Below are 56,343 nucleotides of genomic sequence, written 5' to 3' on the forward strand. Positions count from 1 at the left end.
GGATGATGGTTTTTGGTTTTTTTCCTTTGATATACTTTTCGAATGGCATGGCAATGGGCATGACAAACCAGGGTTTTCCCTCTTTTTTCTCGGGAAGATGCTTGTCGATCAGCGGTACGATTCCTGGTGTGCTCCCGAGCTTTTCGAGTGCATCAATTTCTATCTTGAATCTTTCATAGGACTCCGGTGTGACAGACTTGAGTAGCTTCAATGCATGAGATTTATCATTCGTTTTACTGACAAGCCAAACCTCACCGTTGCCTCCTTCGCCAATAGCTTCTTCAAGTGTCCACTTACCAAATTTCTGGCCTTTTTTGATGGTGCTTGGGTTGCCTTTACTGCTCATGTCTCGTCCTTGTTCACTTTAATAAGTCGCTGCGTCAGCCTCAGACCTCCTTGGCATTGGAGCGATCATATTCGACACCGGACGATCAGTTAAGTGGCTTTTTGATATCTCCATTCGAAAGTATGGCCTCAACGCGGGTGACACCTCTGGCTGCAGCGCTATCCGGCAAACGAGCAGTGCGCTTGATCAACCTCGCTTCACCTGCCGCTTGCTGGCCGCGAAATTGGCCAACACATCCAACCCCGTACAAAACACGAAGTATACCAACGCCACAAACAGAAAAATCTCCGTGGGATGGACCATCACCCGGTTGCTCACCTGGGTCGCCACAAAGGACAGTTCCCCCACGCCAATGACATACGCCAGCGACGTGTCCTTGATCAGCGAGATCCACTGATTGAGAAACGACGGCAGCATGATCGGCAACGCCTGCGGCAGGATGATCAGCCGCATGACCTGGGCCGGTTGCATCCCCAGCGCCCGCGCCGCTGCCCACTGGCCGGCCGGCAGGCTCTGGATTCCGGCATACACCGAGTACGCCAGGTAAGCGCCGCCGATCAGCGACAGTGCGCAGACCACGGTAAACAGCGCCGGTATGTCAACGTGGAAGACGATCGGCAGCAGGAAGTAGCTCCAGAAGATCAACATCAGTACGGGGATCGCCCGCAGGAAGCCCAGCACGGCGATCAATATCCCCCGTGGCCAGCCCTTGAGACTGCTCAGGGCAATGCCCAGCACCAGGCCGAGAACGGCGGCGCTGACGCCGGACAGCACGCTCAGCACCAGGGTCAATGCCGCGCCGCCCAGCGGGCCGTTGGGGTAGGCGCCGATCAGGAAGTACTCGAGGTTGTCGCTGATAACGGAAAAGTCCATAGCTTACGCAGCTCCCTGGCGATAACGCTTGGTCTGCCGGATCCACTGTCCGGCCGCTTCGATCAAGGCAATGCTGAAGATGTACAGCAAAGTAGCGAAGCCAAAGGCCTGGAAGGTCTTGAAGGTTTCGGTCTCGACCTGGCGCGAGGCGTAGGACAGTTCGGCGAGACCGATGGCCATGGTCAGCGAGGAGTTTTTCAGCGCGTTCATGTATTGCCCCAGCAATGGACCGAGAGCAGTGCGCAAGGCTTGAGGCAGCACCACGTAACGCCAGACCTGTGCCGGCTGCAACCCCAGCGCAACCCCAGCCTCGCGTTGTTGCGGACGCACCGAGGCGACGCCTGCGCGAAATTCTTCGGCGATAAAAGCCGAGGTGTAGAGCGTCAGTCCCCAGAAGCCGGCGATGAATTCAAACGACGGCCAGCTGATTTCCACGCCGGCCACGCTCACTTCATGGGGCATGTTCAGCCAGCTAACCAGGCCCTCGGGCAGCAGGGCGGTGACGCCGAAATACCAGAAGAACAGCTGCACCAACAGCGGTGTATTGCGAAACAAGGCGAGGTAAGCCCGTGCCGGCCAGGCCACCAGGCGTGATGCGTGGAGGCGCGCCAGGCACACCAGGAAACCGAGCGCGGTGGCCACCAGGCAGACCACGGCGGACAAACCCAGGGTCAGGAGAAATCCATCGAACAACCATTTCAGGTACTGCGGGCCGAGCAATTCACCAAACATCTAGGGCGGTGTCCATCCAGAATGGAAAACGCCCGCGCGGAAAACCGCGCGGGCTGTTGTTGTACGCAAGAGGAGAGGGCGATCAGCTCTTGTCGCCGATCTTGTACAGGCGGGCCAGCGGTGTCTTGGTGTCCGGGCCGAACCAGGCGTCGTAGATCTTCTGCGCCTGGCCTTTGCTTTCCAGTTCCACAAGGGTTTCGTTGACCACGTTGGTCAGCGCGGTCTCGCCCTTGGGCACGCCGACGCCAATCAGGTCGTTGGAAATGGTGAAGGGCGGTACTTCGTACTTGTCCTTGTCCGGCACGTTGGCCAGCAGGCCGATCAACTTCGGACCGTCCTGGGTAATGGCCTGCACGTTACCGTTGCGCAAGGCGGTGAAGGCGAACGGGGTGTCGTCATAGGCCACGACCTTGGCACCGGGGAATTTCTCGCGCAGCACGGCTTCGTTGACGGTGCCCTTGTCCACGCCGACACGCCATTTGTTCAGGTCATCCTGGGACTTGAGGGTGCCTTTCTTGACGATGAACTGCTGGCCGGAACTGAAGTAGGGAATGCTGAAGTTGACCTGTTCGGCGCGCTCCGGGGTGATGGTGAAGTTGGCCAGGACCAGGTCGACCTTGTTGGCGACCAGCAACGGTACACGGTTGGCCGGGTTGGTCGGTTGCAGTTGCAGCTTGACCCCGAGCTTGTCGGCGATGGCCTTGGCGTAGTCCACGTCCAGGCCTTCTATCTGTTTGCTCTTGGCGTCGATAAAGCCGAACGGCGGGTTACTGTCGAACGAGGCGACGCGCAGTACGCCGGATTTCTTGATGTCTTCCAGGCGGTCGGCATGGGCCAATCCCGAGAGGACGGCGAGGGTGAGGGCAGTGAGGGCAGTTAATTTCTTCATGGTGATCTCAACACTTGGTGGATGATTCTGGTGCCGAGTCTTGCAGTCCATGAATAAACAATAAAAGAATATAAAAGAATTTGTTGATGTCTTTATGGAATAAGTAGGTTTTCTGGGGGATTCGCTGTGACCCGCATGCTAGAGCGTCGCCGGCCTGTCGTACGTTCCGGTTAGCTGACTGGGCAAGAGACGACCCGTCGATCCGCCATCGACGAATGTTTATGCATTCTGATTGCCCGAGCGGGTAAACGAATAACGATCGATATCCTGCCTGAGCTGCCAGTCCTGGTTCTGCCAATAGTGGGCAGCCGCCTCATTGGTCTTGAGTACGTCGACATGGCACTTGAGGATGCCATGACGCTCAAGTATCGACAGGCAGCGCTCGACCAGCGCATTGGCGATGCCCTGGCGCCGATATTCGGGCAGGACGATCAGGTGCTGCAGGTAACCCCGGCGCCCGTCGTGCCCGGACATGATGCAGCCCACAAGATGCTCGCCGACTTGCGCGATGAAGCTCATCCCCGGATTGCGCTCCAGATAGCGGGCGGTGGCCTCGCGGGAGTCAGCATCGCGCACGACGATGCCGGGGGTATTGCGCATGAGGCCGATGACCGCCTCATAGTCGTCCAGCGTCATGGCGCGGATCTGGATCATGGCAACGGACCTGGTGGCTTGAGTGTCTGGCTTGGCAGCCTACCAGAAGCCATTCGCTCCTTGTCACGTCGATCACGCCAGGCGCCTTGCTGGCGGCTGCCCGTTCTGTTTGTATGACGAGGCTGGTCGCGTGCAAGCAGATGTCGCGACCCCGTTCTGGAGAACTCTTGATGCTCTTGTTTTTTGCCCTGATCGCCATCGCCGTTGTGTGGGGATGGTGGACTTATCCCCGTGTGGGTGGGCTGTTGTCTGATGTGATTACACGACTGGAGGCGCGGCTCTCGCGCTTGAAGGAAGTCCCGGTGACGATTGAGCGCATGACCCTGGCGACGTTGCAGGGTGGGGTCGCCGGCAAGACCGCGCCGTTGCTGCTGATCCACGGTTTCAGTGCCGACAAGAATCTCTGGGCCCGCTTTGCACGGCATTTTGTCGGCGACCATCGGGTGATCATTCCCGACCTGGCCGGGCACGGCAAAAGTGGCTTTGAGCGGGGCGCAGACTACAGCATCGAAGCCCAGGCGCAACGGATGATCGAGCTGCTGGACGCCAGCGGGATCGACAAGGTGCATGCGGTCGGCAGTTCCATGGGGGCCTACGTCGCCACTTGGCTGGCGGCACATCACCCGGAGCGGGTGCTGTCCCTGGCGCTGATGGGCCCGGTGGGGGTCAATCTGCCGCAGCCCAATGAAGTGGAAGAGTTGGTCAAACAGGGCCGTAATCCTTTCCTGATTCACTCGCGAGCGGAGTTCGACCGGTTCTTTTCCATGACCATGGCCTCGCCCCCCTGGATTCCAGGTGTGCTGTTGGCGGCAGAAGCGCAGGCTTATATCGAGCGACGCGATGAGCTGGCGGAGATCTTTGATGCTTTCCACGACAGTCCGAGAATGGAGCCCTGGCTGAGCAATATTAGTATTCCGACCCTGCTGTTGTGGGGCCGTGAAGACCGCATGGTACCCCTGGCCAGCGCGCAAACCTGGATCGCGGGCATTCCCCACGCGCGCCTGGAATGCTGGGACGGGGTCGGGCATCTGCCGATGATCGAGCGGCCGGAGCAGACGGCCGCACAATATCGTGAGTTCCTGGCGGCCTTCTGAGGACGCGTCTTGATCACGCCCTCGGTGGCTGTTTCACCGGGGGCGTGCAGATGCAGCTCGTCCGATCCGATTATTTTTCCGGCGTGATGAATAAAACCCTCTGTGATGTGTTTGCCCTGATGTGGCACCTGCTTGCGCCGCATTTCCCTGGTCCGACTTATTCCTCAAACAGAGAACACTCCATGCTGAAGAAAATCACCCTCGTCGCTGCCGTTGCCATGACCGCCTTCTGCGGCGTGGCCTTTGCCGATGCGCCAGCCAAAGTCGCTGACACCGCCGGCGGCAAGGTTCTGGTCGATGCCAAGGGCATGACCCTGTACACCTTCACCAAGGACACCGCCGGCTCGGGCAAATCCGTGTGCAACGGGCCCTGCGCCAACAACTGGCCGCCGCTGCCCGTTGCCGCCGGTGCCAAGGCCGCCGATGGCTACACCATTGTCACCCGTGATGACGGTAGCAAGCAGTGGGCCTACAAGGACTTGCCGCTCTACGGCTGGGTCAAGGACAGCAAGCCGGGCGACACCACTGGCGAAGGTGTGAATTCGGTCTGGCACGTCGCCAAGCCTTGATCGGTAGCGCTGCGTAGCGGTCCTTGTCCGGCCGCCGATTGGCGCTCAGCCGCTCCTTTTCGCGAAGGCGCGGCGCGCTGGATCAGGCCCGGGAGGACGCTGCGCGCACCTTGCCGAAGTGCACGCAAAGGTAAGTCCCTATCGCCAGTGCACCGAGCACCAGCAGGATAAACGTCGAATTGAAACCGACAGTCACAGGCTGTCGCGACAGCAGAACCATCCCCACCAGCAGATTGAAGACACCCCAGAGAAAATTCACCAGCGGTGATGACGGGCCTTTGCCACGCGGTTTCGCAAAGGGCGTGGGAAAAACTTCGCCGCGCAGCCCGCTGCACAGATGCGGGAAAGCATTGCAGAGAAAAACACCGGCAAAAAAGGCTGTGATGGACATGGATCACCTATAGGCAAGGAGGCATGGATAAAGGCTGCAGGCTCACGTTTCAGTGGCACGGCCCGTTGGGGCGATGCGACGGGAGATGAAGGCCGCGATCGTCGGCCCGACCAGCAGTACGACGCCGAAGCGGGCCATCTGCATGGTCATGACAAAGGGCACGTCGACGTGGCTGGAGGCGGCGATGATCGCGACGGAATCCGCACCGCCCGGGCTGGTCGCCAGGTAAGCGGTGAGCGGATCGATGCCGGCGGCAAAGACGAACACCGCAGCGAGGCAACCACAGATCATGATCAACACCAGGGTACTGGCGAGGATCGCCGGAAAGGCTTTCAGGGCGTATTTCACCAGCGGTCGGGTGAAGGGCAGGCCGATCCGCCAGCCGATAGCCGCATAACCGAGTGCCAGCAACCAATGCGGCATCTCGATGCTGATCAAGCCCTGACGAGCGAGGAAGATACCGCCGAACATAGGCACCAGCAGGGCGGCGACCGGTATTTTTGCCAGGCGCGCCACCAGCGGGCCGGCGGCCACGAGGGGCAGGGTCTGGGCCAGCGGTAGCCAGTCAATACTTGGGAACCAGACCACCGAATGCACCTCATGTACCACGCCGGCACCGGTGAAGTGGGTAATCAGCGTGGCGATCACCGCCACCAGGATCACGCGGGTGTACTGCATGCAGGCGACCAGCTGCGCGTCGGCCCCGGCATTCTCGGCCATGAGGATCATCACGGTGGCCGCACCGGGGCTCAGTCCCCAGATGGCGGTGGTCCCCGGTAGCACGCGCAGGCGCGTCAGACCCCATCCGAGCAAACCGCCGGCGACGATCACACCGACCACCCCGAGGACAAACAGCGGCCAATTGCCGACCGATGCACCGGCGAACGATTGCACCAGGGTTTTGGCAATCATGCAGCCCAGCAGGCCCTGAGCGAAGGCGGACGCCGAGCGCGGGACCTGTACTCGGGTGTCGATGAAGGTAATGGCGACGATAACGGCGCCCAACATCGGGCCGAGCAGCAAGGCTGCCGGAATCCCGACCCAGGTCAGGGCCACGGCAAAGAGTGTCGACAGTCCCAGGAGCACGATCCACTGCCATGCCGAGGCGAGCTTGCCGGTGCTGGTAGTGGTGATATGAGTATCTGCGTTGGACATGCAAACCCCTGGATGGAGCCGGACGGGTGGCCGGGCGTTGCTTCGGGTCGGTGTGATGCTAGAATGAGAGGATATCCTCTAGTAAAAATAGTGAAGGACATCCTCTCATATGTCAACAAAGCCAATCGCCAAAGGTCAGGAGCCCAAGCGAGCCAAGGGGCACATTCGTGTGGCGGCCATTCTGGAGGCGGGAGTCGAGTTATTTTCGGAAAAGGGTTTTGACGCAACGACGATGACGGAGATCGCCGCGCGTTCCGGGACGGCGATTGCCTCGCTGTATCGGTTCTTCCCGACCAAGGAGTCCGTGGCTGAGGCGCTGCTGATGAATTACGTCGAGCACGCCCTGCAATCCCTCGCTGAGCTGGCCTCGCAAGCCCACGGCATGACAGCGTCGGAACTGGCGTCGGCGTTTGTCGATTTCAGTCTCGCGCTGCAGTCCCGGCGTCAGTTCGCTATCAATCTGGTGGATGTCGCGGGGGCCAGCGAAAGCCGCAGGCAGCAGTTTCGCAAGGCCATGGTGGACGGCATCGAGGCGGCACTGCGCGAGGTGATTCCGGCCCTGTCCGCGGCCAAGTCCAAGGCTGTGGCCGTGACGCTGTTGAACGTGTTCAAGGGCCTCGGGCGGATCAGCGAGGAGACGCCGGCCACACAACGGGTGCTGGTGGCCGAGACCAAGGACATGGTTCGGCTTTATCTGGCGGCGCTGGAAGCCTAGGTCTATAGCACGGCGCCGTTCAGCGCCTTGACCGGCAAGGAAAAAAGCACAGTACTCAGGCTTGTTTGTCCCGCACCTCGAACACCTCTTTCAGCACGGGTATCGCCGACATCGCTTTTGGCCAGCCCACATAAAACGCCAGATGGGTCACCACCTCCGCGGCCTGCGCTCGGGTCAAGCCATTGTCCATCGCCCGGTTCAAGTGGAAGGGCAGTTGAGCGGCCTGCCCTTGGGTGATCAATGTGGCCACGGTGATCAGGCTGCGATCACGTGGCGTCAGGTCGGTCTGGCGCCATAGATCGGCGAACAGGACGTCATTGGTGTAGTGCGAAAGCCCGGGCGCAACGACACCGACATTCGCCTCGACGAGGGCTCGGCGCTTGGCCTCGGCCACGGGTTCGAGCGTCAGCAGCTCTTTGGCTGGTGGGGCAATCTGGTCAGCGGGAATCTGCCGTTCAGTGAACACCTGCCGGGCCACACCGGCCGCCGACATCGTATTCGGCCAACCGCAGTAGAACGCCAGATGAGTGATCAGCGCGCTGATTTCACTTGGCTTCACGCCGTTGTCGAGGCCCAGCTCGATGTGTCCGCTGAGCTGTGCGCTCTGTCCGCTGGACACCAGCGCGGCAAGGGTGATCAGGCTGCGGTCGCGGGGCTCCAGTTCCTCGCGCTTCCAGACTTCGCCGAAGAGTAGCTCGGTGGTGTAGTTGTACAACTGGGGTGTGGCTTCCAGTACATCCGGCGAGGGTTTTGGGTCAGGTCGTGGCCGGCCTTGGTCGGCGTCGACCATGGCCGAGAAACACAGTGTGGCGAAGGTGCTGGCTAACAGTTTCATCGAGTCGACTCCTGAGATGAGTGGTCATCAAGGGTGATACCGCAGGGGCAAGACGGCGTTGCGTAACAAGAGTTTAAGAAAACTGGATAGATTCATTAAGTTCATTAACCCGCATGCAGTCATAAACAGGGCTCATGAATGATCCGAGGGTTATGGCGCTATAATTCCGGAAATTCATGGCAGGCATTCATCAATGGCCCGGGAAAGTTACAACGATCTGCTGGCGTTTCTGGCCGTTACCCGCGAGCGCAGTTTCACCCGTGCCGCCGCCCAGCTCGGCGTCTCGCAATCCGCTCTTAGCCACACCATCCGCGCCCTGGAGACACGCCTCGGCGTTCGCTTGCTGACCCGCACCACCCGTAGTGTGGCGCCGACCGAGGCGGGCGAGCAGTTGTACAACAACCTGGCGCCGCGCTTTGAAGAGATCGACGCGGGCCTGGCCGAGGTCATCGAACTGCGCGACAGCCCACGGGGCACCATCCGCATCACCGCCACCGATTACGCGGCCAACAGCGTGTTATGGCCGAGGTTGGCGCCGTTCATGTCGCAGTACCCCGATATCAAGGTCGAAATCATGACCGACTATGGGCTGACCGATATCGTTGCCGAGCGCTACGACATCGGTGTACGCCTGGGGGATCAGGTGGCCCAGGACATGATTGCGGTACGCGTCGCTCCAGACCTGCGAATGGTCATCGTCGCCGCGCCGTCCTACCTGCAGGCCCATCCGGCACCACGCAAGCCTGACGATCTGGCCCAGCACAACTGCATCAACTTGCGCTTGCCCACCCACGGCGGTTGTTATCCCTGGGAGCTGAAAAAGGGCAAGACCGAACGGCAGGTTCGCGTAGAGGGGCAACTGACCTTCAACAGCTCCTATCAGATGCTCGAAGCAGCGCTCAGCGGTTGCGGGTTGGCGTTCATTCCGCAAGAGCTCGCCGCCGCCCATGTTGCTGCCGGACGCCTGCAATGGGTGCTCGAAGATTGGTTTCCGACCTTTCCCGGATTGCACATCTACTACCCCAGCCGGCGGCAGTCGTCTCGTGCGCTGGCCCTGGTGATCGCGGCCCTGCGCTATTCCGAGGATTCATGAGGCTTGCTCATGACCGAATCCGCCTTTTCGGTCTTAATCATCAATTGGCTTGTGACTAGGATGGCTGCACGGCTTTGAGCTCTGGCTCGGCCATCCTGTTTCAACGTTGATATGAAGGTGACCGATGAACTACCGCTATCTGGGCCGTAGTGCCTTGAAAGTTTCTCCCCTGTGCCTGGGTGCCATGATGTTTGGTGGCGAGACCGACGAGGCCACCTCCCGGCGCATCATCGACAAGGCTGGCGCCAGCGGCATCAACTTTATCGACACCGCTGATGCCTATCACGCCGGGCGTTCCGAAGCCGTGGTGGGGCGTGCGATTGCCGAGCAGCGGGATCGTTGGGTGCTGGCCACCAAGTTTGGCTATCCGTCGTCCGCGAGCGCCGGCCCGAACGAGCAGGGCCAGTCGCGTAAATGGATCATGCAAAGCGTCGAGGCCAGTCTCAAGCGTCTGGGCACGGACTACATCGATGTCCTGTATTTCCATCGGGCCCTGACGGATGCACCGATGGAGGAGGGGATTCGTGCCGTGGGTGACCTGATTCGCCAAGGCAAGATCCGCTACTACGGTGTGTCCAATTTCCACGGTTGGCGCATTGCGGAAATGGTCCGCATCGCCGACCAGTTGGGCATCGAACGGCCGGTGGTCAGCCAGCCGCTGTACAACCTCGTCAACCGCACGGCGGAAGTCGAGCAACTGCCGGTGGCGGGCAATTATGGGTTGGGTGTCGTGCCTTACAGTCCCTTGGCGCGTGGCGTGTTGAGCGGCAAATATGCGCTGGATGCACCGCCACCCGCGGACACCCGCGCAGGGCGTGGCGACAAGCGTATCCAGCAGACCGAATGGCGCCCGGAGTCATTGGAAATTGCCCAGACCATTGCCCGTCATGCGGCTGAGCGCGGCACCACTTCAGTTGCTTTTGCCATTGCCTGGGTGTTGAAAAACTCGTTGATCAGTTCGGCCATCGCCGGTCCGCGTACCGAGGCGCATTGGGACAGTTATATGGACTCACTCGAGTTGGAGCTAGGGCCAGACGACGAGAAACTGGTCGACGGCCTGGTTGTGCCTGGGCATGCGTCGACCCATGGTTTTACGGATCCGGGGTATCCGGTAGAGGGTCGCAGGGTACTTTGAACGGCTGGCCATTTGCATTCAGCTCCCGTCTTCAGGATAGGCTTCCTGGCATACCGAAATGATGCAATTCCGCAGGCTGCGATGTAGCGGATCAGCGTCCATACGGGGATGCCACATCGCCGATATCTGGAAGCGAGGGAGGCGCGCGGGGAGGTCAAAGTTGATCAGCTCCAAAGAGGAACCCTCCCAACGAGCACTCCCCAGGCTGGAGCGTGGCACGACAGCGACAAGCTCTGATCGGCGGGCGATCCGCATTGCATCGGTGTAGCCCGGCACCACCACGGTGATCCTGCGCTTGAGTCCACTGGACTCAAGCGCATGGGTGAGCGGTTCGATTGCATTCCCCTCTTGCAGCGCCACAACATGATTGAAGGCGGCAAAACTCTGCGCTGTCACCTGTTTGCTTGCCAGGATCGGATGTCCGACGCGAACGGCCCCGACATACGCATCATGAAAAAGGAACCGGGTACGAATCTCCGGTGCAGAGGTTCCAAGCAAGCCGATATCCAGGTCTATCGTTCCCTCACGAAGCGGTTGCGCATCTTTGTCGGGGCGAGCTTCGAACCGCAGACAGATGCGTGGTGCCAGGTGGGTGACCGCCGTTACCAGCGGGCCGGACAGACACGCCATGAATGATTGGCTGGCACGGACGGTGAAGGTACCTTCGACCGATGCCATATCAACGGCACTGACCTGCGGTCGCAGCATGGCCCGAGCATTACGGGTCAACTCGTGAACCTGATCACGCAGTTCCAAAGCACGAGGCGTAGGCACGAGTCCACGTCCGGCGCGCACGAGCAGGGGATCTCCAGTGGCGGCGCGCAAGCGCGTCAGCGTGCGACTCATGGCCGAAGTGCTGAGACTCAAGCGTTGAGCAGCACCGGTTACGCTGCATTCGGCAAGCAACATATCAAGGGCCAGGAGAAGATTCAGATCAATGTCGCTCATAGAAGTCCCGCTGAGAGAGGTCTGCCGGATGAGGCGTCTAATGCAACTATATTGTGATTTCCTTGCGTCTACCGCTTTTTGTCTCTCCCTCCTATAGTCAAGGCGATCGCAACGAATAAGGAAACATGAATCATGTCCAGCAATGAATCCACCACCCCGCCTCGGACACTTCTTATCATCGGTGCCTCACGGGGTATCGGCCATGCAATGGCGGCGGAGTTCCTGGAGAGGGGGTGGAACGTCGTGGGTACGGTCCGAGGCACTGCCAAAACGCAACTGCATGGCTTGGCCGCCGAACACAAAGGCCGTGTCGAGATCGAGTCTCTCGACATCACCCAACCCGACGAAATCGAAGCCTTGCGAGGACGCCTTGCCGGCAGAAGCTTCGATATGCTTTTCGTCAATGCGGGTACTGCCAATCAGAATCAGGACGAAACCATTGCAGAAGTGGCAACGGACGATTTTGTTCGAGTCATGATCACCAATGCGCTTAGCCCAATGCGGGTGATTGAAGGCCTGCAATCCCTTGTGCCTGCTAGCGGGCTGATCGGCATCATGTCGTCGGGACAAGGTAGCGTGAGTAATAACGAGAAAGGCGGCCACGAGGTTTATCGCGGGAGCAAGGCAGCACTGAACATGTATATGCGTAGTTATGCGGCACGGAACGCCGAAGATCCTCGTGCCTTGGTGCTCATGGCGCCAGGCTGGATCCGTACAGACCTCGGAGGTTCAACCGCCCCATTCAGTCTGGAGGAAACCGTCCCGAAAATCGTCAGTACCTTGCTCGCGCAGCAAGGCGAGCCAGGCCTGCGATATGTCGACCGAGAAGGTAAAACCGTCCCGTGGTGATGACTCAACGGTGGGCCCTGCACTCCAGCATTGTCAGTTGGACAGCCCACGCGGATGACTTGGCCGGACGGATACCGATATTCTGTCGGGCTTAACTTTCCAACGCAGATCGTGCTATGTCCAGGCTGTCCTTTGCCATTCGCCTGTTGTTCGCCTGTTGCCTGTTGGTGGCCACCGCCAACCATATGCGAGCAGATTTACAGCATGGGTTGCTCTGGGACTATGGCTACGGCGAGAGCGCCCATTGGGCCAGTCGTGTGTTCTGGGGCGCGCTGACATTCCTTGATCCGTTGGCTGCGCTGCTGCTGTTTATTAAGCCTCGAACGGGCATTGTCCTGACCGCTGCGATTATCGTGGCGGACGTTGCTCACAACACCTACTACGTCGCGCTGAATCAGCAGTGGCTGGCGTCTTTCTACCTGTCTCAGGTGGCCTTTCTTATTGCGGTGGCCCTGCTTTCACCCATGGTCTGGCAGGGCACTCCAAGTCGTCTGCACCCCGATTCTTAGGCCTTATCAAGCTGAACGGCTGCTGAACGACCTTCGGGTAGAGGCGAATCAGGAGGGATGCCACCCGGTAAACCATGCCGTCTCTGATATCGTCTGGCCATTATTTATGTTCAGGCGTTGGGCCAAATAAATTTAGCAAGGGATAATGCGATTTGATCAGGTACAGTTCGTTAAATGGAGCAGGGCGTTACGCTGCGTTCTGCATGGTTCTGTTCTTGTTCAGTCTGCCTTTTCAGTTTTTCCCCTCTCATTCGGATTTTGGCCTTCAAGGCAAAAGCGTTGAATCGTTCACAGGGACGTTCATTCACGTATTACGTAGCAAGGGCGCGGGCGTTGAACTCATGACGCAGAGCGTGGAAGCTGGGCGCTACCAGAAATTTTCAGTCGGGCCCCTGAGTATTTTTCGCGATAGCATCAGTCACCGCAGAGGGCAGCCGATTGAGCTGAGCCATCTTGCAGGTCAAGTGTTGACGTGCCGCATCAACGGTGTTGAGTTCTGTAGGGCGCGTTGCTGGGATGCAGAGAGCTGCATCGCACTGGAGCGTTCGGACAGTGACAAATTCAGCAAAGCCGCCCCGTGGATTATGTTGGTTTTCATGGCGTTCTTTGTCGTGCTGTCCTTCATACAACATCTGCGCCGTAAGCGTTTGGGTCGAGTACGAGCGTGATTAAAGGCTGAGAAGGGTTACCCGGAATTGCCAGCCTACACACATTTTCATCTGGTGCCGCTCTATCAATTCCCGTCAATCAAATGCTCGGCCAGATCAGGACTGAACGTCCCGGCCGTTGGACCTCCATGGCAGTTTCGTGTCGCTGAGGACGAGCCGTCCGAGTTGCCGGGGATCTTGATCCAGGCCGCCAGCACCGTTTCTGTGATTGCTTGAGGTTGAAGGCCGATCTTGCGCCCTGAAGGATTGCACCAGTCACCGGGAATGGCGCCGTTTCCGTTACGGCTGGTATCGATCACCATGGATTTTGCATAGCCGTAATCAGCGGACAACCTGGCATTGATCGCGTCGCCGTAGGTACGGGATTGATCGAGGGTGTAGAAGTTGGAGACATTCAACGCAAAGCCCCGTGCGTCCTTCATACCTGCCGCATTCAGGTAGCCCGCCATGGTGCCCGAAGGCTTCCAGCCCGCATTACCTGCGTCCAGATAAACAGCGGCAGAGGGCGCCCGCTGCTTGAACCCGGAGACCGCGTAGTTGAACAACGCCAGGCGTTCATCACGCTTTGGCTGGGTCAGGCATTCGCTGTCTGCCAGTGCATCCGGTTCCAGGATGATGACCGCGGGCTTGTCGCCAATGCCGTTGATAAAGCGGTCTATCCAGTCCCGGTATTCCACGGCATTTGCCGCACCCCCCGCCGACGCACCGCCGCTACAGTCGCGCCCCGGCAAGTTGTACGCCACCAGGATAGGGGTTTTATCGGCTTTGTTTGCCGCTTCAACGTACTGGCTGACGGCGTTGGTGAGCTTGTCGGTGGTCTGGCTGGTGCCGGTCAGCCAGTGGGCGCTGGGCACACTGGCAATCGCGGCCTGGATTTTTGCGCTGCGCGGGGTGTCGGGATTTGCCTTCACCCATTGGGCGACAGATGATCCGGGATTGACGTAAAAGCTGTCATTGGCATAGGCCGCCAGCGGTAGGGCAAGGGAAATGAAGCAGGCGGTAAGAAGGACGGCCTTGGGCATTGACTGCTTTCTCTTCAACACGGGATGACGGTAGGGGGCGAGCCTAACATCTCCAGCATCTGGTTACCGATCACAGCTGATGGAGGGCCGCCCAGGCCACCCTCCGGTTCGACATTACTTGTAACGCTGCTCAAACATCGCCACCTGTTCCGGCTTGATCAGCTGGAAGGGCACCCACACATCCGGCTCCACCGCTTCGCCCTTGATCATCTTGATCGCCGACTGTACCGCCACGCTCGCCTGGGCCTTGGGGTCCTGGAAGACCGAGGCCAACAGCATCCCGCGCTTGATGGCCGCGAGGCCGTCGGGCAGGCCGTCGATGCCGACAATCGCAATTTCACCCTTGGCTTTGCCGGCTTGCTGCAAGGCCATGGCGGCGCCGATGGCCATCTCGTCGTTGTTGGCCACGATGGCATCGAATTGGGTGCCCGCCAGCAACCAGTTGCTGGTCAGGTCCATCCCCTTGTTGCGCTGCCATTCGGCACTTTGCTGCTCGACGATCTTGATCCCGGGATAGTCCTTGAGCACCTGTTTGACGCCTTCGGTTCGGTCATGGGTGGCGTTTTGCGCAAGGTCGCCCATGATGATCGCCAGGCTGCCTTTGCCCCCCAGCTTCTCGGCCAGATAACGCATTTGCAGTTGCCCGGCCTCGATGTCATTCGAGGCTACAGTGACGACACCCTTGGGCAGGACGCGCTCGTCCGGGTGGCGGTTGACGTAGACCAGCGGCGTCTTCGCTTCGACGGCGGCGCGGGTCATGCTGGCGGTGGCTGCGGTGTCCACTGGTAGGACGATCACCGCATCAACTTTCTGGCTGAGAAAACCCTCGACCTGATTGAGCTGGCGCACCACATCGCCCTGGGCATCCTCGAACTGGATCTGCACGTTCTCCTGTTTGGCGGCGGCTTCTAGGCCGTTGCGCACATAGGTCATGAAGTTGTCGTCGACCCGGGCGATGCTGACGCCGATGCGATAACCGGCGCTGGCCCATTGGCTGAAGAGCAGTAACAGCGTGGCAAAAAGCAGTGTGTAGCAACGCATGATGGTTTTCCTTTTGTTGTTATGGGTTGAAATTCATCAAGATCAAACCTGCGGGCTGCAGGCCCTTGGCGGATCAACTCCGCCAGGAGTGCCGCCTCCCTCAGTCCAGCGTGAACGCCTGCCGAAAGCGTTCCAGTGCCGTTTCGCTGTCGCCGCTGGCCCAACCCTCGAACCCGACCACGCCGGTGTATCCCATGCCGAACAAGGCCCTGGCAATGGCCGGATAGTGAATCTCGCCGGTGCCGGGCTCCTTGCGACCGGGAACGTCGGCGACCTGGATTTCGCCGATGGCGGAGCCGGCACGCTGGATCAGCTCGATCAGATTTCCTTCACCGATCTGCGCGTGGTAAAGGTCCAGGTTCATCTTCAGATGCGGGCTGCCCACGGCCTCGATCAGCGCCAGGGTATCGTCGGCACGGGCGAACGGGGTGCCGGGGTGGTCGACCTCGGTGTTGAGGTTTTCCAGCAGGAACACCCGGCCGGCGTCTTCACCCAGGCGGGCGATTTTTTCCAGGGTCTTGCAGGCGCTCAACCACATGCGTCCGCTGGTGTGGGCCACGGGTTTGACCGGCAGGCCCTGGTCGCCCAGGCCCGTGCCATGCAGGTTGAGGCTCGGGCAGTTCAGTTGCTCCGCCACGGCCAGGGATTCCCGGGCGCTGTCGAGCAACTGGCGAATGTCCTCGGGGTCGGTCAGGTTGCCCGAAATGTAGCCGGTCATGGAGGTGAAGTCGGCGCCGGTGGCGACCAGGGCGGCAATGTCCTTCTTCGTCCAGTCCCAGATTTCCGCGCTGAAGCCCAGCCCATGAATGCGTTTGACGCGCTCGGTGAAGGGTAGGTCGAGGAAGACCATCTCGGCACTGATCGCCAGTTTGAACGGTGAGAAACTCATCAATGGGCTCCTTGCACGCGCACGGTTTTGCCCTGCTGGTACGACTCGATACAGGCGCGGGCAATGGCCAGAGCCGCCCGGGCATCTTCGCCGCTGGCCAGGGGTTTTTCGCCGGAGCGCACGCAGCCGACAAAGTGATTGAGCTCGGCAATGTAGGCATCGCGCAGCAGGTCGGTGTCCAGGCGCAGGGTGTCGGCCTGGATACCGCTGGCCAGGTAGCGCACCAGGTCCGAGTCGTTGACGTTGCCCATGGTCAGCATGCCCGCGCTGCCGAAGACTTCCCCGCGCACGTCGTAGCCATACACCGCCTGGAAGTTGGCCTCGGCCGTGGCGATGGCGCCGTTGTCGAATCGGATGGTTACCACGGCGGTATCCAGCAGGCCCTTGTCCTTGTACTCGGGGGCGATCAGGGCGTCGGCCATGACATGGACCTCGACCGCTTCGGCGCCTGGGTTGAGGTAGCGCAAGGTGTCGAAGTCATGGATCAGGGTTTCGAGAAAGATCACCCATTGCGGTGAGGCGGCCGGGTTGTTCAGGGCCGGGTCGCGGGTCAGCGAACGCAGCAGTTGCGGTGTGCCGATACGACCGGCGACCACATCCAGGTGGGCGGCGCGAAAGCTCCTGGCAAAGCGGCGGTTGAAACCGACCTGCAAGGTGACACGGGCATCGGCGGCTGCGGCGATGGCACGGTCGGCTTCGTCCAGGGTGATGGCCATGGGTTTTTCGCAGAACACACCTTTGCCGGCGCGGGCGGCGCTGATTACCAGTTCAGCATGGCTGCGGGCCGGGGCGGCAATCAGGACGGCGTCGATCTCCGGGTCATCGAGCAGTTGCTGTGGATCGGTATAGACCCGCGCCACTCCCAATTCCGCCGCCAAGCGGGCGGCTTGACCGGGCACCGGGTCGGCGATGGCAGCGAGGCAGGCACCGGGAATGTGCCGGGCGGCGGTCTGGGCGTGAAAGCTGCCCATGCGTCCCGCACCGATAAGCCCCAGGCGGATGATCTTGGATGTGCTCATGAAAATGACTCCGTCTTATTGTTGTTCATATGACTTGGCAGCAGGCGATGCCGTTGCTGGTACAAGGCAAGGGAGCAAAGGTTGTGCCAATATTTAACTTGTTGATAATTAACGAATTTATATAGATTGCTTTGAGGTGATTGTTCATTTTGATGACATGTCTATACTGACATGTCAAAAATATGAACATTGAGCAGATGACGATGACGGTGAACCCACAGCTGATGGTCTTCAGTGAACAGGACCTCGACTATCTGACCGCCCTGGGGCCGGCCTCCTTGAGTGAAGGGCCTATTACCGCCCTGGAACAGGCATGGCTGGTGTGCCGGCAGGGGCATCAGGAGCGACCGGCAGGGGTCAGGCAGGTGATCTGGGATTCCTGGCAGCGCAGCTTCAGCGCCGGCCTCGATCCCGAGGATGGCGAGTATCGCCTGGTAACCCCTGAAGCCCTGACCGCGACGCTGGCGGCCAACCGGGCGCTGATCACCGCGGCGGCTGAAGTCATGCGCGGGTTGCTGGCCTATAACCCCAGGGGCCATATCAACCTGACGGACGCCGAAGGCACGACCCTGTATTTCTGCGGCCTGGACCTCACGCCGGTGGGGAGCCGGCTGCTGGAGTCGATACAAGGCACCAATTGCACCGGTCTCGCACTGGCGGAAGACCGCCTGGTGTATGTGCTGGCCGAGGAGAATTTCGGTACTGGCCTGCGTCGACGGCGCATGCACTGTGCCGCCGCGCCGATTCGCGATGCCCAGGGCCGGACACTGGCCATGCTGACCCTGACGGCCGAGCCGGGCTGGTTCCATTTCCATACCTTGGGCACCGTGCAGGCGGCGGCCGAAGCGGTGTCGCGGCAGATGGCCTTGCAGACCCTACTGGACGAACAACAAGCGGTCCTCGAAGTGCTCAACGAAGGACTGGTGGTGCTCGATGAGCGCGGCTGCATCAAGGCACTCAACCGTTATGCCCGGCAACTCTTCCGCGTCGGTCGGGACCTGCTGGGCAGTCCGTTCCAGCGCCTGGGCCAGAGTGAACTGACCGCCGAGATGTTGTTGCGCAGCGGTGAAGGGCTGCGGGACCTGGATTGCACCTTCGAGCTGCCTGATCGCAGCCACTTGGCTTGCCTGGTTTCGGTGTGCTCACTGGAGCAGGGCGGGCGGATTGTTTCGCTGCGGGAGAATCGACGCATCCGCGAAATTACCCGGCGCCTCATCGGCACCCAGGCCAGCTACACCTTCGAGACCATCCAGGGCAGTTCGCGAGCGATTCAGGACGCCTTGCACCTGGGCCGGATTGCCAGTCGCAGCGATTCCACCACCTTGATCCTGGGGGAGAGCGGCACCGGCAAGGAACTGTTCGCCCAGGCGATCCATAACGCCAGCGCGCGTTGCGGCGGTCCGTTCGTGGCGGTCAATTGCGGCGCCATCCCGCGTGACCTGGTGCAGAGCGAACTCTTCGGTCATGTCGAAGGCGCCTTCACCGGTTCGGCCCGTGGCGGCTCCGCGGGGAAGTTCGAATTGGCCGATGGCGGCACCATCTTCCTCGACGAAATCGGCGACATGTCTTTTGATGCCCAGGTCAGCCTGTTACGCGTTCTGCAGGAGGGCGAGGTGACGCGAGTGGGGGCGAAAAAATCCCAGCGGGTCGATGTGCGCATCATCGCCGCCACCCACCGCAATCTGAGCCAGGCGGTGGCCGATGGGGCCTTTCGCGAAGACCTTTACTACCGGCTCAATGTCCTCAACCTGACAGTACCGCCCTTGCGGATGCGTCGCGAGGATATTGCGTTGCTGGCGCGGTATTTTCTCGGTCGTTGCGCCCAGTCGTTGCGCAAGTCGGTGTCGGGGCTTTCGCCTGAGGCCTTGGAGATGTTGGCGGCCTACCACTGGCCGGGAAATGTCCGTGAGCTGGAAAACACCATTGAACGCGCCACCAACCTGGCGATGAGCGAACTGATCCAGCCGGGGGACCTGCCGCTTGAAATCAAGCAGCGGCTCCATCAGCCAGTGCCGGGCCGACTGCCGGAACCACGGGCGGCGCTGGACCTGGGCACCCATGAAATGAATGCGATCATCGCCGCCCTCAAGGACACCCGTGGTAACGTCCGCCTGGCTGCAAAGCAGCTGAACGTCTCCCGTGGCGGGCTGTACAACAAGATGCAGCGCTTCGGATTGAGCGTCGACGCTTTCCGATCCGCCAGCTACCCCTGACTCGGGCTTGATCAGGCGTCACCCCGTGGATGGCGCTGCAAGCCCGGGTCAATCGGACGCCTGTCCTCGGAGTTTGCTCTTACCCCAGATCAACCCAACCATTGCCGCCAAGCACGACGCGACCAGCACACTCAGCTTGGCCGCCGAGAGTAGCGTCGGATCGGCAAACGCCAACGACGAAATGAAAATGGACATGGTAAAACCGATGCCCGCCAGCAGCCCGACCAGTCCGACGCCGGACCATGTCACGCCTTCCGGCAGCTTGCAGATATTCAGTTTGACCAGGGCGACGCTGGCGAGCATCACGCCGAGGGGCTTGCCCAGTACCAGCGCCAGAATCACCCCCATGAACACACCGTGGGCCACCGGATCTTCGAGGTTGACGCCTTGCAGACTCACCCCCGCGTTAGCCAGTGCGAAGAGCGGCATGACACCGAAGGCCACCCATGGATGCAAGCCTGCCTGAACCCGCTGCACCGGCGGCAACATTTCCCGCTGGGCCTGCCGAAGTTGCTTCAGGGGTTTGGCCACGGCCTGTGGACTCTCACCGGAAGAGGACAGTCGATCCATCAGTTCCTGGAACGTGCGCCCGATGGTGTCCAGCGGACGTTCCCGGGTAGGCCTGGAGGTGACGGGCGTCATCAGGCCGAGCACGACCCCGGCGAGGGTCGGATGAACACCGGTTTTCAGTAATCCAAACCAGACAATGGCCCCGGGCAGAAGGTACGCATAGGCCTTGCCAATGCCCATTCGCTGAAAGACCAGCACCAGCAGCAACCCGCTTGCGGCGATCACCAGCCCCAGGTAATCCAGGCTGGCGGTATAGAAAACGGCAATGATCAGAATGGCGACGATGTCATCGATGATTGCCAGGGCCAGCAGCAGGATGCGCACGCCGCCTGGAATCGACTTGCCCAACAGCGCGAGGACCCCCACGGCAAAGGCAATGTCAGTGGCGGTAGGCACGGCCCAGCCATTGGCGGCCGGGGTGCCGTGGTTGAGCAAGGTGTAGAGGATCGCCGGCATCAGCACCCCCCCTAGCGCCGCGCCGAGCGGGAGCGTTGCCAGTTTCAGGTTGGCCAGTGCCCCGTCCTTGATCTCCTGGCGGATTTCGGCCCCGACCACCAGGAAGAAGATTGTCATCAGGCCATCATTGACCAGGAAGTGCAGCGAGCGCGACACCGTGAAGTCGCCGAGGCCCAGCGTGAGAGGGGTGTTCCAGAAGTGTTCGTAGGAATCGGCCACGGGGCTGTTGGCCCAGATCAGGGCCGCCACGGCGGCCAGCAGGAGCACGATGCCGCTGACCGCTTCGATGTGCGAGAAGCGCTCCAGGGCGGACAATGCGCGTTCGGTCAAAACCTGCGGGCGAGGAATGGAAGGTGACGCCGGGTTTCTATCAGGCACAGCCAATCTCCATTGGCGGCCCGACCAACGCTTATGTTTTAACCTGCCCTGTGCCGTATGCAGCAGCGCACCCAGGGCGATGATAAGAAGCTGGCAGGCGAGATGCAAATCCCTGAGGCACGCCGCCTACGGATTATCTTTTTTTGGCGGGGGGCCATCGTTCGAGTGGTGGATAAAAGCGCGAGCCATCTGCTGATACAACTCGGGACTCATTCGTGAACTGACCGCTTTGGCAATCAACGCAACGGCCATGAGGCTGATCACCATTCCATGACTGTCGATCATCTCCATCACAATGATGGCCGATGTGATGGGCGACTGGGTGACCGCGGCCAGAAAGCCGACCATGCACAGGGCAATCATCGGTTGCGCGGCCAGGCCGAAAAAGTCGGCGGCGTTGGCTCCCACCGCGGCACCGACGGCCAGGGAGGGGGCAAAAATCCCCCCGGGAATGCCGGAGAAATAAGTCACGACCGTGGCGAGAAAACGCGTGACCGGCGCGTGCCAAGGCAGGCCGGTGTCGGAGGCAATGATCTGTGTGGTGATGCCATAACCGCTGCCAAACGACATCCCTCCACTGAGCCAGCCCAGGATGGCCACCAGCAGTCCACAAACACCGGCGAACCAGACAGGGTGCGTGCGGCGCCATTCCCAGAGAAAGAAATGACGATGGCGCTGGGGCCACAGCAGCATGCGGCTGAACAAGCCCCCCATGAGCCCGCAGCCGATACCGGTTGCCAGCGCCGGAACGATGATATCGAGTTTGATCTCTTCAACGTCCAGGTGGCCGAAATAGTAATAGTTGCCCTGCAAGGCAATCGCGACCATCCCCGACAGAATGATGGTACTGAGCAGGACGCCGCTGGTTCGGGTTTCCAGTTTGCGTCCCAGTTCCTCAACGGCAAACGCGATACCGGCAAGGGGGGTATTGAACGCGGCGGCGATGCCCGCCGCGCCGCCGGCCAGGATCAGGTCTTCGCTACGGATGATCCGTGCATTGGGCAGGTAACGATGAAAGAAATGCATGATCGAGGCGGCAACCTGCACTGAGGGTCCTTCGCGGCCCGCGGAAAAACCGCCCGTCAGTGCCAGTGTGCCGAGGCCTATCTTGGCGAAGGCGATACGCAGTGACACCAGCCTGTTGACCGGCGCGCCCTTGCGGGCCAGGCGGGTGGCGGCGATCACCTGGGGAATGCCGCTGCCCTGGGCGCCGGCAAAAAAACGTGTGGTCAGCCACACCACCAGCATGCCCACCAGCGGCGTGTAGATAAACGGCAGCCAGGGGCGTTCGGCGGTGTGCTGGGCAAATTGTGTCAGCGCAAGGTCGGCCAGCCGGGCGAACAGGACCACCAGCAGCCCCGCGAGGGTCGCGGCAACCCAGAGGGTCACGCGGGTGCGCCAGCGCAGTGAGGTGAAACGACGGCGTATCAGCGGTAGCGGCTTGATCACCCGAAAGGATTCCAGTTGAAGTTCAATACAGTACAAGGCGCAAGATTAGCCGGATAAGTGATCATCTCCAACTGCTTCCCGCTGTATCGAACCGCTCTTGCCGCTGGGGCAGGCGAAATCCAGGGGCCTGCCCGACGACTTGCCGCTATTACTGTCTTCCTCGCAGGTGATGAAACCCGCTCATCCCTTACAGCGAAAAGCGCGCCAGCATCCCGTCCAACTCTACCGCCAGGCGTCCCAGTTCCTGGCTGGCGGTGCTGGTCTGCGCGGCGCCGCTGGCGGTCTGCATGGACAGGTCGCGGATGCGCACCAGGTTGTGGTCCACTTCACGAGCCACCTGGGCTTGCTGCTCGGCGGCGGTGGCGATCACCAGGTTGCGTTCGTCAATGCCGGCCACCGACCGGGAAATGCTCCCCAGCACGTCCTTCGCCACCTGTGCCCGCTGGCGTGTACGGCCGGCCTGGGCGGCGCTTTCGGCCAGGGCCAGGACCGTGTCGCCGGTGCCCTGATGAATACCGTCCATCATCTTTTCGATTTCCCGCGTGGAAGCATCGGTGCGCTGCGCCAGGCCGCGTACTTCATCGGCGACCACGGCAAAGCCGCGCCCCGCATCACCGGCCCGTGCCGCCTCGATGGCGGCATTCAGCGCCAGCAGGTTGGTCTGGGCGGCGACGCTGCGGATCACCTCCAGCACCTTGCTGATGCCCTGGGTCTCGATCGCCAGGGCCTGGGCGCGAAGGCTGGCCTGTTCGACCTGATCGGCCAGGGTGCCGATATCGGCCATGGTCTCGTCCAGTTGCTGCTGACCTTCGCGCACCGCCGTGCTGGAGTTGCGCGACTCGCTGGACGTCTCCACTGCGTTGCGGGCGACTTCCTCGACCACCTGGCTCATCTGCGTCACGGCCGTGGCGGCGTGTTCGATCTCGCCGTATTGCTGATGCAGGTCCTGGGCGCTGTCGTGCATGATCGCGCCCATCTCCTGGGTGGCGGCGTTCAGGCGGCCGACGGCGCCACCGATCTGATGGATCACCGCGTGCAGCTGATCGCGCATATGCCCGAGCATTTGCAGCAGTTGCGCCACTTCATCCTGCCCGTGGGCGACCACCAGTTGACTGAGGTCGCCGGCGGCCACCGTCTTGGCCACCTGCAAGGCCTGGCGCAACGGCCGGGTAATGCTCACGCTCAGCCGCCAGGCCTGCACCAGCATCAGGACCAGCGCCACGCCGATGACAATCGGCAGCAGCAGTTGGACTTTCTTGTAGGTGCCGGCGGTGTTTTCCAGGGCTTGCGCGGTGGTCTGCTTGTTTAGTTCACGGAGCAATTGCACCTGCATGTCCATCATCGAACCCTGGTTGGCCAGATCGTTGTTGGACAGGTTGGTGGCCTCGCTCATTTTCTTCTGCTCGACCAGATCGATGGCCTGCTTGAACAGGGTGACAAACTGCTGCGACGCGTCCTGCAGCAACTTGATCGAGTCCCGCTCCGTCCCTTCCGGGACCTTGGCCAGGTACTCGGTAAACCCCTGGTTTACCTCGCTGCTGAGTTGTTGCAGGTTGATCTTGCGGTTGACCAGTTCGGCCGGGTCGTTGGCAAACACCAGCAACAGCGCGGCCTCGGTGCGCATCTTGGCCAGGTCGATGGCGATGGCGTCGGCCTGGGCGATACTCGACAGCGGTCCTTGCTCGATCAACTCGCCATCATGGCGAATGTGCTGCATGGCAGCCAGGCACAGCCCACCGAGGGCGACCAGCAACAGCGCACACAGACCAAAACTGGCGAGCAGGCGCTTGCCGATACTGAGTCGGCGGAGCAGGGCGGGGCGGTGGGAAGGCTTACGGAGAAAGGCAAAACGAAGGTTCACAGGGGCGGGCTCTTAGTGAGAACTACGCCAGCGGTTGTAACAATATTGCATGATGGCTTTATGTCACTTTTGTTGATGACATAAATTTAATGTTCGAAGCTGGGTCGCGGTGCGCCGGGCTGCGAGGCGACGGCACGAACGTCGAGGACGTGCGTGCCGTATCGGCTGTCATGAAGTTCAGCGTTGTATGGGGGCTAGCCTCAATGCCAGTCAGTCAAGGGCGTTTGAGGCCGAGCGCGCTCCTGTGGCGAGCGGGCTTGCCCGCGTTGGGCTGCGAAGCGGCCCTAAAACCGCTGATTGCGGTGTATCAGGCAGACCGCAATCACAGGGTTTACGACTGCTTCGCAGCCGAGCGCGGGCAAGCCCGCTCGCCACAAGAGCCGGCTCGACCTCAAGCCGCCTTAACTGACTGGCACTGGGGCTAGCCTAGGCCTTTTGGCCAGACAACATCCTCTGATTCAGATCGTCGACCACCGCCTTACCCATTTCGCAAAGATAGTGGGACGCCCACGCATAACGTTCCCCATCTTTTTCCATGGCCGCATCCAAGGCCAAGTGCTTGGCGCAATAAAACAGGTTGGAGGCGTGCTCCATGGCGTCCTTGATCGGGATATCGGGATTGACTCGGAACAACTCCTGATCACCCGCGCCGCAGGAGGCAAAGGTAATGACGCCGAGGGTTTTGATGGGAGGATGGTCGCTCATTGGACACCTCCAGCAAATTCGCAGGTGTCCGAGGTATGAAGGTCGAGCGAAGCGAGTACGTTCATGTGCAAAGCTCCTACGTCTAAGTGAGAGCCGCCACGTTCGTTCCAAGCGAGGGGGTGGCAGCTGTACGCAGGTTGGAAACCGGGGACATAGGACCCGGCAGGACTGAAGTCCTCCCGCGCACAGCCGCCATTGAAAAAATGCGGGCAAGAAAACGCCCGCAATTGTAACCGATGGGCGCCTGTGCGCTATGTCTTCGGGTTTCCAAGCCCGGTCGCCGAAAATAGCGGCGACCACCGGAGATTAGTGCTCAGCCTCTATAGCGACAAGGTAAGGATTATTACCGATTGTGGCGAGGAAGCATTTTGAAAGGCGGCGACCTCGGCAGGGTCGTTGCCGGTCGGATTGCTGCCCTATCCCTAGGCCTTTTGGTCAGACAACATCCTCCGGTTCAGATCATCGAACACTGCCTTACCTATCAGATTGACGTTAAGTTTTTTATATTTTTCCTAGGCGTGTCGCCAAATAATTTCTTGTATTCTCGACTGAATTGATTCGAGCTTTCATAACCCACGGCAAACGCTGCGCGAGTCGCACTGTATTTATCGATCAGCATCAGCTTGTGTGCTTCAGTCAGTTGCAGGCTCTTCTGGTATTGCAGAGGGCTGAGGGTGGTAATGGCTTTGAAGTTTTTGTGGAAAGTCGACGGTGCCATGTTGGCGCGTGCGGCCAGCATTTCCACGGAGGCAGGTTTTTTGTAGTTTTCCTGAAGCCAGACGATGACCTTGTGGATATGGTTATTCTTTGATCCTGGCGTGTTCAACTGACGTAGTTGATTGCCGAAAGGTGTTGCCAGAAGCCTGAAATGTATCTCCTGATAAATGAGGCTTCCAATGGTTTTTGCCTCTTGCGGTTTGTCGATGAGTTCTATTATGCGCAAGCACGCATCAAGCAAGTCAGGATCTAGAGGTTGCACGGCTGCTCCTACTTCGGCAGGCGTGTGTTCTTCTATTGGCGCAACGACTTTTCCAGCGAAGCCGGCGATCAAGGCGTTGTCCAGTTTCAACGACACAGAAAGGTACGGCGTATTTTCTTCGGCTTCGAGAAGGCAGCTAGACACAGGCATGTTGACGCCAGCGATAAAGCAATTGTGCTCGCCAAATGAGTAGTCTTTCAGGCCTATGCGGACCCATTTTTTACCTTGCACGGCAATGATGAGGCACGGGTTATAGAAGTGCGGGCCTGGCACATCGGTATTGTTGTAGCGGTGAAGAGAAAAGCCATCAATAGGCGTCGCAAAACTTCCGGCGTTGGGTAATAGAGCCAGTAGTTTTTCCCGTAAAAGGTTTAAATTTTCAGCAAAATTGAAACGACTACTTTCCATTACTTCTGGCCTCGGCAGGGCGACTCTTCAGCGTATGATCTATTACGTTGCATGGAGACACAATAGCAAGCTTGACCCCGCCCCGGAAGCTTGGAAGTCATCCATGCACGGGTTGCTGCTGGGGACGAGAGCTAAAAGCCCACTGAGATCAACATAGAGGATCAGGCACAAAATGTAGAGGATTCAAGTTTTTTGAGTGTGACGGTGTTCGTTATCATTGCCGTGCATTCCCGATGAATGGGCAATGCTTAACTCATGATAAGGAAACGCGTAATGGTTCATGCCAATTTGGAACGAAAAAACTACGATGCTCTTCCCGCTGCGGTCGGTCCTTACTCTCATGCCGTGAAGAGTGGGAATATGCTGTACCTGTCTGGCTTTACTGCGTTTGGTACTGCGGCTCAGGGAAAAAGCATGGCGGAGCAGGCAGAGGCTATTTTTACACAGATAAAAGCGGTCGCTGAGGCAGAAGGTATTGGCATGCGCTCACTTGTAAAGGTGACGACCTTTGTCACCGATTTCAGCGAAATAAAAGAACTCAGGCCGGTATTGCTGCGCAACTATGATGGCTTGCCGGCGAGTAGCCTCGTTGAAGTTTCAAAGCTGTTCTCGCCTGAACTCAATATCGAAATAGAAGCTATTTTTGCCCTGTGAGCCTTGAGCAATGCTTGGGATGAACGACGCTTGATGCTGGTGGGACAATTTCGCAGCCGGCGGCGCCGACACCCACTAACCCGCGAACAACGCGCGCCTGTCGCGTAAGCGGTTGTGGCAAGAGGATTTCATTGACGCAGAGCAGCCAACCCCTGCAAACCCGCAGGGTAGGGCGCCCAAGCGCTTGCAGAGCGGAGGGTCGGGTAGTACCGTGGCGATCGCAGATCGAAATGCAAATCCTTCTTACTCATGGGCGCCGCACGATTTTATGATCCACCCCGTCTTGCATTCACCTCCCAAGCCCTACACGACCACCCGTATCTACCTGCATTGGATCTCCGCACTGGTGATCCTCTGGGCGACGTTCAGCGGTTTTGGTGTGATCCTGCTTCCTGTCCATCATCCCGTTCGCCAGTGGGTGGAGAGCTTCAATCCGCAAATAACGTCCCTGTTTATCCCGCTGTTCGCCTGGCGCCTGTGGTTGTACTTGAGCGCCTCGTCCGAACCGTCGGCGAGCGCCAGGGATCTGCAGAAAACCATCGCCAAGCTGACCCATACCCTGATCTATCTCTGCGTGACGGGGGTGTTGCTGACCGGCGTGGTGATGATGAACCATCCCGTGCTGTTGCTTGGGATCATGCCGTTGCCGCAGTTGCTCCACTCCGTGCCCGCGCTAGCCGATGTTCAACAACTGCACCACCTGCTCTGCGCGATGCTGGCCGCGCTGGTGGGGTTGCATCTGGCGGCGGTGGTACGACACCAGCTTCGAGGGCGTTCGGTGCTGCATCGGATGTTGTGACGTTCAGCCGCTGTGTTGCAGCGCAGCGGCTGAACGCACGAAGAAGCGCCCCACACCTCAGATTTCGAAAGTCAGCGGGTAAGGCATCTTGTCACCGAACGCTCGGCCTCAAGCCTTGTGGGCTAACCCTTCAGCGCCGCTTCAATCGCCGCGATGTCGATCTTTCTCATGCCCATCATGGCGTCGAACGCCCGCTTGGCCGCCGCACGATCAGGGTGGGTTATCGCGGCCGTCAATGCCCGTGGCGTGATCTGCCACGACAGCCCCCACTTGTCCTTGCACCAGCTGCAGGCGTTTTCTTCGCCGCCGTTGTCGACAATCGCATTCCACAAACGGTCGGTTTCAGCCTGGTCGTCGGTTGCCACCTGGAACGAGAACGCCTCGTTATGCTTGAACACCGGCCCGCCGTTCAGTCCGAGACAAGGGATGCCGATCACCGTGAACTCGACGGTCAGGACATCGCCTTGCTTGCCAGGCGCGTAGTCACCTGGGGCTCGGTGGACAGCGACCACCGCGCTGTCCGGGAAGGTCTCGGCATAAAACGTTGCAGCCTCCAGGGCGGTGCCGTCGTACCAGAGACAAATCGTGTTTTTGCGGGTCATGTGGGTTCTCCACGGTTGGGGATGATCCGTGGATTTTAGTCGATGGGAGATTGGCGCGGCTTGAAGCGTCGTCATCAGGGGGCTCGCTACCTAATTGGACCCACTGGCCGCTTGGCCCCCTCAGACCAGCCTGGCGCCGCCGTCGATATTCAATGTAGCGCCGTTCATAAACCCATTGGTCATCAGGAAAACAACGGCGGCGCCTGCCTCTGTTGCGGTGCCTAGACGATGCAACGGTAGCGACTGCTCCAGCGCCGCCACGAACGCATCTCGCCCATCGCCCAGTGCTTTAGTAAAAATGGGCGTATCGATCGGACCGGGTGACAGCGTGTTGACCCGAATCGGCGCCAACTCCAGGACGAGGCCTCGCGCCAGTGCTTCCATGGCCGCCGATGCCGCGCCCAACACGGCGGAGCCATGGGCATTCGGGCGGTCCGACAACATCCCGGAGATAAACGTGATGGAGCCGTCTTTCGCCAGGCGTTCGCCAAGGGCGCGAATGGCATGCACCGAAGCCCACATACGCTCCTCAAATGCCTGACGCAGGTAGGTAATCTCGGCCTCGAGGACTTTGCCCGCCACATAGGTGCCGGCAAGGAGCACCAAGTGGTCTACTTTCGGGATGTCCGCCAAGGCGGCGTAGATGGCTTGGCTATCGGTGACATCAGCTGCGCGCCAGGCGTCCAGACCGTTGTTGCGGGCGGCCTGTTCGGCGCGGCTGGCATCGGAGCCGATGACGGTCACGTGTGCGCCGCAGGCCTTGGCTTGAATGGCGGCGGCCAAACCGATGCCGGACGTCCCCCCGAAAATCACCACGGTACGGCCCTGCAGATTGGCGGGCAAAGCTTGATTGAGCGCGGGTGTCGCCGTCATGGTCCATCTCCTTGAACGCCTGGATGGCGTCGATGGGAGAAAGGCTAAAGCTTTGGGTCAAGGTTGATAATTAGGGCATAAGTCGCTTTACTCATGCCATGAAGGAACAAATAGGGTTGGACCGCCTCACCGGTCTTATTGCCTTTGCCCGCGCCGCCTCTTTGGGCAGCTATACCGCTGCGGCCCGCGACTTGTCTGTCTCACCGTCGGCCATCAGCAAAAGCGTGCAACGCCTGGAGCAGCACTTCGGACTAAAGCTCTTTAGCCGAACCACCCGCTCGCTCACCCTGACCCCGGAAGGGCGGGATCTGTACGAGCGGGCATTGCGCATTTTACGCGAGGTGGAAGAGATCGATCAGGCCGCCGTTGCCTCTCGGGCCGAGCCTTCCGGCACATTGAAAATCACGGCACCGCCGCCTATCGGCCTGAACATCCTGGCGCCAGCGATTCCCAAATTTCGCGAGCGTTACCCAAAGCTCGCCATCGACTTGCGCCTGGGCGACCCGTATGCGGACATCATTGAGCAAGGCATCGACGTCGCGATACGCGTGGGCAATCTGGCGGACTCGCGGCTGATCTCGAAAACCCTGGGGCCTCACCGGATCGCCGCTTTTGCTTCACCGGCCTACTTGGCCAGGCGTGGCACTCCGCTGGAACTCAGCGACCTGGCGCACCACGACTGCGTGAACTTTCGTTATCAAAGCTCCGGCCAGGCATTGCGCTGGCCGTTCAATGTGGACGGGGAAGTGATCGAGTGGCTGCCGGACTCGGCCATCGTCATCGATGCGAGCGATGCCGTCGCGGCAGTGGTTGCAGCGGGTGGCGGAATCGGTATTTCGCCTACTTATGTCGCGGCGCCCTATGTGGCCCGTGGGGAGTTAAAGCCGCTCTTTCCCGAGTTTGCCGTGGAGCGGGCGTCTATCACGGCGTTATGGCCGGAAAGTCGACGAGGCAGCCCCAACGTCAAGGCGTTTGTGGGGTTGCTCGGTGAGCTTTTCTCGATCCCGACCGTCTGGGATGAGATCGTTCGACAGGCTTGAATTCACGTGGATGAGGCATCAGCGGCTCGGCGCGCTTCCGACAGGCTGGTTGTACCGATTCTGAATACGCTCCAGTTCACCCGAACGGCGCAGCTCCTCCAGGGCGTTGGCCCAGGCGGCGACCACTTTGTCGTCACTGTCGAGGCTGAAGGCAATGTACAGCGATGAGCGATAGAGCTCGACGGGAACTCGCCGCAGCGTGCCGGGGGCGATGTTCAACTGGCGGCTGTAATAAGCCACTCCCGCAGCGGTGTCGCCGACGATGATATCGGTGCGCCCGGCTAGCAGCATGCGGTAGAGCTGGCGGCTTTCGGTGGCGACTTTTTCCAGGTTGTTGAAACCCATCGGCTGCAGCACCGAGGGTATCAGGCCCGCCTGTCTTGTGGTGATCCGTGGGGCGTGCAGTAGCTGTTCCAGGGAGTTCATCGGTTGCGGCGCATCGGCCAGTTGGTAGGGGTAAATGGATTCTTCCACGATCGGTCCGACCCATTTGTATAACGATTCGCGCTCGGTTGTGCGAAACAGGGAATACATGATGGTCTTGGGCCGGGTGTTCAAGGTGTGGCTGCTGCGCATACTGGGCAGTAACACGACCTCGAAGTCATCCCCGGTCAGCGTCATGATGCGCCGAACGATCTCCGTGGAAATGCCGGTGAGATGATTATTTTCCTCGTAGTTGTACGGTGCCCACTCTTCGGTCACGACCTCATACTGCTCCGCCCTGACGGGCGTGCCGAGCAATAGACACAGTAATGCTGCGGTCAGTGTCGAAGGTTTCAAATGTCCTGCCTGGCGGGCCGTACGGCAATCAAGGGTGGCTTTGATTAAGCGGGCAAAGTCAGTATAGACCCAGAAAACTGTCTGACGTCTGACACCGTTCCGTCAAGCGCCCGTTGCCTGCCGAAAACAAAAACACCCTGTGAAGGCTGTACCTTCGCAGGGTGCGGGGGGATTCAGCTGGCGAGCGCTTCAGGCTCGCCGCGAATCAGAACTTGTAGGTAAAGCCCAGGCCGTAGCCCCATGCGCTGTTTTCGTACTTGGCGCTGTACAGGCCGCCTTTGCTCGGGTCGTTCAGGTTGACGTTGACGTCTTCTTCCTTGAGGTAGGAGAGGGCGAGGTCGATGGTCAGGTCGTCGGTTGGGCTGTAGCCGGCACCGAAGCTGATGGCGCGGCGATCACCCGTAGGGATGCGCACGGAACGGTCGGTGTTGTTGGTGGGCGCCTGGTCAACCGACAAGCCGCTGCGCAGGACCCATTCCTTGTTGACCCGGTAGGCGACGCCGATGGCCGAGGCCCAGGTGTCATGCCAGTTCTGTTGTTCGGTGGTGGTGGTGAGCTGACCGGCAAGCAGTCCGGTCACACCCTGGTTGTTGATGGTGATGTTTTGCAGGCGGCTCCAGCGGGTCCAGGTGGCACCGCCATAAACGGTCCACTGATCATCCAGTTTCTGGGTGATCGAGAAGTCCACGTTCTCTGGCGTGGTGATATCCAGGGACGTCTTGTAGCGGTTGTCGGGAATAAAGGGGGCGAGGCCGGTGACGGAGGTGTGTCCGCTCAGCGAGTAACTGACCTTGGAATGGTAGGTCAGGCCCAGGCGGGTGGTGTCGGTCGGTTGGACAATGACACCCATGTTGTAGCCCACCGCCGTGTCGTCGCCCTTGACGTCGACAAAGCCGTTGCCCAGAGCCAGCGTAGAGCTCAGCTCGCCGCTGATGCGGTTGAAGGTCGGACCGAAGCCGACGGAAACCACGTCATTGATGGCGTAGCTGACCGTTGGTTGCAGAGTGACAACCTTGACCTGGCTCTTCTGGCCGTAGTTGCTGCCGGCAAAGCCGCTTTCATAGTCGGTGATCAGGCCGAAAGGCGCATAGGCCCCCAGGCCTACTGCCCAGCCATTACCCAGCTGTTTGACGAAGAAGGCATTGGGTACGGAAGTGAACGGGACCATGTCACCGTCGTTGGTGCCGCCTGGGCGACCGCCGCTGGTGTTCTTGATGTCGGTCTTGGCATCCAGCATCGCGACGCCGGCAGTGACCTGATCGCGCTTGAGCAGCGACATGCCGGCAGGGTTACCGTAAAGGGTGCTTGCATCTTCGGCAGAAGAAGAACGACCTGCATAACCGGTCCCCATCCCGCTGATGCTTTGTTCGTTGATGGCAAGGCCACTGGCGAAAAGTTGGCTGGAGGCCAGGGTGACCGCAAGGCTAAGTGTGGTCTTGAGTATGACTTTTTTCATTATTAGAACTCTGGGGGTAATCACGTGGGGCGCAAATTACCAATGTTTCAGTTTTGATGCCATAGGCTGAAATGCTTGAGATAGAGCGGTTTGTAGGGCAATCCTACGAGAAGATGCCGGATTTTATGGAAAATAGATACTTGTGATAAAGCGCAATAGAAGTGGCTGATGAGTCATCGCTTTTCAGGCGCCCGCGGTATCTCTGAAACTTCCCCTATCCAGCCTGATGATTAGTCGTAATGCCTGGACAGTTCATCCAGCCTTCACTGGCTTATCTTTGTGTCGTGCCTCTTTAGACTGTGGCGTACTTTCATCAGCCAGGAGCTACGCCATGCCGGACCATTCCATCAAAGGTAAAGTGGTGCTTGTCGCCGGGGGTGCCAAGAATCTGGGCGGGCTTATCGCTCGAGACTTGGCGCAACAAGGGGCAAAGGCCGTGGTGGTGCATTACAACAGCGCCTCCAGCCAGCCTGACGCCGAGGCCACTGTGGCGGCGATCAAGACGTTGGGCGCCGAGGCCGTGGCGTTGCAGGCCGATCTGACCACGGCCGGCGCGGTGGAAAAACTCTTCAAGGACGCGGTGGCGGCAGTGGGGCGGCCGGACATTGCCATCAACACCGTGGGCAAAGTCCTGAAAAAGCCGATGGCCGATATCAGTGAGGCCGAGTACGACGAGATGATGGCGGTGAATGCCAAGTCCGCGTTCTTCTTTATCAAAGAGGCGGGCAAACAGCTCAACGACAACGGCAAGATCTGCTCCATCGTCACCTCGTTACTGGGGGCGTTCACGCCTTTCTATGCGGCCTATGCCGGTGGCAAGGCGCCCGTCGAGCACTTCACCCGGGCGGCGGCGAAAGAGTTGGGCGCGCGTGGTATTTCGGTGACGGCGGTGGGGCCTGGCCCCATGGACACACCGTTTTTTTACCCGGCTGAAGGCGAGGAGGCAGTCAACTACCATAAGACTGCAGCGGCCCTGTCGTCGTTCTCCCGGACCGGGCTGACCGATATCGGCGACGTGGTGCCGTTCATTCGCAACCTGGTCAGCGACGGCTGGTGGGTCACCGGCCAGACGATCCTGATCAACGGCGGCTACACCACCAAGTGAGTTGATAAAAACATTGCAACCCCAGCAGGGTACGTTGACACTTTTTCCCGGCATCACCAGGCCAAGGGGTTTGAGATGAGCGTAAACCAGCACGCCCAGCATCCTTTGCTTCGCCAGCGCGACGGCCATCATGCGCGGGTGACCTTCGAAGAACTCCTGTTCGATCTGGTGTATGTGTTCGCCGTGACACAGCTCAGTCACGGCCTGCTCCATCACCTGACACTGGTAGGGGGGATGGAGACCCTGATCCTCTGGTTCACCGTGTGGCTGGGTTGGCAGTACACCGGCTGGGTCACCAACTGGTTCGATCCGCAGACTCCTCTGATACGGGGGTTGATCTTTGCCCTGATGATCCCGGCCCTGCTGATGGCCGCCAGCATTCCCGAAGCTTTTGGCGAGCGTGGACTGGTGTTTGCCCTGGCTTATGTGTCGATACAGGTCGGGCGTACGGGCTTTGTCGTCCTGCAACTGCCACGCGAGCACCCCCTGGCGCCCAATTTCAGGCGCATGCTCGGTTGGCTGGGGGTGGCCGCGGTGTTCTGGGTGGCCGGTGCTTGTGTGGAGGGGCCGCTGCGTATTGGCCTGTGGTTGATTGCCGTGTTGTGCGAGTACCTCTCGCCCATGTTCGGTTTCGCGTTCCCCGGTCTGGGCCGCTCGCGGACCCGTGACTGGACCATCGAAGGCGGCCATCTGGCCGAGCGCTGCCAGCTGTTTGTCATCGTCGCCCTGGGCGAAACCCTGCTGGCCAGCGGCGCGGTCCTGGGCGAAAGCGGACATTGGGATCTTCCCATTCTGCTGGGCCTGGTGGCGACGTTCCTCGGGACCCTGGCGATGTGGTGGTTGTACTTTGGCACCGCCGGCAAGGACGCCACGCTGCGCATCACCCAGGACAGCGATCCGGGCCGTATCGGTGCCTACTTTCACTATATTCACGCCATTCTGGTGGCGGGCATCATCACCACGGCGGTGGGCAACGATCTGGTGATGCTGTATCCCGACAGGCGCCTGTCGACAGTCGATGTCATCACCTTGGTGGCTGGCCCGATGATCTACCTGTTCGGCAGCATCCTGTACAAGCGTGTGGTGTATCGAGTAGTGCCCAAGTCCCATCTGGGCGGACTGCTGCTGTTGCTGGCGCTGGTGCCCATCGGCCTTACCACGGACCTGCTGATGATGAGCGGGCTGACCACGGCGGTGATGCTGGTCGTGTGCGCCATCGAAGGCCGCGTGGTCAGGCGCTATCGAGCCCTGCACCCCAACGTCACCCTCAAGCATTGATGGGCCCATGGACAGAATTGAACAGTATCGAGTTTTCCTTCAGGTTGCCGAGCTAGGCAGTTTCATCCAGGCCGCGCGGGTATTGAAACTGCCACGGGCTACTGTCTCCGCCGCCGTGCAGAAGCTGGAGTCGGATGTCGGCACGCGCTTGCTGCATCGCACCACACGCAAGGTCAGCTTGACCGCCGATGGCAGTCAGTTGCTGGAACGTGCGCGCCAGGTACTGCTGGACATCGATGCTATCGACCAACTGTTCCAAACCCATCAGCAGCACGTCGTGGGGCGGCTGAATGTCGATGTGCCCAGTCGCATCGCTCGGCGCCTGATCATCCCGGCATTGCCCGACCTGCTGCGCCGTTTTCCAGGACTTCAGCTCTGTTTGGGGTCCACTGACCGGGCCATCAATCCAATAGAGGAGGGGGTCGATTGCGTGATCCGTTTCGGTACGCCTGAGAGCAGCAGCCTGGTGGTAAAACCCTTGGGACAGGTGCTGCTGGTGAATTGCGCGAGCCCGGGATACCTGGCCGAATCGGGGGTTCCAGAGCATCCCGATGATCTGGAGGACGGTCATCTGTGTATCGGTTATTCGCCCACCATCGCTGGCCAGGAATTACCTTGGGAATACGTCCTCAATGGCGTCGAACAGTCTCGGGCACTGCCCAGTTCAATTATTGTGAACAACGCTGAAAGTTATATCGCCAGTTGTTGCGCCGGGCTGGGACTGATCCAGGTGCCGTTATTCGATGTCCGGCATCTGCTGGAGGACGGGGTGCTGGTTGAAGTCATGCCGACGTACCGGGCGGCGCCCATGACGGTTTCGGTGCTGTACCCTGATCGTCGACAGCGCTCGCGTCGGCTCGGGATGTTCATCGAGTGGTTTGCGGCGCTGATCGAGCCTTTTCTCGTGCGATAAACGAAGGCTGTTTCGACTGGACTCCACGCCGTAAACGTCGCGGCCTCTACGGCTGTTGATGCGTCACGCAGTGAATGCCACCACCACCGGCCGCGATGGCATCGATGTTGAGCTGGATGACCTTGTGCTCCGGGTACAGCCTGGACAACAGGTCGAAGGCCTCGGCATCCGCCACCTTGTCACCGAACTGCGGAGCGATAATGGCGCCGTTGATGATGAAGTAGTTGATGTAACCCGCCGCGAAGTTCGGATTGTTTTTGCTGAATCGACTGTTACGCGGGTTCAGCGGTGGCGACAGCGTGTGTACCTGTAGCGGGCGACCCTCGGCATCCGTGGCCTGCCTGAGAATATCCAGATGCGCCAGGGTCACCGGGTGATCATAGGACTGCGGGTCGGTGTCGAGGTTGGCGATCACCACCCCGGGGCTGACAAAGCGTGCATAGAAGTCGACATGGGCATCGGTGATGTCCTTGCCCTTGATGCCCGGCAACCAGATGATCTTGCGCAGTCCCAGGCAGGCCTTCAGTTCCTCTTCGACCTCGGCCTTGCTCCAGCCGGGGTTGCGGTTGGCGTTGACCCAGCTGCTTTCGGTCATGATGCCGGTGCCGTGACCATCGACTTCGATCCCGCCACCTTCACCCACCAACTGGCTGCGCAGATAAGTGGCGCCACTGTTCTTCGCCACCAGGGCCGCGACCCGGGCATCGTTGGTGTGCCGCTGTTTGTTGCCCCAGCCATTGAAGTTGAAGTCCACCGCGCCCAGTTCGCCTTTTTCCGTGATGACAAAGTTGGCGCCGATATCGCGCATCCAGATATCGTCCAACGCCGTGATGAGGAACGTGGTGTTGTGGCTGCCACAGTGCTTTTCGGCCAGGTCTCGCTCGCTCGCGCGGCACAACACCGTGACCGGTTCGTACTGGGCGATGGTGCGGGCAACCAAGCCTATGGCGGCTTGTACATCGGCGGTGAAGTCTTCCCAGATGGCTGTTTGCGCACCGAAGGCGACAAACGCACGCCGATGCCGGTCACGCTCATCGGGCATCAGCCAGCGTTGATTGAGGCTGGCTGAAGCCCGGGAAGCGTCAAAGCCCAAGCCCATGGCGGCGACCGCACCCAGGCCGGCAACCACTGAAACCTGCTTGATCAGTTCACGACGTGTTGGCATCTGCTGTTCTCTCGATTCAATCGTTTTACGGTAAAACAGGCGCCACGACCGGCGGCGCCCGTGTTTCAAGTCAATCCATGAGCGGCGCAGCGCTCACTCACTTGACAGTAGCGGTCTTGAACTTGGTCCAGGCACGCATCCGCGCGCGCATGTCGGCCTGAGAAATATCCTTGCCGGGAATCAGCCGCTCGAAAGTGGCTTCGTCCAGGTAGATCTCCGGGTTGTTGCGCATCAGCGGATCGACAGCGGATCGGGCCTTGGCGTTGGACGTCGGGTAACCGGTGAAATTGCTGATCGCCGCCATGTTCTCCGGGCGCATGACAAAGTTGATAAAAGCGTAGGCGTACTCTGGGTGCTTGGCGTCGACCGGGATCGCCATGGTGTCCATCCACACCGTGGTGCCTTCGCGGGGGATGTGGTACTGGAAGGTGGTTTTCTTTCCCGCCGCATCGGTGGCCCGTTGTGCCTGGGTCATATCCCCGCTGTAGCCGAGGGACAGGCAGATGTCGCCGTTGACCAGATCCGTGACTGGCTGCGATTGGAATTTACGGATATACGGGCGCAGCTTGAGCAGCAGCTCACTGGCGGCGGCCAGGTCCTGCGGCTTGGCGCTGCGTGGATCACGGCCGAGGTAATTGAGTACCACCGCCAGCACTTCATCCGGCGAATCGATCAGGGAAATCCCGCAGTCGGCAAATTTGGCCGCCAGTTCCGGCTTGAACAGCAGGTCCAGGCTCTTCACCGGCGCATCGGGCAGGCGTTTGTTGATCTGCTCGGCGTTGTAGGTCAGGCCGATGGTGCCCCAGGTGTAGGGGACGGTGGCCTTGTTCGAGTAGGTGTATTGCCGACGTAACTTCAGCAGGCCGGGCTCGATATCATTCAGCGCGCTCAGCTTCGAGGTGTCCAGCGGCTGCAGGCTGCCGGCGCGCATCAGGCGCTCGCCAACGGTGTCGCCGGGGAAGATCAGGTCGTAACCACTGCCGCCGGCCATCATTTTGGCTTCCAGGGTCTCGCTGCCATCCATGATGTCGTAGATCACCTTGATCCCGGTTTCGGCGGTGAATCTGGTCAGGGTGTCTTCGGCGAAGTAATCGGACCAGTTGTACAGCTTCAGGGTCTTTTCTTCTGCCTGTGCCGACGACAAGGCAGTGCTCAACGCCAGGCCCAAGGTGCAGAGCCATTGCTTGCGGGTCATCTTCATGTCAAATCCCCTGGGTATTCCAATGAGCATTGAGGTGGCGGCCATCGAGGCTTGATAGCGTCCCGTACATTTCCGGGCGGCGGTCGCGGTAGATGCCCCAGGTCAGTCGCTCTGCGCGCATGGCGGAGAGGTCCAGTTCCTGTACCCACACGCCGGTGCTGTCGCGATCGGCTTCGACGAGGAGCTTGCCCTTGTGGTCGCAGATAAAGGACGAGCCATAGAACTTCATCTGCAGGCCCGGGTCGGTGCTCGCCACTTCCCGGCCGACGCGGTTGGCGGCGACCACGGGCAGCAGATTGGCCGCCGCATGGCCGCGCATGGTCATCTGCCAATGATCACGGGAGTCCAGCGTCGCAGCGCCGGGTTCGGAGCCGATGGCCGTGGGAAACAGCAAGACTTCGGCGCCCATCAAGGCCAGGCAGCGGGCGGTTTCGGGGAACCATTGATCCCAGCAGACTCCCACCCCGAGGCGTCCGAAGGCGGTGTCCCAGACCCTGAAACCGGTATCGCCCGGGCTGAAATATTCCTTCTCCTGGTAACCGATGGCGTTGGGGATATGGGTCTTGCGATAGACCCCGAGCAAGCGCCCGTCGGCATCGGCCACGCTCAGCGAGTTGAAAAACGCATTGCCGGCTTTCTCGAACCAACTCAGCGGCAGCACCACAGCCAATTCCCGGGCCAGGTCGGCAAAGCGCTTGAGGACCTGGCTGTCCCGATATTCTTCGGCCAGGGCGAGGTGTTTGTGATCCTGCTCGATGCAGAAATACGGCGTGGCGAAAAGCTCCTGCAGCAGGATCACCTGGGCACCCTGGGCGGCGGCCTCACGCACTTGCTGTTCGGCTTGATCGAGGTTGCGCGCCAGGTCCCAGGTGCAGGGCATCTGGGTGGTGGCAATTTTAAGCAGACTCATGAGATTCCCCTTTTACCGGCCAGGCGGGCTGTTGCTGGGTGATGCAATGCACTCCACCGCCGCCATGGGCCAACTGGTTGATTCGCACCGGGACCACTTCACGTCCCGGGAAGGCCGCCGCCAGGACCTCGGCCGCTGCCTGGTCGGCCTCGATGCCGTAGGCGGGCATGATGACCGCGCCGTTGGCGATGTAGAAATTGGTGTAGGAGGCGCAAAACACTTCAGCCTTGGTGTCCACGGCAGCGCTGGCCTCGAACAGATCGATCAGCTCGAAACGGCGTCCCTGGGCATCGCTGGCCAACGCCAGGGCGCGGCGGTTTTCCCGCACCACCTCGGCATAGATGGAGTCGTGTTCGTGTGTGGCGTCCACCAGCAAGACACCCGGGCGGGCGAATGCACAGACGCCATCGACGTGGCCGTCGGTCATGTCGCCGGTGACATGATCCGGGTCGCCGGGTAGCCAGATCGTCTTCTTCACGCCAAGCAGGCGACTGAAGATGTCCTCTATCTCGGCCTTGGTCATGCCTGGATTGCGGTTGGGGTTGAGCAGTACCGACTCGGTGGTGATCAGCGTGCCTTGGCCGTCGACATGAATCGCTCCGCCTTCGTTGCCCAGGGCCGTGCTGAAGCCCTCCAGGTCGAGGTGGTTGAGCACCCGTCGAGCCAGGCCTTCGTCCAGGTCAAAAGCCGATTTGCCGCCCCAGGCATTGAAGCGCCAGCTGACACCGGCCATCCCCAACTGCGGATGGCAGACGAAACTCGGCCCGGAGTCACGGCACCAGCTGTCGTTGACCGCCAGTTCGATCAGCTCGATGTTTGCGGTGCACAGGGCGGCGGCGCTGGCCCGTGCCGAAGGATCGACCACCATCTTCACGGGCTCGAAGCGGGCAATGGCGTTGGCGACCCGGGCAAAATCGGTCTGCACCTGCGCGAGGGTCACGCCCCAGCCGGATTCCCACAAGGACTGATTGTGGGGCCAAACCATCCAGGTCGCGGCATGGGGTTCCCACTCCGCGGGCATCGACCAACCACTGCCTTGAACGCCATTGCGCTGCATGTTGCTCACCTTTCAGTTAAGTATTATTTATGGCTGAAATCCGCCTTCGCGGAATGACGTCCATGCTATGGCTTCATAAATGGCGCAACAAACGATAGATTTAGCGCATAACTGATTAGAAAGGCTTATCGATATGCTGAAACATTGGCCTCCTTTGAACACCCTGCGCGGCTTTGAGGCTGCGGCGCGCCTGGGCAGCTTTCACAAGGCGGCGCAGGAGTTGCACCTGACGCAGTCGGCCATCAGCCAGCAGATCCGGCACCTGGAAACCTTTCTCGAGCAGCCACTGTTTTTTCGCAGCGGCCGCAGTGTCAGCCTGACCGACGCCGGGCATGACCTGTACAGCACGACCCAGTCGATGCTGTTGCAGTTGTCCGTCGGCATTCGTCGCCTGGAGCAATACCGCAAACCCAATCAGTTGGTGGTCAACACCACCCCGGCATTCGCCCGACATTGGCTGTTGCCCAGGCTCGGGGATTTCCATCGACAGTATCCCGACGTGGACCTCTGGTTATTTACCAGCTTCGAGCCGCCGGACATGTCGACTCAAACCATCGACCTGACGATTCGCGACGACCTCTGCGCACAGGCCGATTGCAGTTACCAGGAACTGTTCAGCGATCGGCTTTATCCTGCCTGCCATCCGCACTTGTTCGAGGTGCCCGCCGAGCAGCGAACCACCTTGCATGGCGAACGGGAAATGGATTGGAGTCACTGGGTGGTGCAGGGCGGGGAAAATGTCGGCCAGCGCAGCAACGGCTTGAATTTCTCTGATCCAGGTCTGCTGCTCGATGCCGCCTGCGCGGGCAATGGCATTGCCCTGGTCAGTCAATTGTTGGCGGCGAATGCGCGCGCCAATGGGCTATTGCAGCCCCTGAGTGAGCGAAGTGTGCCGGGCGCCAGCTGGGTTTGCCTGATCCATCGTGACAGTGAAAAAAACTCGCTGACTCGCAGTTTCAGTGAGTGGTTGCAGGCAGCCCTGCAGGCAAATGTCCATTAGCCCTCCTGGCTTGGCGTGCATTACCATCAATCGTTCCCCCTCTTCGAGTAGTGACACCATGGATGCACAGACGAATATTCGCCGGGCTGTTCAGGACGACGCCGAGGCCATCGCCGCGCTGGTTGCCGAGGCCTATTCGTCTTATATCCCGCGAATCGGTAAAAAGCCGGGGCCCATGCTCGATGACTACAGGGAGGTAGTGGCTGATTTCAGCGTTTTTGTGCTGGCCAAAGACGCGGAAATAATGGGTGTGCTGGTCTTGATGGTGCAGAAGCCGGCGCTGCTTCTGGAAAATATCGCCGTCTTGCCTCGCCATAAAGGGCAGGGTATCGGCAAGGCCTTGATGGCTTTCAGTGAGGACTATGGGCGCAAGACCGGCTGCGAGGCCATCGAGTTGTACACCCATCAACTGATGACTGAAAACATCGCCCTCTACAAAGGCCTGGGTTATGAGGAAACCCGTCGAGCTACGGAAAATGGCTTTGCCCGGGTCTTTATGCGCAAACCTATTGCTATGGGTTCTGCGTAACCGCTTGGCAGTAGTGGCGGGTGGCGTGGCATGTCACTGAAAAACCTCGGTGACTAAAAAGAAGTGTTCCCCATACGCCCGCGCCGAAGCCCTTCCTCCCTGGTGTTCTGGTTCTTCGGAACGGGTCAGCGGCTTGTCCGTTTCATCGTAGACCAGACGGTAGAAGGTGTTCGGGCCGCTAGCGCCACCGCTCCCACCCCAGCTCCATTCTTGATACTTCGGAGACGGCCCGGGCACGCTGCGCGCCAGTTCCTCATAGTGATCGCGGGTCAGTTGAAAGTGAATCCAGTCGGGTGTGATCTGAAAGTAGCTCGATGCCGCCAGCAACCCGACGGTCACAACGGGTGCTGCGATGACAGAGACCAGCCTTCGCCACCGACGTGCCCGCAGGTTGGCCACAAGGCCCATGGCGAAAGCAACCGCAGCGATCAGCGCCGGGATGCCGAGCAGTGGAACCAGCAGCAGCCAAAGTCCAAACAACCGGTCCAGCTCGCCACCCAGGTAGAGAGTAATCCCGAACAGCAGCCAGATGCAGAAGTGGCCCACGGCAACCCCGTCCGCTGTTCTCGACGGATTCGGTCCGGTTTTACGCTCGATCATGTTCAAGGTCAGTTTTTTCTTTTGATGTGCTGATGCGACCGCAGGCAGGGCCAGCCGCCAAACGCATGCGGCAAAACCTGACAGCTGCTCGAGCGGCCTTGGGGTTTCAAAAACGGCGCATACAGATACCGGCAAATGGCCATAAACTCAAATGAAATAGAAAATTTATGGCGACTCGATGTCCCTTATAGCAAGGCTACCAAGGCAGCACGCTCATGTGCTCGTCTTCCAGAGAGTAGAACTGGTTGGAAGGCGGTGCGCTAGCAACCAGGTCAAACAGTCGCTTCGCTGAACAGCTGGGCGCAAGTGTCGCGTCAGCGACCCCGAGATCCGTTTTCAATCGACCAGGATGGACGGCATAGCAGGCCACGCGATCTCCAAACTCGTCCGTTATGCAAAGCGAAAGCATGTTCAACGCGGATTTCGAGATCCTGTAGGCATAAGAGCTACCGGCCTTGGAAACGCGCGGGTCGGCGTTTTGCTCCACGGAGCCTCTGCGCGACGAGATGTTGACAATGGTCTTGAGCGAAAAGCTTTCGAGCAGCAGCGCCGACAATAAAAACGGCGCTATGCAGTTGACGTTCAATGAGTGCGCGATGCTTTGTGCGGTTTCACTGAGCAAGGACGCGCCTTGGCTGCCGATGCCGGCATTGTTGATCAGCAGGTCGATGTGGCTGATGTTGTTTCTTTTCAGGGTATGGACCAGGTCGCCGATTTTTTCTTCGACGTTCTGATTCAGGAAGTCCATTTCATGGTGCCGGTCAGCGTGACCCTGGGCCACCAGCATTCGAAGCTTTTCGGCCGACCGGCCAATCGCGATGACAAAGTGCCCGTCGGCCTTGGCCTGTTGGCACAGCGCGCGGCCGTATCCTCCAGTGGCTCCTGTAATCAAAACTATCATCTGTCCTCCCAGGCTTTTTGGGGGTATCGCGATGCCTTAAGTCGATAGTGCTGCACCCTGTGCGTCGGTAGCAAGAGTGGAAAGCCCGCCATCCTGCTGAAGATTCAACTCGATGGCCTCATAGGGCAGCCCGACATAGTTTTCCGCAATCGTCTTGCGTCCGACGTCGGAGCCTGTGAAGTAATCGAGTTCGCTTTTCTGCAGACGCTGGCTGAAGGCGTCCGTCTCGGGGAAACGGTGGAGAATCGAGGTCATCCACCAGGAAAAACGTTCGGCTTTCCACACCCGACGCAGGCAGATGGATGAGTACTGCTCCAGCAGATCGGTGCGGCCTTCGCCGTAGACCTTGAGCAGGATGCGATACAGCGTACTGACGTCACTCGCCGCCAGGTTCAGGCCCTTGGCGCCGGTGGGTGGAACGATATGGGCCGCATCGCCGAGGAGGAACAGGCGGCCATATTGCATGGGCTCGACGACAAAACTGCGCAAGGGCGCGATGCTCTTTTCAATCGAGGGGCCGGTGACCAATTGCTCGGCGACCGTGGCCGGCAAGCGGCGTTTGAGCTCCTCCCAGAAGCGTTCGTCAGACCAGTCCTCGACCTTTTCTTCGGCGTCCACCTGCACGTAGTAACGAGTGCGTGTCGGCGAGCGCATGCTGCACAAGGCAAAGCCACGCTCATGGTTGGAGTAGATCAGTTCATGGCTGACGGGTGGGGTGTCGGCCAGGATACCCAACCAGCCAAAGGGATAGACCCGTTCAAAAATCTTCAGGGTCTCTGGCGGTATCGATTGTCGAGAGACGCCGTGAAAACCGTCGCAACCGGCGATGTAGTCGCAGTCCAGGCGCACGGTCTGGCCGTTATGTTCGAAGGTCAGGTAGGGACTGTCGCTCTGCATGCCGTGGGGCTGCACATTGTCGGCGTCATAGAGGGTCAGGGCGCCGACGGCGGCACGGGCCTCCATCAGGTCACGGGTGACCTCGGTCTGACCGTAGACCATGACCGTTTTGCCACCGGTCAGTGCCTTGAGGTCGATGCGCTCGCGGCGCCCGTCAAAGGCCAGTTCGAAGCCGTCATGCACCAGGCCGTGGGTGTCCATACGTTCGCTGACACCGGCTTCGCGCAACAGATCGACCATGCCTTGTTCCAGTACACCGGCCCGAATGCGCGAGAGGACATAGGCGGGGTTCTTGCGTTCGACGATGACGTTGTCGATGCCCGCACGGTGGAGCAGTTGACCGAGCAAAAGGCCGGATGGGCCACAGCCGATGATTGCGACTTGGGTTTTCATGGTGGGTATTCCTGTCTGGTACCGCTGAAGGCATGGGGCCTTGGCGGGTGCTGTTGTTTTTGTCTCCTGTATTTTTGGTGGATAAAGCGCGGATATGAATGCAATATCCGTTGCGCTTCATGGACTTTTCGTGGGTGCTCGCAAGGAGGGAGAGAGTGTCGAAATCATTCGCTGTACCGGTTCCGGTGTTCAAACTCTACGGCGAGACCGGCGCTTGGCCGACGCCCGACCTGATTCACTGCGAGTCGATTCCCGAGCGTAGCCAACTGCATGGCTGGGAAATAAAACCCCATCGTCACGGCGACCTGGTGCAGCTTTTATATGTGCAGGCAGGGCAGGCGACGCTGAAAGTCGAGGACGAAATCCACCATATCGATTCACCCTCGTTGCAAGTCGTCCCGGCGCTGAGCGTGCACACCTTCAAGTTCTCCGAGGATATTCAAGGCCACGTGCTCAGCCTGGCGCAGCCCCTGGCCGAACAGCTCGGCGCCTCCCTCAACAGTCCGGTATTGACCACTGCGGCCTGTTACCCGATCGGTTCCGCGCATCGGTATCTGGACACGCTGTTTTCAGCCATCACCCGGGAATACGGTCAACACCAGCCGGGCCGTGACCCGATGCTGCAATCGTTGATCACGGTGCTGTCCATCTGGCTCAGTCGCCGCAATCTGGAGCTGTCGGCACCGGACGCGCTGCCGCTTGAGCGTGGCCGTGAACATTTGCAGGTGTTCACCCGAACATTGGAGCTGCGCTTTCGCGAGCACCTGCCCCTTGAGCACTATGCGACGACGCTGGGGATCAGTACCGCCCATCTCAATGCATTGTGCCGACGACTCTGCGGGCAATCGGCGTTGCAGATGATCAACCAGCGGCTGCTGCTGGAAGCCAAGCGCGACCTGGTCTACACCGCCATGACCATCAATCAGGTGTCCGACAGCCTGGGCTTTTCCGAACCGGCCTACTTTTCGCGCTTTTTCAAACGCGGCACGGGGCTGTCACCGAAACAATTCCGTATCCAGCGCTAGCGGATGCCGGGTCACGAACCGCACCGAATATCGCTGCCCGAATCAGATTTCGCCATCGCAAGGGGCGCTATCCATAACCATTTGGATATGGATAAGGTCGGTTTTTTCAGTTTTTAAGAGGGCTCTATCCGTCGAGACTGAGCCACAGGTTGCTATTGACGCAGCTTTACCTCTAAAAACAAGGAGACCTCCATGCCTGATGCGGACAACCGCCGCTTCGTCATTCGTGACCGTAATTGGCACCCCAAAGCCCTGACGCCGGACTACAAGACCTCGATTCTTCGTTCCCCGCGCCAGGCCCTGGTGAGCATTCCCCAATCCTTGTCGGAAAGCAGCGGCCCGGACTTTTCCCACTTGAAAATGGGTCAGCACGACAACGATCTGCTGTTGAACTTCAACCATGGCGGCTTGCCCGTCGGCGAGCGCATCGTCCTCGCCGGCCGGGTCTGTGACCAGTACGGCAAGCCGATCCCCCATACCCTGGTGGAGATCTGGCAAGCCAACGCCGGGGGGCGCTACCGGCACAAGAAGGACAGCTACCTGGCGCCCATCGACCCGAATTTCGGGGGCGTCGGCCGGACCTTGACCGACCGTGACGGCCACTACCTTTTCCGTACGGTCAAACCCGGCCCGTACCCGTGGCGCAACGGCCCCAACGATTGGCGGCCGGCGCATATCCACGTCTCTATCAGCGGCCCGTCGATTGCCACGCGCCTGATCACCCAGCTGTATTTCGAAGGTGACCCGCTGATCCCGATGTGCCCGATCGTCAAGTCGATCGCGAGTCCCGAGGCGGTACAAAGCCTGATCGCCAGGCTTGATATGAGCATGGCCAATCCCATGGATTGCCTGGCTTATCGTTTTGATATCGTCCTGCGCGGCCAGCGCCAGACCCACTTCGAAAACCGCTGAGGAGGCACGCGCATGCCCGTTCAACTTCTGCCTGAAACCCCTTCGCAAACCGCCGGTCCCTACGTGCATATCGGCTTGGCGCTGGAGGCCGCCGGCAACCCGCCCCGGGAGCAGGAAATCTGGAGCGAGATGGCCAAGCCCGGTGCCCCGGGCGAGCACATCCTGCTGATGGGCCATGTCTACGACGGCAACGGCCACCTGATTCGCGACTCGTTCCTGGAGTTCTGGCAGGCCAACCACGAAGGCGTCTACGACAGCGACTACGACCTGGAAAAACCCTTCAACAGCTTTGGCCGCACCGCGACCACGGATGTCGGTGAGTGGACATTAAAAACCATCAAGCCCGGCACGCTGAACAACGCGGCGGGTGTGCCCATGGCGGCGCATATCAATGTTTCGCTGTTTGCCCGGGGCATCAACATCCATTTGCAGACCCGTCTGTATTTCGATGACGAAGCCGAGGCCAATGCCGTCGATCCGGTACTGAACCTGATCGAGCAACCGCAGCGCCGCGAGACCCTGGTTGCCAAGCGTTGCACGGTGGACGGCAAGCTGGCTTATCGCTTCGACATTCGTGTGCAAGGCGAGGCGGAAACGGTGTTCTTCGACTTCTAAGGCTGTGGCGTGCGTGTGGTTGCATGGCGTTTGCCGAGGCAAGCGACCCGATAATAATAAGAAGGAAATATGGGTATGTCGTTATTCGCTCCTGTGCCCGTGGTGGGCACGCTTGATGTGCAGGTATTGATCAACACCCAGCCACTGTCCCGTTATCAATGGCGGGTGGTGCTGCTGTGTTTTCTGATCGTGTTTCTCGACGGCCTGGACACGGCGGCCATGGGTTTCATTGCTCCGGCCTTGAGCCAGGACTGGGGCATCGATCGCGCGAGCCTGGGCCCGGTCATGAGTGCCGCGTTGATCGGCATGGTCTTCGGGGCCTTGGGTTCCGGGCCCTTGGCCGACCGTTTCGGACGCAAAATAGTGCTGGTGGTGGCGGTGTTTCTGTTCGGCGTGTTCAGTTTACTGTCGGCCTACAGCAGCAATATCGAACAACTGCTGGCCCTGCGTCTGCTGACGGGCCTGGGCCTTGGGGCGGCGATGCCCAACGCTACCACGCTGTTGTCCGAATACACCCCGGAGCGACTCAAGTCATTGCTGGTGACCAGCATGTTCTGCGGTTTCAATCTGGGCATGGCCTGCGGCGGGTTTGTCTCGGCGAAGATGATTCCCCTATTGGGCTGGCACAGCTTGTTGATGCTCGGCGGGATTCTGCCCCTGGTGCTGGCCGTGGTGCTGTTGGTGTGGCTGCCGGAGTCGGCACGTTTTCTGGTGGTCCGCCAGCGGGGCGTGGAGCGGATTCGCAAGGTGCTGGCACCGATTGCGCCGCTGGAGGTTGCGGCGGCCACTGGCTTCAGTGTGCCGGAACAAGTGGCGGTGCAGAGCCGCAACGTGTTCAAGGTAATTTTCTCCGGGACCTATAGCGCGGGCACCTTGTTGCTGTGGCTGACCTACTTCATGGGCCTGGTGATCGTTTACCTGCTGACCAGCTGGTTGCCGACCCTGCTGCGCGACAGCGGCGCGAGCCTGGAGCAATCGGCATTCATTGGCGCATTGTTCCAGTTCGGCGGCGTGCTCAGCGCGGTGGGCGTAGGCTGGGCGATGGACAAATTCAATCCGCACAAGGTGATCGGCACCGCCTATCTGCTGGCGGGCGTGTTCGCCTGGCTGGTGGGGCAGAGCCTGGGTCATGTCACGGTATTGGCTAGCTTGGTGCTGTTGGCGGGCATGTGCATCAACGGCGCGCAATCGGCGATGCCCTCGCTGGCTGCGCGGTTCTACCCCACCCAGGGCCGCGCCACCGGCGTGTCGTGGATGCTCGGCATCGGGCGTTTCGGCGCGATTCTGGGGGCCTGGGCCGGGGCGACATTATTGGGACTAGGCTGGAACTTCGAGCAGGTGCTGACGGCCCTGGTGGTTCCGGCCGTGCTGGCGACACTCGCGGTAGTGATCAAGGGCATGGTCAGCCATGCGGATGCTACCTGAGGTCACCTCCCTGACTTTTCATGAATCCTGGAGCTGTGGTTTGAACAGACCGACGAATCAACTTTTCGATGCCTATTTCACCCAGCCGGAGATGCGGGCGATTTTTTCCGATCAGGGGCGGTTGCAGGGCATGCTCGATTTTGAAGCCGCCCTGGCACGCGCCGAAGCGGGTGCCGGGCTGATTCCCCTGGAGGTGGTGGCCGATATCGAAGCCGTCTGCCAAGCGCCGTTGTTCGATGTCGACGAGCTGGCTGTCGCCATCGGCAATGCCGGCAATTCGGCGATCCCGCTGGTCAAGGCGCTGGGCAAAAAGATTGCCGCACGCAACCCGACCGCAGAACGTTATGTGCATATGGGCGCCACCAGCCAGGACGTGATGGACAGCGGCCTGGTGTTGCAACTGCGTTCAGCCGTCGACCTGCTGGAGCGCGATCTGGCGCGGCTGGCCGACGCGCTCGCCAAGCAAGCCGCGCGTTACGCGGGCACACCGTTGGCCGGGCGCACCTGGCTGCAACAGGCGACACCGGTGACCCTGGGCATGAAAATCGCCGGTTGGCTGGGGGCTATCACCCGTCATCGCCAGCGCCTCGCGGAAATCAAGCCGCGTTTGCTGTGCCTGCAATTCGGCGGGGCCTCCGGCAGCCTGGCAGCCTTGGGCGATCAGGCTTTGGCGGTGGCTGAAGCCCTGGCCGGTGAATTGAATCTGCACTTGCCCGAGCAGCCTTGGCACACCCAGCGTGATCGGCTGGTGGAGTTCGCCAGTCTGCTGGGAATGATCGCCGGCAGCCTGGGTAAAGTGGGCCGCGATCTCAGTTTGCTGATGCAGACCGAGGCCGGCGAGGTGTTCGAGCCTGCCGCGCCGGGCAAGGGCGGCTCCTCGACCATGCCCCACAAGCGCAATCCGGTTGGCGCGGCGGTCATGATCGGCGCGGCGACCCGGGCGCCGGGTTTGGTGGCGACGATGTTCACCGCGATGGTCCAGGAGCATGAGCGCAGCCTCGGCCTGTGGCATGCCGAATGGGACACCTTGCCGGAGCTGTGTTGCCTGGTGTCCGGCTCGCTGCAACAGGCGTTGCAGGTGGTGCCCGGCTTGGAAGTCGACACCGGGCGCATGCTACGCAATCTTGAGTTGACCAAGGGCCTGGTGCTGGCGGAAGCCCTGAGCATCGCCCTGGCCCAGCGCATCGGCCGGGATGCGGCGCACCATCTGATCGAACAATGCTGCCGCCGCGCGGTGGAGCAGGGCGAGCATCTGCGTCAGGTGCTCGGGGCCGAGCCGCAAGTGGCCGCGCAACTGTCCGCCGAGGCGCTGGATCGCCTGCTCGACCCGGCCCATTACCTGGGGCAGTCACAACGCTGGGTCCAGCGTGCGCTGGCCGAACATCACGCCTTGAAACCTTAGAAGAGGATCCTGAAATGGACGAACAGCAACGTTACGAAGCGGGCATGAAAGTGCGCCGCGAAGTGCTCGGCGATGCCCACGTGGATCGCAGCCTGGAAAAGCTCACGCCCTTCAATGGCGAATTCCAGGAGATGATTACCCGGCATGCCTGGGGGGATATCTGGACCCGTCCCGGCCTGCCGCGCCACACCCGCAGTCTGATCACCATCGCCATGTTGATCGGCATGAACCGTGAGGGTGAGTTGCGCCTGCACTTGCGCGCTGCGAAAAACAACGGCGTGACCCGCGACGAGATCAAGGAGGTGTTGATGCAGAGCGCGATCTATTGCGGCATTCCGGCGGCCAACGCCACGTTCCATCTGGCCGAAGCGGTCTGGGAGGAGATGGATACGCCGTCGTGAGGTATTGCAATAACCTTGGCCATGTCACCGTAGAGGCTGTGCTTCAAACGCTTGTTAGGTGAGCGGTGTCTCGCAGTACTTGCGGTTGAGGAAAAGAATCCTGTGGTTCATAGTCTTTGGCCCGCTGGCATCTATGGATTGGAAAAAATGTCCGTTTCTGGAAGCTACTTGAGTCAATTGGCCTTGGCTGTATTGCTCTGCTTGTCTGCGGCGATGGCGCAGGCAGCGGGCATAAAGATCGTTCAGATTCCATCCGATACCCGCGGTCCGGCCTTGAAGGCGATTATATGGACGCCCTGCGCTGAAACAGCAGGAGACGTAGCGATGGGACCTTTTGTTTTGAAGGGGCGGCGCGACTGTCCGGTAGTGGGTAAGCAGCTACCGCTGGTGGTGATTTCCCATGGCCACGGCGGCTCTTTCCTTGATCACCATGATCTGGCCGAGACACTGGCCGATGCCGGTTTCATCGTGGCGGCGATCAATCATCCCGGTGACACCTTTTCTGATATGAGCCACGGGACTGATATTGATCCATTCGTTGAACGGCCGACCGATATCAAGCGCCTGATTGACTATATGTTGCGCGCCGCACCGGACGCTGCCAGGATCGACCCGCAGCGGATCGGGTTCTTCGGGTTTTCACGCGGTGGTTACACCGGCCTTGTACTGGCGGGTGGCAATCCGGATTTCCTCAATGCCAACGTACCTTGCCCCGATCCGGCACTGACCATTTGCCAACAACTGCGTAACAAGGATGTCCCCACCCAGCCGTTGACCCATGATCCACGGATCAAGGCCTTTGTGTTGGCGGATCCGCTCAACGAGTTTCCAAACCCTGGCAACCTGACGAATGTGAAAGCACCGATTCAGCTTTGGGCATCGCAGTTTGGCGGCGATGGCGTGCTGCCTGAAACCACGCCTGCGCTCGCCAACGCACTTGCGCAAAAACCGGAATTGAACCTGGTTTCCGGCGCTGCGCATTTTGCCTTTTTTGCCCCTTGTTCCGCGATATTGCAGCAAGACTCGCCGCAGATCTGTATCGATGGGAACGGATTTGATCGTGTCGCCTTTCACAAGCGGCTTAACGAAAAAGCGCTGAATTTTTTTGCAACGCATCTCCGTTAACGTAAAGGGGGTTGGAGCCGAATGGCCCCAATCCCACCCGAATTACTGTTTGCCAGCCACCAACGCCGGAGTGCGCGGCGGGATCAGGCGCTGGGTCCCGGTAGATTCGAATGCCGAAGCCAGGTGAAGCAGGGCTGAGTCGTCATAGGCACGGCCGGCGAAGGTCAGGCCGACCGGCATGCCGATATCCGCCATGACGCCCATCGGCACCGTGACGGTGGGCACACCCAGATGGCGGATGGCGAGGTTGCCGTTGGCGACCCAGATGCCGTTGCTCCAGGCGATATCCGCCGACTGCGGATTGACATCGGCGTCCGCCGGGCCGACATCGGCCACCGTCGGGAAGAGCACCGCGTCGAGCCCCAGGCGATCCATCCACTCTTCAAGATCGATGCGACGGGTTTGTTCAAGTCCACGCAGCCCGTCAGGCAGCGTACTGATCTCGTTCCATGGGGTGATGCCACGCTCGGCCATCCGCACATACTCGTCCATGCCAGCGGCCAGGTCGCCTTCGCGGTTGGGCAGGGTGCCGGGGTCGTGGGGGAAAATCTTCGGCCCGTCCACGTCCACCAGACGATTCAACGCAGGATCGCCGTTGGCCTGCAGGAAGTCATCGAAGGCCCAGGCCGACAGGTCCCACAATTCATGGTGCAGGAAGTCCTTGGACACCAGGCCCCGGGTAAACACCGTGGGTGTGCCGGGGCGATCACCCTCGCAATTGGAGACCAGCGGGAAGTCGACTTCGACCACTTCGGCTCCCGCTGTTTCGAGTGCCTTGCGCGCGGCCTCCCAGCGATTGATCACCGAAGCGCGGGTGTTGATTCGCTGCCCAGTCGGCCCGCCGATGCCAGGCGCCTCGCTGGTACCTACATCCGGATCGGCATTGATGAACATGCGCGGTACGCCGAAGCGTTTGCCGGCGAGTGCATCGGCACCGGCCGCTAGCGCGCCGTAGGACGAGGGGCGCACCGAGGCCACGCTAGGAATCGGCACCCAGGGCTGCAGCCGCCACAGGTCGCCACGGGTGTCGAGGTCCTCGGCCACCACCACATCGAGCACCTCAAGCAGGTCGGCCATGGTCCTGGCATAAGGCACGACCACGTCCATGGTCGGGGTCAACGGCCAGTTGCCACGTACCGAAATCACGCCACGGGAAGGGGTATAGGCGCACAAGCCATTGTTTGAGGCCGGTCCGCGTCCGCTCGACCAGGTTTCTTCCGCAAGGCCGAAGGCGGCGAAACTGGCGGCGGTGGCCGTGCCGGCGCCGTTCGATGAGCCCGAGGCAAAAGGTGCGGTGAGGTAATCGGCGTTGTAAGGGCTTTCCGCCCGGCCATAGACCCCGCGCTGCATGCCGCCGTTGGCCATGGGCGGCATATTGGTCTTGCCCAGGCAGATGGCGCCGCCGGCGCGCAGCCGTTCGATGGTGAAGGCATCGCGATGGGCGATCAGCCTGGCAAAGGCGGGACTGCCGGAGGCGGCGGTAAGGCCCTTGACCAGATAGCTGTCCTTGGCCGTGTAGGGAATGCCATCGAGTGGCCCCAGGGTTTCGCCCTTGGCGCGGCGGGCGTCGGAGGCCTGCGCTTCCTTGAGGGCATCGGGGTTACGCACCACGACCGCGTTGAGGGCGATAGGCGTCTCGGGTCCATCGTAGGCTTCTATCCTGGCGAGATAAGCCTGGACCAGCTCGACCGACGTGGTCTGGCCCGATTCGAGCGCAGCACGCAGCTGGGCAATGGAAACTTCGGTTACTTCGATCATAGTGTTTTCGCCGACTGCGGAGGGGGGCGTGGTGGGTATTGGCATCACACGAAGGGCTGGAAAATTCAGTAAAACGGATGAAAAGAGTCTACTTACAAAGTTTTCGCAGCACCAGCGAGAGGCTGACGATGACAGCCGCCGCATTGGCGATGCACCCGGCGATATGGATATAGCCCCAATGCCCACCCATGGCCGAAACCAGATGATTGATCCCGAGAAAAACCGACAGGGCACCGGTTGCAAAGATCAGGTTATATAAGGAGTCGATGGCGCGTGTTCGCAGTTCATTGAGTATGAACAGTGCGAGAAACATATCGAAGAAGGCAATTTCCCGCTGCCAGCCATTCGCCAGTGGCCAGGCTGTACCGCTGGCCATGAATTCGGGTGCTACCAGATGTGCGATGGAACTTACGAAAGCGCCGGTCGCCCATAGGATCAAATAAATTCTGTTCAATATGATGTGCTCGAAGCAATCAGTTTTTCTGGATCATATCGAGCCGAAGGCCGCCCTGCATAGCTGGCGGCCTTCGTTGTATGACTCAGATCTGCGCCAATGCCTGCGCCAGATCCGCCCGCAGGTCTTCGACATCCTCGACACCCACCGACAACCGCACCAGCCCATCGCCGATACCGAGTTGCGCGCGGATGTCCGCTGGGATGCTGGCGTGGGTCATGATCGCCGGGTGTTCGATCAGGCTTTCGACACCCCCCAGGCTCTCGGCCAGGGCGAAGATCTCTACGCTTTCCAGGAAGCGCTTGGCACCGGCCAGATCGCTTTTCAGATCAACCGAAATCATCCCGCCGAAACCACGCATTTGCCGGCGCGCCAGTTCGTGCTGTGGGTGTGACGGCAGGCCCGGATAATAAACGCGCGCCACCTGCGGCTGACGCTCCAGCCAGGTCGCCAGGTCCAGGGCGTTGCTGCAATGGCGCTCCATGCGCAGCGCCAGGGTCTTCACGCCGCGCAGGGTGAGGAACGCGTCAAATGGACCGGCGATTGCCCCCACCGAGTTCTGCAAAAAGCCCAGGCGCTCGGCGAGCTCGGGGTTTTGCCCGACCACGGCAATGCCACCGATCACGTCGGAGTGACCGTTGAGGTATTTGGTCGTCGAGTGCACCACGATGTCGAAACCCAGCTCCAGCGGCCGCTGGATCCACGGGCTGGCAAAGGTGTTGTCGGCCACGCAGATGATGCCGCGGTCACGGCAGAGGCGGGCGATGGCGGCCAGGTCGCTGAGGCTGAGCAGGGGATTGCTCGGTGTTTCGACCCAGACCATCCGCGTATTGTCTTGCAGAGAGGCTTCGAAGGCGTTGAGGTCCGTCAGGTCGACATAGCTGAAGCTGTGCCCGGCGCTGCGTTGGCGGACCTTGTCGAACAGGCGGAAGGTGCCGCCATAGAGGTCATTGCCGGAGACCACATGGGAGCCGGCGTCGAGCAATTCGAGGACGGTGGAAATCGCTGCCAGCCCGGAGGCAAAGGCGAAGGCCGCAGTGCCGCCTTCCAGGTCCGCCACGCAGCGCTCCAGGGCGAAACGCGTCGGGTTGTGCGAACGTCCGTAGTCGAAGCCCTTGTGCACCCCGGGGCTCTCTTGCAGATAGGTGGAGTTGGCGTAGATCGGCGGCATCAGCGCCCCGGTGGTCGGGTCCGGCGACTGCCCGGCATGGATGACACGGGTAGAGAAGGCGTGGGGTGCGGCGGACTTGTCGTGTTGACTCATGCCAGGGATCTCCGTAAGTGGTTGAGCAGGTCGACGCGGGTAATCAGGCCGTGAAAGCCCGAGGCGTCAGCGATAATTGCCACCAGCCCGCGATCCAGTTCCGCCTGCAGTTCAGCCAGGCTGGCAGCGGGGGCCAGGGTTTGCAGTTTGTCGGTCATGACGCTGGCCACGCTCAGGCGAAAGTGTGCCGCGTCGTCATGCATGCCCAGGAGGATATCCGATTCGTCGATCACGCCCACCAGCTGTTGGCCGTCCACCAGCACCGGCAGTTGCGACACATCCGCCAGGCGCATGCGCTGGAAGGCGGTGAGCAGGGTGTCGTCCGGACCCACGCTGATCACCCGGCCGTCCTCGAAGCGTCGGGCGATCAGGTCACGCAGGTCGCCGTAGCGCTTGTACTTCAGCAGGCCCTGGTCGTTCATCCACTGGTCGTTGTAGACCTTGGACAGGTAACGGGTGCCGGTGTCGCAGACGAAGGTGACGACACGTTTGGGCTCGGTCTGCTCGCGGCAATAGCGTAGCGCGGCGGCGAGCAGGGTACCGGTCGAAGAGCCGCCGAGAATGCCTTCGGCGCGCAGCAATTGGCGGGCATGGTCGAAGCTTTCTTCGTCGCTGATCGAATACGCGTGGCGCACGCTGGACAGGTCGGCAATCGAGGGAATGAAGTCTTCGCCGATGCCTTCCACGGCCCAGGAGCCGGCGGTGTCGACGATGCCGCTGCGGCTGTATTCGGCCATCACCGAGCCGAGCGGATCGGCCAGGACCATGGCCAGGTCGGGTTGCACGCGTTGGAAGAAACGGGTCAGGCCGGTCAAGGTGCCGGCCGAACCGACGCCGACGACGATGGCGTCGACATCGTGCTGGGTCTGTGCCCAGATCTCGGGCGCTGTACTGGTTTCATGGGCCAGCGGGTTGGCCGGATTGTTGAACTGATCGGCGAAGAACGCGTCGGGAATATCCCGCGCCAGCCGCGCGGCGACGTCCTGGTAATACTCGGGATGGCCCTTGCCGACATCGGAGCGGGTGATATGCACCTCGGCACCCATGGCCTTGAGGTGCAGGACCTTTTCGGTGGACATCTTGTCGGGGACCACCAGCACCACCCGGTAGCCCTTGGCCCGGCCCACCAGGGCCAAGCCGAGACCGGTGTTGCCGGCAGTCGCTTCGACGATGGTGCCGCCGGGGCGCAGGCGCCCGTCGCGCTCGGCCGCATCGATCATCGCCAGACCAATACGGTCCTTGATCGAGCCACCGGGGTTTTGCGATTCAAGCTTGAGGAACAACGTGCACGGGCCGGTATCGAAGCGGCTGACGCGCACCAGCGGCGTATTACCGATCAGTTCGAGTACGGCGGGGCGGGAGTT

General features: G+C 60.3%; 56 protein-coding genes and 1 pseudogene (2 of these 57 running past the window's edge). 24 read left to right on the forward strand and 33 right to left on the reverse strand.

What is annotated here, in order from left to right; genetic code table 11:
* The 5 genes from HX866_RS06815 to HX866_RS06835 form a co-directional block, all read right to left on the reverse strand.
* Positions 1-346 carry the 5' end (the start) of a protein kinase domain-containing protein gene (locus HX866_RS06815; protein ID WP_177138674.1) on the reverse strand. Its footprint begins 1,091 nt before the window's first position, so only the first 346 of its 1,437 coding nucleotides appear in the window; the start codon lies at positions 344-346; its stop codon lies beyond the left edge, outside the window.
* 186 nt (positions 347-532) lie between these two features.
* A complete protein-coding gene (locus HX866_RS06820; protein ID WP_177092027.1) occupies positions 533-1,219 on the reverse strand; it encodes an amino acid ABC transporter permease in 687 nt (228 codons plus the stop codon).
* 3 nt (positions 1,220-1,222) lie between these two features.
* Positions 1,223-1,951: an amino acid ABC transporter permease gene (locus HX866_RS06825; RefSeq protein ID WP_177138675.1), complete on the reverse strand. Its 729-nt coding sequence runs from the start codon at positions 1,949-1,951 to the stop codon at positions 1,223-1,225.
* Positions 1,952-2,033: 82 nt separating this feature from the next.
* Positions 2,034-2,840 carry an ABC transporter substrate-binding protein gene (locus tag HX866_RS06830; protein ID WP_177138676.1) on the reverse strand — a complete coding sequence of 269 codons (807 nt, stop codon included), beginning with the start codon at positions 2,838-2,840 and terminating at the stop codon, positions 2,034-2,036.
* A gap of 219 nt (positions 2,841-3,059) precedes the next feature.
* Entirely contained in the window at positions 3,060-3,494 is a 435-nt protein-coding gene (locus HX866_RS06835) for a GNAT family N-acetyltransferase (RefSeq protein WP_177138677.1), read from the reverse strand.
* Positions 3,495-3,664: 170 nt separating this feature from the next.
* Here HX866_RS06835 and HX866_RS06840 point away from each other — a divergent pair, with 170 nt between their 5' ends.
* On the forward strand, positions 3,665-4,588 hold the full coding sequence (locus HX866_RS06840) for an alpha/beta fold hydrolase (protein ID WP_177138678.1): 924 nt from the start codon (positions 3,665-3,667) through the stop codon (positions 4,586-4,588).
* A 182-nt stretch (positions 4,589-4,770) separates the two neighbouring features.
* Positions 4,771-5,157: a COG4315 family predicted lipoprotein gene (locus HX866_RS06845; RefSeq protein ID WP_177102195.1), complete on the forward strand. Its 387-nt coding sequence runs from the start codon at positions 4,771-4,773 to the stop codon at positions 5,155-5,157.
* 82 nt (positions 5,158-5,239) lie between these two features.
* Here HX866_RS06845 and HX866_RS06850 read toward each other — a convergent pair whose 3' ends face one another.
* Both HX866_RS06850 and HX866_RS06855 read right to left on the reverse strand, forming a co-directional pair.
* Complete coding sequence (locus HX866_RS06850; RefSeq protein WP_177092033.1) at positions 5,240-5,548, reverse strand: hypothetical protein; 309 nt, start codon at positions 5,546-5,548, stop codon at positions 5,240-5,242.
* 42 nt (positions 5,549-5,590) lie between these two features.
* Positions 5,591-6,703 carry an AbrB family transcriptional regulator gene (locus HX866_RS06855; RefSeq protein ID WP_177138680.1) on the reverse strand — a complete coding sequence of 371 codons (1,113 nt, stop codon included), beginning with the start codon at positions 6,701-6,703 and terminating at the stop codon, positions 5,591-5,593.
* Positions 6,704-6,812: 109 nt separating this feature from the next.
* On the opposite strand from HX866_RS06855, the gene HX866_RS06860 reads away from it, so the two are divergent.
* Positions 6,813-7,418, forward strand: coding sequence for a TetR/AcrR family transcriptional regulator (locus HX866_RS06860; protein ID WP_177138682.1), 606 nt, complete (start codon positions 6,813-6,815; stop codon positions 7,416-7,418).
* A gap of 55 nt (positions 7,419-7,473) precedes the next feature.
* Here the strand turns inward: HX866_RS06860 and HX866_RS06865 are convergent, their stop codons facing one another.
* On the reverse strand, positions 7,474-8,253 hold the full coding sequence (locus HX866_RS06865; protein ID WP_177138684.1) for a carboxymuconolactone decarboxylase family protein: 780 nt from the start codon (positions 8,251-8,253) through the stop codon (positions 7,474-7,476).
* Between the two features lie 193 nt (positions 8,254-8,446).
* Here HX866_RS06865 and HX866_RS06870 point away from each other — a divergent pair, with 193 nt between their 5' ends.
* Together HX866_RS06870 and HX866_RS06875 are read left to right on the forward strand one after the other, a co-directional pair.
* Positions 8,447-9,346, forward strand: coding sequence for a LysR family transcriptional regulator (locus HX866_RS06870; protein WP_177138686.1), 900 nt, complete (start codon positions 8,447-8,449; stop codon positions 9,344-9,346).
* Positions 9,347-9,470: 124 nt separating this feature from the next.
* Entirely contained in the window at positions 9,471-10,481 is a 1,011-nt protein-coding gene (locus HX866_RS06875; RefSeq protein WP_177138687.1) for an aldo/keto reductase, read from the forward strand.
* Positions 10,482-10,499: 18 nt separating this feature from the next.
* Here the strand turns inward: HX866_RS06875 and HX866_RS06880 are convergent, their stop codons facing one another.
* Positions 10,500-11,429: a LysR family transcriptional regulator gene (locus tag HX866_RS06880; protein WP_177138689.1), complete on the reverse strand. Its 930-nt coding sequence runs from the start codon at positions 11,427-11,429 to the stop codon at positions 10,500-10,502.
* A gap of 132 nt (positions 11,430-11,561) precedes the next feature.
* Here HX866_RS06880 and HX866_RS06885 point away from each other — a divergent pair, with 132 nt between their 5' ends.
* The 3 genes from HX866_RS06885 (at position 11,562) to HX866_RS06895 (ending at position 13,455) form a co-directional block, all read left to right on the forward strand.
* Positions 11,562-12,278: an SDR family oxidoreductase gene (locus tag HX866_RS06885; RefSeq protein ID WP_177138691.1), complete on the forward strand. Its 717-nt coding sequence runs from the start codon at positions 11,562-11,564 to the stop codon at positions 12,276-12,278.
* Positions 12,279-12,394: 116 nt separating this feature from the next.
* The gene (locus tag HX866_RS06890; RefSeq protein ID WP_177138693.1) at positions 12,395-12,787 is read left to right on the forward strand and encodes a hypothetical protein; all 393 of its coding nucleotides are present in this window, start codon (positions 12,395-12,397) and stop codon (positions 12,785-12,787) included.
* Between the two features lie 215 nt (positions 12,788-13,002).
* The gene (locus HX866_RS06895) at positions 13,003-13,455 is read left to right on the forward strand and encodes a hypothetical protein (protein WP_177138695.1); all 453 of its coding nucleotides are present in this window, start codon (positions 13,003-13,005) and stop codon (positions 13,453-13,455) included.
* 65 nt (positions 13,456-13,520) lie between these two features.
* Here the strand turns inward: HX866_RS06895 and HX866_RS06900 are convergent, their stop codons facing one another.
* From HX866_RS06900 to HX866_RS06915, 4 genes are all read right to left on the reverse strand, one after another.
* The gene (locus tag HX866_RS06900) at positions 13,521-14,477 is read right to left on the reverse strand and encodes a glycoside hydrolase family 6 protein (RefSeq protein WP_177102180.1); all 957 of its coding nucleotides are present in this window, start codon (positions 14,475-14,477) and stop codon (positions 13,521-13,523) included.
* 114 nt (positions 14,478-14,591) lie between these two features.
* Complete coding sequence (locus HX866_RS06905; protein ID WP_177138697.1) at positions 14,592-15,518, reverse strand: sugar ABC transporter substrate-binding protein; 927 nt, start codon at positions 15,516-15,518, stop codon at positions 14,592-14,594.
* A 100-nt stretch (positions 15,519-15,618) separates the two neighbouring features.
* Positions 15,619-16,407 (reverse strand): TIM barrel protein, encoded by a 789-nt coding sequence (locus HX866_RS06910; protein ID WP_177092043.1) that lies wholly within the window; start codon positions 16,405-16,407, stop codon positions 15,619-15,621.
* A complete protein-coding gene (locus HX866_RS06915) occupies positions 16,407-17,426 on the reverse strand; it encodes a Gfo/Idh/MocA family oxidoreductase (protein ID WP_177138699.1) in 1,020 nt (339 codons plus the stop codon). The genes HX866_RS06910 and HX866_RS06915 overlap by 1 nt, the downstream gene beginning before the upstream one ends.
* A gap of 197 nt (positions 17,427-17,623) precedes the next feature.
* On the opposite strand from HX866_RS06915, the gene HX866_RS06920 reads away from it, so the two are divergent.
* Positions 17,624-19,639, forward strand: coding sequence for a sigma-54-dependent Fis family transcriptional regulator (locus HX866_RS06920; protein ID WP_177139276.1), 2,016 nt, complete (start codon positions 17,624-17,626; stop codon positions 19,637-19,639).
* A gap of 48 nt (positions 19,640-19,687) precedes the next feature.
* Here HX866_RS06920 and nhaA read toward each other — a convergent pair whose 3' ends face one another.
* The 5 genes from nhaA to HX866_RS06945 all read right to left on the reverse strand — a co-directional run bounded on the left by nhaA (position 19,688) and on the right by HX866_RS06945 (position 26,445).
* A complete protein-coding gene (gene nhaA / locus HX866_RS06925; RefSeq protein WP_177138700.1) occupies positions 19,688-21,043 on the reverse strand; it encodes a Na+/H+ antiporter NhaA in 1,356 nt (451 codons plus the stop codon).
* Between the two features lie 126 nt (positions 21,044-21,169).
* Complete coding sequence (locus HX866_RS06930; protein WP_177092047.1) at positions 21,170-22,492, reverse strand: chloride channel protein; 1,323 nt, start codon at positions 22,490-22,492, stop codon at positions 21,170-21,172.
* A 187-nt stretch (positions 22,493-22,679) separates the two neighbouring features.
* Positions 22,680-24,353, reverse strand: coding sequence for a methyl-accepting chemotaxis protein (locus tag HX866_RS06935; protein WP_177125842.1), 1,674 nt, complete (start codon positions 24,351-24,353; stop codon positions 22,680-22,682).
* A gap of 426 nt (positions 24,354-24,779) precedes the next feature.
* Positions 24,780-25,058: a DUF3077 domain-containing protein gene (locus HX866_RS06940; protein ID WP_103496204.1), complete on the reverse strand. Its 279-nt coding sequence runs from the start codon at positions 25,056-25,058 to the stop codon at positions 24,780-24,782.
* 481 nt (positions 25,059-25,539) lie between these two features.
* Entirely contained in the window at positions 25,540-26,445 is a 906-nt protein-coding gene (locus tag HX866_RS06945; protein ID WP_177138702.1) for an AraC family transcriptional regulator, read from the reverse strand.
* A 273-nt stretch (positions 26,446-26,718) separates the two neighbouring features.
* On the opposite strand from HX866_RS06945, the gene HX866_RS06950 reads away from it, so the two are divergent.
* Both HX866_RS06950 and HX866_RS06955 read left to right on the forward strand, forming a co-directional pair.
* On the forward strand, positions 26,719-27,099 hold the full coding sequence (locus tag HX866_RS06950) for a RidA family protein (RefSeq protein WP_177092051.1): 381 nt from the start codon (positions 26,719-26,721) through the stop codon (positions 27,097-27,099).
* Positions 27,100-27,367: 268 nt separating this feature from the next.
* Positions 27,368-27,898 (forward strand): cytochrome b/b6 domain-containing protein, encoded by a 531-nt coding sequence (locus HX866_RS06955; protein WP_177102166.1) that lies wholly within the window; start codon positions 27,368-27,370, stop codon positions 27,896-27,898.
* A gap of 122 nt (positions 27,899-28,020) precedes the next feature.
* Here HX866_RS06955 and HX866_RS06960 read toward each other — a convergent pair whose 3' ends face one another.
* Positions 28,021-28,500 (reverse strand): VOC family protein, encoded by a 480-nt coding sequence (locus tag HX866_RS06960; RefSeq protein WP_177138704.1) that lies wholly within the window; start codon positions 28,498-28,500, stop codon positions 28,021-28,023.
* 120 nt (positions 28,501-28,620) lie between these two features.
* On the reverse strand, positions 28,621-29,373 hold the full coding sequence (locus HX866_RS06965) for an SDR family oxidoreductase (RefSeq protein ID WP_177092054.1): 753 nt from the start codon (positions 29,371-29,373) through the stop codon (positions 28,621-28,623).
* 98 nt (positions 29,374-29,471) lie between these two features.
* Between HX866_RS06965 and HX866_RS06970 the strand changes: the two genes are divergently transcribed.
* On the forward strand, positions 29,472-30,413 hold the full coding sequence (locus HX866_RS06970; protein ID WP_177092055.1) for a LysR family transcriptional regulator: 942 nt from the start codon (positions 29,472-29,474) through the stop codon (positions 30,411-30,413).
* An 18-nt stretch (positions 30,414-30,431) separates the two neighbouring features.
* Here the strand turns inward: HX866_RS06970 and HX866_RS06975 are convergent, their stop codons facing one another.
* Positions 30,432-31,193: a substrate-binding periplasmic protein gene (locus tag HX866_RS06975; RefSeq protein ID WP_177092056.1), complete on the reverse strand. Its 762-nt coding sequence runs from the start codon at positions 31,191-31,193 to the stop codon at positions 30,432-30,434.
* 205 nt (positions 31,194-31,398) lie between these two features.
* Positions 31,399-32,649, reverse strand: a complete 1,251-nt coding sequence (locus HX866_RS06980) for an OmpP1/FadL family transporter (RefSeq protein ID WP_177092057.1) — start codon at positions 32,647-32,649, stop codon at positions 31,399-31,401.
* 331 nt (positions 32,650-32,980) lie between these two features.
* Between HX866_RS06980 and HX866_RS06985 the strand changes: the two genes are divergently transcribed.
* The 3 genes from HX866_RS06985 (at position 32,981) to HX866_RS06995 (ending at position 35,945) form a co-directional block, all read left to right on the forward strand.
* Complete coding sequence (locus HX866_RS06985; RefSeq protein WP_177138706.1) at positions 32,981-33,754, forward strand: SDR family oxidoreductase; 774 nt, start codon at positions 32,981-32,983, stop codon at positions 33,752-33,754.
* 75 nt (positions 33,755-33,829) lie between these two features.
* Complete coding sequence (locus tag HX866_RS06990) at positions 33,830-35,032, forward strand: low temperature requirement protein A (RefSeq protein WP_177138707.1); 1,203 nt, start codon at positions 33,830-33,832, stop codon at positions 35,030-35,032.
* A gap of 7 nt (positions 35,033-35,039) precedes the next feature.
* Positions 35,040-35,945, forward strand: a complete 906-nt coding sequence (locus HX866_RS06995; RefSeq protein WP_177138709.1) for a LysR family transcriptional regulator — start codon at positions 35,040-35,042, stop codon at positions 35,943-35,945.
* Between the two features lie 46 nt (positions 35,946-35,991).
* On the opposite strand, the gene HX866_RS07000 is transcribed toward HX866_RS06995, so the two are convergent.
* The 4 genes from HX866_RS07000 to HX866_RS07015 all read right to left on the reverse strand — a co-directional run bounded on the left by HX866_RS07000 (position 35,992) and on the right by HX866_RS07015 (position 40,278).
* Positions 35,992-37,110 (reverse strand): agmatine deiminase family protein, encoded by a 1,119-nt coding sequence (locus tag HX866_RS07000; RefSeq protein WP_177138711.1) that lies wholly within the window; start codon positions 37,108-37,110, stop codon positions 35,992-35,994.
* A 97-nt stretch (positions 37,111-37,207) separates the two neighbouring features.
* The gene (locus HX866_RS07005; RefSeq protein WP_371319238.1) at positions 37,208-38,305 is read right to left on the reverse strand and encodes an extracellular solute-binding protein; all 1,098 of its coding nucleotides are present in this window, start codon (positions 38,303-38,305) and stop codon (positions 37,208-37,210) included.
* A gap of 7 nt (positions 38,306-38,312) precedes the next feature.
* Positions 38,313-39,221, reverse strand: coding sequence for an N-carbamoylputrescine amidase (gene aguB, locus HX866_RS07010; RefSeq protein WP_177138715.1), 909 nt, complete (start codon positions 39,219-39,221; stop codon positions 38,313-38,315).
* On the reverse strand, positions 39,208-40,278 hold the full coding sequence (locus tag HX866_RS07015) for an agmatine deiminase family protein (protein ID WP_177138717.1): 1,071 nt from the start codon (positions 40,276-40,278) through the stop codon (positions 39,208-39,210). The genes aguB and HX866_RS07015 overlap by 14 nt, the downstream gene beginning before the upstream one ends.
* Positions 40,279-40,411: 133 nt before the next feature.
* Between HX866_RS07015 and HX866_RS07020 the strand changes: the two genes are divergently transcribed.
* Together HX866_RS07020 and HX866_RS07025 are read left to right on the forward strand one after the other, a co-directional pair.
* The gene (locus tag HX866_RS07020) at positions 40,412-41,278 is read left to right on the forward strand and encodes a LysR substrate-binding domain-containing protein (RefSeq protein ID WP_177138719.1); all 867 of its coding nucleotides are present in this window, start codon (positions 40,412-40,414) and stop codon (positions 41,276-41,278) included.
* Positions 41,279-41,336: 58 nt separating this feature from the next.
* Positions 41,337-41,807 carry a GNAT family N-acetyltransferase gene (locus HX866_RS07025; RefSeq protein ID WP_177138721.1) on the forward strand — a complete coding sequence of 157 codons (471 nt, stop codon included), beginning with the start codon at positions 41,337-41,339 and terminating at the stop codon, positions 41,805-41,807.
* A 33-nt stretch (positions 41,808-41,840) separates the two neighbouring features.
* Here the strand turns inward: HX866_RS07025 and HX866_RS07030 are convergent, their stop codons facing one another.
* The 3 genes and pseudogenes from HX866_RS07030 to pobA all read right to left on the reverse strand — a co-directional run.
* Positions 41,841-42,542: a hypothetical protein gene (locus tag HX866_RS07030; protein ID WP_177138723.1), complete on the reverse strand. Its 702-nt coding sequence runs from the start codon at positions 42,540-42,542 to the stop codon at positions 41,841-41,843.
* A 61-nt stretch (positions 42,543-42,603) separates the two neighbouring features.
* Positions 42,604-43,308, reverse strand: a complete 705-nt coding sequence (locus HX866_RS07035) for an SDR family NAD(P)-dependent oxidoreductase (RefSeq protein ID WP_177126179.1) — start codon at positions 43,306-43,308, stop codon at positions 42,604-42,606.
* Between the two features lie 108 nt (positions 43,309-43,416).
* Positions 43,417-44,598, reverse strand: a pseudogene (gene pobA / locus HX866_RS07040) (4-hydroxybenzoate 3-monooxygenase); the annotation flags it as partial.
* 155 nt (positions 44,599-44,753) lie between these two features.
* Here pobA and HX866_RS07045 point away from each other — a divergent pair.
* The 7 genes from HX866_RS07045 to HX866_RS07075 all read left to right on the forward strand — a co-directional run bounded on the left by HX866_RS07045 (position 44,754) and on the right by HX866_RS07075 (position 51,503).
* A complete protein-coding gene (locus HX866_RS07045) occupies positions 44,754-45,623 on the forward strand; it encodes a helix-turn-helix domain-containing protein (RefSeq protein WP_371319224.1) in 870 nt (289 codons plus the stop codon).
* A gap of 192 nt (positions 45,624-45,815) precedes the next feature.
* Positions 45,816-46,535 (forward strand): protocatechuate 3,4-dioxygenase subunit beta, encoded by a 720-nt coding sequence (gene pcaH / locus HX866_RS07050; protein ID WP_177102137.1) that lies wholly within the window; start codon positions 45,816-45,818, stop codon positions 46,533-46,535.
* 12 nt (positions 46,536-46,547) lie between these two features.
* Entirely contained in the window at positions 46,548-47,150 is a 603-nt protein-coding gene (gene pcaG / locus HX866_RS07055) for a protocatechuate 3,4-dioxygenase subunit alpha (protein ID WP_177092072.1), read from the forward strand.
* Positions 47,151-47,225: 75 nt separating this feature from the next.
* The gene (locus HX866_RS07060) at positions 47,226-48,575 is read left to right on the forward strand and encodes an MFS transporter (protein WP_177092073.1); all 1,350 of its coding nucleotides are present in this window, start codon (positions 47,226-47,228) and stop codon (positions 48,573-48,575) included.
* A 40-nt stretch (positions 48,576-48,615) separates the two neighbouring features.
* Positions 48,616-49,977, forward strand: coding sequence for a 3-carboxy-cis,cis-muconate cycloisomerase (locus tag HX866_RS07065; RefSeq protein ID WP_256344838.1), 1,362 nt, complete (start codon positions 48,616-48,618; stop codon positions 49,975-49,977).
* Positions 49,978-49,991: 14 nt separating this feature from the next.
* The gene (gene pcaC / locus HX866_RS07070; RefSeq protein ID WP_177092074.1) at positions 49,992-50,378 is read left to right on the forward strand and encodes a 4-carboxymuconolactone decarboxylase; all 387 of its coding nucleotides are present in this window, start codon (positions 49,992-49,994) and stop codon (positions 50,376-50,378) included.
* A gap of 147 nt (positions 50,379-50,525) precedes the next feature.
* Positions 50,526-51,503, forward strand: coding sequence for an alpha/beta hydrolase family protein (locus tag HX866_RS07075; protein WP_177092075.1), 978 nt, complete (start codon positions 50,526-50,528; stop codon positions 51,501-51,503).
* Positions 51,504-51,545: 42 nt separating this feature from the next.
* Here HX866_RS07075 and HX866_RS07080 read toward each other — a convergent pair whose 3' ends face one another.
* The 4 genes from HX866_RS07080 to HX866_RS07095 all read right to left on the reverse strand — a co-directional run.
* Positions 51,546-53,261: an amidase gene (locus HX866_RS07080; protein ID WP_177138726.1), complete on the reverse strand. Its 1,716-nt coding sequence runs from the start codon at positions 53,259-53,261 to the stop codon at positions 51,546-51,548.
* Between the two features lie 88 nt (positions 53,262-53,349).
* Positions 53,350-53,715 (reverse strand): hypothetical protein, encoded by a 366-nt coding sequence (locus HX866_RS07085; protein ID WP_177092077.1) that lies wholly within the window; start codon positions 53,713-53,715, stop codon positions 53,350-53,352.
* An 85-nt stretch (positions 53,716-53,800) separates the two neighbouring features.
* Positions 53,801-54,979 (reverse strand): cystathionine gamma-synthase, encoded by a 1,179-nt coding sequence (locus HX866_RS07090; RefSeq protein ID WP_177092078.1) that lies wholly within the window; start codon positions 54,977-54,979, stop codon positions 53,801-53,803.
* Positions 54,976-56,343: the 3' portion of a pyridoxal-phosphate dependent enzyme gene (locus HX866_RS07095; protein ID WP_177138727.1), read on the reverse strand. The gene runs 9 nt beyond the window's last position; 1,368 of the gene's 1,377 nt are visible here — the last part of the coding sequence; the start codon falls outside the window, past its right edge; its stop codon occupies positions 54,976-54,978. The genes HX866_RS07090 and HX866_RS07095 overlap by 4 nt, the downstream gene beginning before the upstream one ends.

This window comes from Pseudomonas gingeri (genome assembly GCF_013386165.1).
GTDB lineage: Bacteria > Pseudomonadota > Gammaproteobacteria > Pseudomonadales > Pseudomonadaceae > Aquipseudomonas > Aquipseudomonas gingeri_C.

Coding starts and splice junctions, on each gene's coding strand:
- HX866_RS06840 (WP_177138678.1), top strand. CDS start 3,665: ATGCTCTTGTTTTTTGCCCTGATCGCCATCGCCGTTGTGTGGGGATGG.
- HX866_RS06900 (WP_177102180.1), bottom strand. CDS start 14,477: ATGCCCAAGGCCGTCCTTCTTACCGCCTGCTTCATTTCCCTTGCCCTA.
- HX866_RS06990 (WP_177138707.1), top strand. CDS start 33,830: ATGAGCGTAAACCAGCACGCCCAGCATCCTTTGCTTCGCCAGCGCGAC.
- HX866_RS07015 (WP_177138717.1), bottom strand. CDS start 40,278: ATGCAGCGCAATGGCGTTCAAGGCAGTGGTTGGTCGATGCCCGCGGAG.
- HX866_RS06955 (WP_177102166.1), top strand. CDS start 27,368: ATGATCCACCCCGTCTTGCATTCACCTCCCAAGCCCTACACGACCACC.
- pcaC (WP_177092074.1), top strand. CDS start 49,992: ATGGACGAACAGCAACGTTACGAAGCGGGCATGAAAGTGCGCCGCGAA.
- HX866_RS07035 (WP_177126179.1), bottom strand. CDS start 43,308: ATGATAGTTTTGATTACAGGAGCCACTGGAGGATACGGCCGCGCGCTG.
- HX866_RS06885 (WP_177138691.1), top strand. CDS start 11,562: ATGTCCAGCAATGAATCCACCACCCCGCCTCGGACACTTCTTATCATC.
- HX866_RS06880 (WP_177138689.1), bottom strand. CDS start 11,429: ATGAGCGACATTGATCTGAATCTTCTCCTGGCCCTTGATATGTTGCTT.
- HX866_RS06865 (WP_177138684.1), bottom strand. CDS start 8,253: ATGAAACTGTTAGCCAGCACCTTCGCCACACTGTGTTTCTCGGCCATG.
- HX866_RS06820 (WP_177092027.1), bottom strand. CDS start 1,219: ATGGACTTTTCCGTTATCAGCGACAACCTCGAGTACTTCCTGATCGGC.
- HX866_RS06845 (WP_177102195.1), top strand. CDS start 4,771: ATGCTGAAGAAAATCACCCTCGTCGCTGCCGTTGCCATGACCGCCTTC.
- HX866_RS07090 (WP_177092078.1), bottom strand. CDS start 54,979: ATGAGTCAACACGACAAGTCCGCCGCACCCCACGCCTTCTCTACCCGT.
- HX866_RS07005 (WP_371319238.1), bottom strand. CDS start 38,305: ATGACCCGCAAGCAATGGCTCTGCACCTTGGGCCTGGCGTTGAGCACT.
- HX866_RS06825 (WP_177138675.1), bottom strand. CDS start 1,951: ATGTTTGGTGAATTGCTCGGCCCGCAGTACCTGAAATGGTTGTTCGAT.
- HX866_RS07080 (WP_177138726.1), bottom strand. CDS start 53,261: ATGATCGAAGTAACCGAAGTTTCCATTGCCCAGCTGCGTGCTGCGCTC.
- HX866_RS07000 (WP_177138711.1), bottom strand. CDS start 37,110: ATGCCAACACGTCGTGAACTGATCAAGCAGGTTTCAGTGGTTGCCGGC.
- HX866_RS06890 (WP_177138693.1), top strand. CDS start 12,395: ATGTCCAGGCTGTCCTTTGCCATTCGCCTGTTGTTCGCCTGTTGCCTG.
- pcaG (WP_177092072.1), top strand. CDS start 46,548: ATGCCCGTTCAACTTCTGCCTGAAACCCCTTCGCAAACCGCCGGTCCC.
- HX866_RS06870 (WP_177138686.1), top strand. CDS start 8,447: ATGGCCCGGGAAAGTTACAACGATCTGCTGGCGTTTCTGGCCGTTACC.
- HX866_RS07025 (WP_177138721.1), top strand. CDS start 41,337: ATGGATGCACAGACGAATATTCGCCGGGCTGTTCAGGACGACGCCGAG.
- HX866_RS06905 (WP_177138697.1), bottom strand. CDS start 15,518: ATGCGTTGCTACACACTGCTTTTTGCCACGCTGTTACTGCTCTTCAGC.
- HX866_RS06980 (WP_177092057.1), bottom strand. CDS start 32,649: ATGAAAAAAGTCATACTCAAGACCACACTTAGCCTTGCGGTCACCCTG.
- HX866_RS06835 (WP_177138677.1), bottom strand. CDS start 3,494: ATGATCCAGATCCGCGCCATGACGCTGGACGACTATGAGGCGGTCATC.
- HX866_RS06855 (WP_177138680.1), bottom strand. CDS start 6,703: ATGTCCAACGCAGATACTCATATCACCACTACCAGCACCGGCAAGCTC.
- HX866_RS06965 (WP_177092054.1), bottom strand. CDS start 29,373: ATGACGGCGACACCCGCGCTCAATCAAGCTTTGCCCGCCAATCTGCAG.
- HX866_RS06950 (WP_177092051.1), top strand. CDS start 26,719: ATGGTTCATGCCAATTTGGAACGAAAAAACTACGATGCTCTTCCCGCT.
- aguB (WP_177138715.1), bottom strand. CDS start 39,221: ATGAGTCTGCTTAAAATTGCCACCACCCAGATGCCCTGCACCTGGGAC.
- HX866_RS06910 (WP_177092043.1), bottom strand. CDS start 16,407: ATGAGTTTCTCACCGTTCAAACTGGCGATCAGTGCCGAGATGGTCTTC.
- HX866_RS06985 (WP_177138706.1), top strand. CDS start 32,981: ATGCCGGACCATTCCATCAAAGGTAAAGTGGTGCTTGTCGCCGGGGGT.
- HX866_RS06945 (WP_177138702.1), bottom strand. CDS start 26,445: ATGGAAAGTAGTCGTTTCAATTTTGCTGAAAATTTAAACCTTTTACGG.
- HX866_RS06920 (WP_177139276.1), top strand. CDS start 17,624: ATGACGATGACGGTGAACCCACAGCTGATGGTCTTCAGTGAACAGGAC.
- HX866_RS06995 (WP_177138709.1), top strand. CDS start 35,040: ATGGACAGAATTGAACAGTATCGAGTTTTCCTTCAGGTTGCCGAGCTA.
- HX866_RS06860 (WP_177138682.1), top strand. CDS start 6,813: ATGTCAACAAAGCCAATCGCCAAAGGTCAGGAGCCCAAGCGAGCCAAG.
- HX866_RS06915 (WP_177138699.1), bottom strand. CDS start 17,426: ATGAGCACATCCAAGATCATCCGCCTGGGGCTTATCGGTGCGGGACGC.
- HX866_RS06850 (WP_177092033.1), bottom strand. CDS start 5,548: ATGTCCATCACAGCCTTTTTTGCCGGTGTTTTTCTCTGCAATGCTTTC.
- HX866_RS06940 (WP_103496204.1), bottom strand. CDS start 25,058: ATGAGCGACCATCCTCCCATCAAAACCCTCGGCGTCATTACCTTTGCC.
- HX866_RS06875 (WP_177138687.1), top strand. CDS start 9,471: ATGAACTACCGCTATCTGGGCCGTAGTGCCTTGAAAGTTTCTCCCCTG.
- HX866_RS06830 (WP_177138676.1), bottom strand. CDS start 2,840: ATGAAGAAATTAACTGCCCTCACTGCCCTCACCCTCGCCGTCCTCTCG.
- HX866_RS07075 (WP_177092075.1), top strand. CDS start 50,526: ATGTCCGTTTCTGGAAGCTACTTGAGTCAATTGGCCTTGGCTGTATTG.
- HX866_RS07020 (WP_177138719.1), top strand. CDS start 40,412: ATGCTGAAACATTGGCCTCCTTTGAACACCCTGCGCGGCTTTGAGGCT.
- HX866_RS07060 (WP_177092073.1), top strand. CDS start 47,226: ATGTCGTTATTCGCTCCTGTGCCCGTGGTGGGCACGCTTGATGTGCAG.
- pcaH (WP_177102137.1), top strand. CDS start 45,816: ATGCCTGATGCGGACAACCGCCGCTTCGTCATTCGTGACCGTAATTGG.
- HX866_RS06970 (WP_177092055.1), top strand. CDS start 29,472: ATGAAGGAACAAATAGGGTTGGACCGCCTCACCGGTCTTATTGCCTTT.
- HX866_RS06960 (WP_177138704.1), bottom strand. CDS start 28,500: ATGACCCGCAAAAACACGATTTGTCTCTGGTACGACGGCACCGCCCTG.